The sequence below is a fragment of the Nostoc sp. genome (assembly GCF_036916575.1).
Taxonomy (GTDB): Bacteria; Cyanobacteriota; Cyanobacteriia; order Cyanobacteriales; family Nostocaceae; genus Nostoc.
Genome location: NZ_JBALGC010000108.1, coordinates 1 through 46,455, shown reverse-complemented (window position 1 = coordinate 46,455; position 46,455 = coordinate 1). Strand labels below are relative to the sequence as shown.

Below are 46,455 nucleotides of genomic sequence, written 5' to 3'. Positions count from 1 at the left end.
TAGCAGGGTAGGAATCATGACTACGCCGAACCAACCGATGTAGATGCGGTTGTTGGTGCTGGTAATCCACTCGCAGAATCGATCCCATACGTTGGCGCTTGAGCGCTGTTGTAAGGTTACTGTCATTGTTTTATAAGTGCGGTTAGTTATTTATGAATTAGATAGGTTTGACTACCTGTTACACATCTTAAAGAATTTATTGCGTTTTGTAAAGTACTTTCAGAAAAAATTTTCTCTTGGGATTTACGCACCGGAGTGGAAAATCCCCAACTCACTGAAAAAGGGGACTTTGCGTAACGTAATCAACAGTAGTTAAGACTTACGCATCAAGTACGAAGTGTAGGGGCAATACCCTGCTTTAAGCCAATACGCTTGGGTTAAGGCTAAAACTCTTTCTTCAAGTCAATTTTTTAACGAACCGCCAAGGACGCAAAGGACGCAAAGAGAAGGAAGAAATTCTTAACCCAATACGCTTGGGTTAAGAATAGGGGTACATATGTACATGATTGTTCTTTCAGTTGAAGATTTAGACCCCGACTGAAACTGTCTTTAATTACGAATTAAAAATTGCTTTAATTTACAGCTGGCTGCTGACTGGGTATTGCCTCTACGCCCACTTCTGGTAGAGGTGGACGCACACATAAATAAATCAATGGCCCGAATAGCGGTATCAAAGCTGTTAACCAGAACATCAGTGGATTTTTCCAACCGCGACGCGCCATATCATCCCTTAGTAATGCGGGAAATAATAGGCAAAGTAAGCAGAAATCTAAACTCATCACATTGATGAAGTGGTTAGTTTGCCACTGTTGGACAAAATTACCCCAATCTCCTCCTGTTAAACCATAGGCAACTAGAATAGCCGTGGCTATAGTCAAAACAACTCCAGTCACACGAGAATCTAGCAGCTTAAGCAAGCCATTCTTTTTACCGACAAACTTATTATTTGGTTCCCTAAGGGCTAAGTAGGGTAACAAGGCAAATATCCCGACTGCGAAAGAGGCGATCGCAAATGGCCAAGCAGGTATTTTTTGCTCTCTACCATCAATCAACACTACTGCACTGTAGATGAGAGGCCAGATGCCCATGAGGTTGAATAGTGCTACGACTAAAGGGTTAACGCCTTGCCACTGAACTATAGAAAGGTTTTTAATTAACTCAAATGTACCGGGTTGCTCAGGAGGAGCGAGGAAAAAAGCATAGGTAATGAATCCCAGCCACAGCACGCCAAAGGCAATTTTTCTAACCATAAAACAGTTAAATACTATTAATTATTGATTTTGCCGCTATAAATTGGGCTATAGCAATCCTATCTGAGTACGCAAAGGGGAAGCAGCACGTTGCGTATTTTCCAAGAGTTGTAGCAACTGCCGTTGCCAAGTGTAGAAACAAAACATTGCACAAATAATTTAGGATTGCTATATCTGCCTGCTATGGTATTATCCTCTCGTCTAAACCCGTAGCGGCTTGTCCCTAGACATCACCATAATACGATTAGTCCCTATTAGGGATTGAAATAACTGAAAGCTTCTGAGAGGTAATCAGCAGCAGATGCCACAACTGCGATCGCACCTTCATAATCTAGACGCGTTGGCCCTAAAACTCCCACACTTCCTACTGCTATTGAACCTCGGCGATAGGTGGAAGAAATCAGCGTGCAGGTGCGTATTGGTTCTAGTGGGTTTTCTGCACCAATGCGAACCGTTACTTTTGGTTTACCCACATCCTCCGCTTCTGGCTCCTCAAATATTAATCGCCATAGTTGGTCTTGTTCTTCTTCCAGCAGGTGGATAATCGTTTGTACTTGCTGTAACTGGGAAAATTCCGGCTGGCGCAAAACTTCTGACACACCCCGAACCATAATTTGTGTTGCAGTCGGCGCCAGAGTGCGACGGGTCAATTCGGCTACTGAATTTTTCAAGAATTCCCCGTAGCGCTGGAACTCCTGATCTAATTGACTCCAGTCAAGATAGGCTAATTCCAACAGACTTCGCCCCCGTAAGTGGCTATTCAAAAAGTTAGAAACAATCTGTAACTCGCGATCAATTACCTCTGGATCGCGTTGTGTTTCCTCTGGTAGTGGCGACAAATCCATCAATTTGGAATGTGTCTCATAACCATCAGTGACCACAATCAGCATGATCCTTCCTGCTTCTATTTGCACTAATTGCAGATGTCGCACTAGCGCTGTAGTTGTTTGCGGCATAGTGATCAAGCTAATGCAACCACTCAAGGTTGCTAAAATTTGCGCGGCTCCTTGCAGTAAGGTTTCTAAACTCCAATCTTCCCACTGAAGACGCTTTTGCAGTGCCATCTCTACTTCTCGCCCTAAAGTTTCCGTACCACTTCCCTGTGGGACGCTGCGCGAACGTGAAAGCAAGCTACGCGTAGCGTCTGTCTGCGACACGCTGCGCGAACGCAGAGAAGGTGTAATTAGCTGGTCAACATAAATGCGATAGCCTGAGTCTGAAGGTACACGTCCAGCAGAGGCATGTGGTTGGTAAAGTAACCCAGACTTTTCTAAAACGCCCATCACATTGCGAATTGTGGCTGAACTTACACCCAGATCGTACTCATCAACCAAAGCTTTTGAACCAACAGGCTCTGCTGTAGCTATATAGTGACGTACCGTTGCCCAAAGTATATGCTGTTGTCGATTTGTTAACTGGACTTCCATATGGCATGTTTTACTGAAGGCAAATTTTAATCAAACTCTGAAAAAATTTCTGTATTTGATCGCAAACTGAGATTATTAATAATTAATTAAGATAGCAAATTATACACTTGTATAATGATAAGTATTTTTAAAGTTTACGTCCAACATTTTTTGAGAGTGCGTTTGAAATAGGAGCTAGTACTGCAAGGCGGAAGTCAAAAGTCAAAAGTCTTATGGAATAAGCTCTTTAGGGATTTTAAATGGTTGCTCTATTTACGCCGTGGCGTACTAGGCTTGTACTGCAAAAGCTGCCTTTACTTATACTTTTAACAGTATTTTTGCATAAGGTTCAACTTATAACAGTATGATTGAATACGTATTTTTCTGGGATAGTTGATATGTTTGGGTCGAAAAGCTCCGTGAATATATACTCACTAGCAAAAGGTGTAAACTTTACCCTCAAAACATCTAATTTGATATAGTTCTATTTTTAGAATAGCAGAAGCTAGCTGGAAGAGTAAGTCCCAGCACAGTCATGGATTCAGTCAGAAATTAATACTGGGGAATTGAAGGGTCAACTAATAAGGAGTAAGCATCAATACCACCTGAAATGTTTTGAACATTTGTAAAACCTTGAACAACTAACCACTGACACATCTGGGCAGAGCGGATGCCGTGGTGGCATAGCACTAGGGTTTCAGCTTGAGGATTAAAGAGAGTAGGTACTTGATCTGCCCATTCGGCAAATTGACTTAAAGGTAAGTTGACAAAACCCTCAATGCTAGCGATCGCCAATTCTTGTGGTTCACGCACATCTACTAGCTGAATACTTGCATCACTAGAAGATAGACGTTGTGCCAGTTCTTCTACACTAATTTGGTTCATGGGTTGACTAAAAGAGTTCCCTGTCATGAGGTTTCTGTAAACAGTCCTAATACTATTAATGGTGACAGAAAATCTCTGCCTTGGCATGAGCATCCATTCTCAAAAGGACGCGGGGATATCATGATCACACGGGGACATTTTTATTCTTTGCGTCTTCCCCTCTCTGTGTGTCGTCTTCATCAAGGGACTGGGCTTTCTGTTTAAATGGCTGTAAATTGTCTTTTTTTATAGGTTTAATGTGAATAGGCAACGTTCATTTATCGGTTTTATTGTAGCTGGTGCGATCGCACTGCTAGTGATTGCGATCGCTGGCTTTTACTGGTTTTTCGCCAAAAGTCCGGCTAACTTCATTGCTTCTACCGGACAGCCTAGTGCAGCGATTTTCGTGTCGAAACTTTCGCCTGTAATGGTTTCATTGCTGGCGAATCCTGACCGTTTGCAGGCGCTGGAGCGGGAAGAGGAACTATCTAAACTCAAAACCAGTTTATTCGCCAAGAGTGGCATAGATTACAAACAAGACATTCAACCCTGGTTAGGGGACGAAATTACATTAGCTATCACCACCTTAGATATTGATCGCGACCGAGAAAACGGACAGCAGCCAGGGTATCTCTTGGCACTAGCAACCAAGCAAGCGGAGAAAAGCCGCGAGTTTGTCGAGTTATTGTTTTCCAAACGGGCGTTAGCTGGGGCAAACTTAGCTGTTGAACAATACAAAGGTGTAAAGCTGATTTCTGACAATTCTCAACCAGAGCAGGACTTGCTTGCAGGTGCTGTTGTCGGTGAAGGCTTTGTGTTATTTGCCAATGATCCGAAGGTGCTGCGAGATGCTATCAATAATGTCCAAGCTCCCGATCTAAATTTGACCAGTTCGTCTGAATACCAAAAAGCTACCAAAGAAGTGCCCAAAGGGAGTTTAGCTGTAGCTTTCTTGAATCTTCCCATTGTGGCAAAATGGCAAGGGTTAGAGTTACCAGAACAACTTTATAACAGCCAAATCATATCCTTGGTGTTGAACCCTAAAGGATTGCTAGCAGAAAGCACCTTTGTGACTTCATCAGAAATTGTCCCTCCATCGCCACCGCTATCTAAACCTGTGGGAGCATTGCAGTATATTCCAGCATCAGCAGGTTTGGCAATTTCTGGCTCAAATTTGAGTAATTTGGGTAACAGTGATTTAGCCAAACTCTGGAGACAAGCAACAGCAACCATATATGGTTCTGGGGAAGATGTGGTTTCTCGGTTAGCAAAACCTTTGGCGGATGTTCAAAAACGCTGGGGTATAAACTTCCCAGAGGATATTTTCAGTTGGGTACAGGGAGAATATGCCATAGCATTGTTAGTCCAGAAAGAGCAAACAACCCCTGATTGGATTTTTGTGGTGGAAAAATCCGAGAATGTAGAACAAGGCGTTGCTCGTTTGGATGCGATCGCCTCATCCAACGGACTCAGCATCAGTCCTCTGACTATAGACAAGCAAAAAATCTCCGCTTGGACAGAGTTAACTACGGCTACTAAAAAAAGTGATGTCAAAGAGGGAGCATCTTTCAGCATTGAAACAAAAGTGCAGGGATTGCATACAACCTTAGGAAATTACGAAATTTTCACCTCTGACTTAGAGACTATGAATGAAATCCTCACAGCCAAGGATAATTCCATAATTGACAATTCCAATTTCCAAGATAGTATCGCTGCGATTCCCCGACCAAACCAAGGCTATATATATCTTGATTGGACAAAGAGCCAGAATTTGTTAGAGCGTCAAGTACCGATTCTCAAGCTAGTGGAAGTCTTAGGCAAACCATTTTTTAACAACTTGCGATCGCTTACAGTCAGTAGTTATGGAACTGACACGCGATCGCTTAAAGGTGGCGTCTTCTTCAAACTCCATAATTCGTGAGATTTTCATAGAAGCTCAAAGTGCAGAAGGTAAAAAATTCTTTTACCTTCTGCACTTTCTAGACAATTGGCGATCGCAATACTTTATTGTAGTTTTTCAACATTTATCATTATTAGGACTTACGCATTCGTGACGAAAAACCAAGCCTTTGCGATTACTTCGCTTCTCTACGAGAGGCTGCGCCAACTCTCGTAATGACGTAATATCGTAGTCTGTGCGTAAGTCATAATTATTATCCGATTCTTTTTCATTCTGTGGAGATATTGACAAAAGGTACACAATTTAAGCCAATTACAGATGTCTAGTGAGCAACCTTTCATGCAAAATTAGCTACTCAACACGAATCGGTAGGCGGATGCTCCCCTCAGTACCTTGACCCAACTCAGACTGCACGTCCAGACTGCCACCATGTTTTTCCACTACAATTTGACAGCCATTACTTGTGGCACATTTTAATGTGGCACAACCCACTGAAATTTCACTGGAATTTTTTCAGTAGAATATGTATATATCACTACTAATTTAAAAGCCTGTTGGAGGGCTACTATGAAATACTATCGCCCCCGACTTCAGTTTAGTGTCAGCTGGTTGTTGGCTATACTTACCGCCATCACAGCTACCCCTGTAATAGCAGAGACAGCAAATTTTGGTACTTTCAATTTATCAACAAACTTTGATCCAGCACAAGGAAGAGTGCAGGGGTTTACAGGTGGTTCTTACTCATTGTCTGCCATAAGTAACCGCGATCGCGATCAAAAAGCCTGTATTGGCTTTGCCGATCCTACTCCAGATCATATTATGGTTTTAGAAAAGAACTTTTCCCAACTGACAATACAAGTCGATAGCAACAACAACGACACCACTTTACTCATCCAAGGCCCAGATCAAACAACAATTCGTTGCGGCGATGACACTGGCAAAAGTAAAGATGCTAGCGTTAGCGATCGCAATTGGAAAAGTGGCACCTATCGGATTTGGGTGGGTACATTTAATCCTGGGGTGAAGCGAGATTATACTCTGACGGTAGAGCAGCAGTGATGGGGAGTTAGGAGCAAAGCCGGAGACGCTCCGCCTCTGGTTAGGAGTCTGCAAATACTGCAAAGGGGTCTGGCAACAACTCAGCGTATTCGTCGTAAAAGATACCCGTCTGAGCATTTACGTACCTTACTCCACAGTGAACAACGTCTAGACTAGGATCACAGGCAATGGCTTCGGTCATCCGTTCCAGGTATTGAGATGAGAGCCAATCATCCGCATCAAGAAAGTATAGCCCGGCATATTACGCGAATCCGGCTATCTTTGGCAGCGAATTGGTTGGCGATCGCTACTGCTTGATCCTAGAGCCATCATCGACTACGATTGCTTCCCAATCTGGACAAGTCTATGCCTGTACAGATGCAAGGGTTTGAGCAATTGTTTGTGCTGCGTTGTAAGCAGGTAAAATAATAGATACATCCATATAAAATGGTCAGTTAACAAAATTAGTAAAAGTCTTGTGGAGTGGGCTTTCTATGCCCACCCCAACTCTACTGCAAAAGTGAAATTTTTTGCTGACGGTTTGGGAAGTTGTGAAAACCTTTTTATGTATATCAAAAAATTTTATTATAAAATACGAAAAAATCTATCGGAAAGTTGGAAAATAGTTAAATATAAAATGCTCTTTTGGTGGATTTTAAATATTAAAACACAAACATTAACTGTTAATCAGAAACCAGCGATAGTATTTGCTCCCCATCAAGATGACGAAACTCTTGGCTGTGGTGGTTTGATTGCTCTCAAACATGAACTGGGAACACCAATTAAAATTGTTTTCCTAACTGATGGACAGAAATCTCACTTACATATAAAACCAGAGGAGCTGATTCAAATTCGCAAGCAAGAGGCTATAAATGCGCTAAACATTTTGGGAATTGCATCATCAGATATTTATTTTCTTGATTACATGGATGGGAGTTTGATGCAACTGTCTAAAGAGGAACATTATCGTATCATCAATCAGTTAGCTCAAATACTACAGTCCTTTCAACCATCTGAAGTTTATCTCCCTCATCGAAAAGATAAGCATAACGATCATGAGGCTACTTACGACTTGGTTCAAGCTGCACTCATTGCATCTAAAGTTCAAGTTGAAGTTTTTGAATATCCAATCTGGTTATTTTGGAATGATGATACACAGCTTTTTGAGTTTAACTTACATGAACTAGATGATTTTTACAATCTATCTATTAAATCTGTATCTAAGAAAAAACAAAGAGCAATTAAAGCATATCACTCACAATGTCAAATCTTCCCGTCCAGCTTTTTAATGCATTTTTTTATACCTCGTGAATTCTTTTTTAAAAGACCAATTCAAAACTGATGCATAGATTCATACCAATTCTCTATGAAGTTGCACTTAATAAAGCAGAAATGATGTAATCCCATCCACAGATCGAAGCGATCGTTTCAGGCAAGATGGAATCAAGAGCATTTTTTAGTTTCTTCCTTAAATCATCTAAGCTAGTGCAATGTTCCCAAGACAATGAGTACTTAATGTATTCCCATAGTCGTTCAATCGGGTTAAGCTCTGGACTGTTGGCAGGCTGAAAAATTGGTATGACATTATCAGGCCATCTTAAATCTAAGGATTTATGAAAGCTGCCGTTGTCCATTTGTATTAAATTCAGGCTATTAGGATGCATTTTTGAAAAAAGGTCTAAGAAGTCCTGAAAACATATACCATCGAGGTGAGAAAACTCCCAAAAAAAGCTATCTCCAGTCGCAGGTTCAACCACACCATATAGATAAAAATTTTTCCGTTGCCAACCAACAATACCAAAAGGCTTTACTCCTTTGAGCGTTATCGTACGACCAGTTAAGGTTTTGAGTCCCAAACGGCTTTCGTCCTGACACCAATAACGTACTTGTTTATCCGTTCCCAAATAGCGCACTAGCACGCTGATTATATCTGGAAGTTTTTTTTAAAGGCTTCTTGAACTTCAGGTTTGGCTTTGGCACTACGTGGACGTGGTACTTTTAATTTTGCATTGAGTTTGTAGCGCACAATCTTGTGTATAGTTTTGTACGCAGCTACAATCTGGTACTCCTGTGTAAGCCACTCCTGGATTTGGCTGTAGCTTTTGAATCCTTCAGGTTGGCGAAGACGTTGTGTCAGTTTATCCATTACTTTTGCTGGTATTAAACCTGACTTGCCCGGAGGAGTTTTGACTTCAAGCAATTCATTGATCCCGCCAATTTTATACCGTTGCAACCACCTATATACAGTTGATTCATCTCGTTCTAGCCGCTGCGACAGTTCCTGTCTTGTTGCGATCGCACCTACCTTGAGCCAGTAGAGCATCTGTAGCCTTTCTTTGGTTGTCCCTGTTACTGCGTGGCGCAATCGGTGTTGTAGTTCTTCTCGGCTTTCGGATACTTCAACTTGAAAGCTATTCCCCATACCTCTACACCCTGTTTCTGCTTCTACTAATTTAAATTTAGTGCATCTTCATGGAGAATTGGTATCAGTTGATATCTTACACCATTTGAAAGTAAAGCAGTGTAAATAATACGTTTCAAAACTCTTTTATAACCTGGATTTGAGTTTCATTTTTGTACAAATGTAATCAATTAAAGGCTACAGGTATGACGTTCCCATCACCAAGAACGAGTCTAACTTTGAATAATGACCATTTGTAACTCAGAAAAAATTAAAGAAAGTCTGCATAAAGCCTTAGAAAAATCAGGAGCCTTTGAATAGTGTGCGCTACTGGATTATCCCGAACATTGCAATGTTGGCGGTCAAACTTACGAGCCTTAACTATAGGACTCATATTTGATTTTTGAAAAAAACTCAGTACACTTTTATTCCTTCTTCCCAGTCCCCGGTCTTCAGGAGTAATTCAGGAATCAAATCGGATTGCTATAGATGAAGATAAGTATTAAGCGAAAATCCAAACCCTATCCCCCAGACGCAGGTGTGAAAGCACTTCCCCTACGGTAGAGAATGGTCTTCAATCCGTAAAGCGGGGATGAAAGGTGAAAGTAATAGCGGGACTTAAACTTGTGTCACTGAGCAAGTTCTTATGGATAGCCGTGAGGGAAGATGCGCTTGAAACATCACGCTCACATCTTGCACCAATAAATATTAATGTTTTTTAAAAATTCAGTATGAAACATACAACCCTTGATTTAGCCAAAAAAGCCACTAAAAAGAAGGTAGCCGTCTCGTGTATCTTTTTACTTTATCTGGGTTTGTACAGTTAGGTGCAAGCTCTGAGCAAGTCAACTTGAATTGGCAAGGGGCGGCAGATGGTAAAATCGGATATTGCATCTGTTCACTCTTGTTTGAATTTTCAATAGGAATTAGGCAATGGTTATAGAAAGAATAAGAACGTTTTGTTGGCAAAATACTAGAAATTACAAAACTTTGCAAACATTTTTGTATTTTATCAAGTTTTTACGACCCGCCTTACCACAGCAGTTCGGGACAGAGTACTACCGAAAAAACTCATCATGGGACTTATATCCAAACATATGTTCATGTGATATTGAGTTAGTTGAGTATTTGAATAAAAATAATATTGAGAATAAAAGCATTTTTCATTTTGGTACAGGTTCTCATCATATCGTTGGTCTTGAAAATCAAAAGCTAAGTAAACCGAACGAGGTTATTGGAATTACGGCTTCCGTCCGTGAACACCAAGCATACGTTAATTTATATTTGAAAGAGCGTGGACTCATGAAGTATTATAAAGTAATTTTTGGAGATATTTACACGTTGAGCGATCGCTGTCTGCCTCTACTAGATATAGTTACACTTTTTCACCTGGGCGAATTTTACTTGCCTGAAGAAGCAACATTTGTCAATCACAATGACGAATCCCTTCTGGAACTTTTTTTAGACAAACTAAATTTGGGCGGGAAAATATTTTTTTTTACAAAGTCCTTTGCTTGGGAAAAAGCTTTATGTATTATTCAATCATTTGAAAAGAAAGGAAGAATTGAGAAAGTTGAAGAGTACAAGAGCTTACTTGTTTACACCAAAAAAGCAGACTCCAAATAAACGTTATCTTAGACCCGGATTTCTCACAAAGCCAGAGGAAAGAGGAGTCAAAAACTGTCAAAATGTCTATTGTAAATGAATTCCAGCAGTTTTAAGCATGACCTCTCAGAAAACAGATTCTATACCGTAACAGTTCAAATTTGAACAAGTAAAATCATCTCCAATCATAGTTAATTTCAAGGGTGAGACAGTAACATTCGATGCAGGATTAAGCTTAATTACGAAACTAGACCGAAAACAACAAATCACATCACTGCCCGATTGCCAATTTTTAGGTGTAACACTTGAGAGGATAATATGGGAGAGTAGCTTGTTGTGCTTTCCGAGGGTGCTATCTCGTGCTATCTATTTTGCGTGCTGACTTTCGTATCATATTTGAACGTGACCCAGCTGCCCGTAACTGGTTGGAAGTTTTATTTTGTTACCCTGGTTTGCAAGCCCTGCTATTCCATAGGCTGGCTCACTGGCTGTATACTGTTGGTCTTCCCTTTATTCCTCGCCTGATTTCTCACTTGGCTCGGTTTTTGACTGGAATTGAAATCCACCCTGGTGCAGCAATTGGGCAAAGTGTGTTTATTGACCACGGGATGGGTGTAGTAATTGGTGAAACTGCGATCGTGGGAGACTATACGCTAATTTATCAAGGTGTCACACTTGGGGGTACTGGTAAAGAATGTGGCAAGCGCCATCCAACTGTGGGTGAAAATGTTGTAGTTGGAGCTGGAGCGAAGGTGCTGGGCAATATCCAAGTTGGCGATAATGTCCGTATTGGCGCTGGGTCTGTTGTTCTAAGGGATGTTCCTTCAGACTGCACTGTAGTCGGCGTGCCTGGGCGGATTATATATCGTTCTGGAGTCCGGGTTGCACCTCTGGAACACAATAACTTACCAGATTCAGAAGCTGAAGTAATTCGTGCTTTAGTAGACCGGATTGAGGCGCTGGAAGAACAAATACAAACTCTTCAGCGCACCAACTCTTCTGGAAAAACTCTTGTATTGACAGGTTGTGTAGCTTCTAACCAAGCTGATTTCTCACAAGATGCTCCTGTGTGTAGCCTTAGAGATAAGGCAATACAACAGTTTTTAGATGGTGCAGGTATTTAAAGAAAGTTAGGAGTTAAGAGTAGAGACGCGATTAATCGCGTCTGTACAGGAGTGAGGAATAAAAATTATCTTTGCACCTTCCAACTGATAACTCCTAACGGACAAAATTAAGGATTAATTTCTTCATAAAACCATTCTTGATTTTCATCGCGGCGATAAAATCTTCTATTTTGTGGTTCGCCGCATAATTCTAAGTGGTCTACTTGCACTGGGTCGAATAGCAGTAGGCAAAAATTAGACAATGGTTGCACAGGGTCGGGTGCTGATGGTGCAAAAGCTTCTGGGGTTTCAACTCTAGGTTTACCAGGATGGGGCCAAGCAAACTGTAAACGTGCAGCATCACTCAGTTCTTGCCAAATGGAAATGCGGGCTGGCTGTAAATTCTGGTGAGAATCATCATTTCCTACTAGAGTCAAACAGCCAGTGATGCGGAATTGTTCTCGTGTATTAGGGAAGTACCAGCAAACTTCTGCCCAAGGTTGTTGCTGTATCTGGTCGGCTTTAGCGCTACGGCTATCGGTGATAAATTTTAGCTGGTTTGTATCTTCCAAAAAGCCGCGAAAGACTAAGGTACGATTAGCTGGGCGACCGTTCGGCTGCACCGTTGCTAGTTGCAGGTAACGGGCATAAACGAGGCTGCGATTGCGATCAAGTGCATGAACAATCGCGCTTCGCCAAGGAGCAAGAGTCATTGTTAAATTCCGTACCTAAGTATTGAGTATACTACTATTAACAAAACACAAAATCTCTAATTATATATAAATGGTTACAATTCCAGTAATAGATTTAACTGCCTTTACCAATGGCAACACAATAACTCGGCAAACTGTTATCAAACAAATCTATCAAGCTGGCCATGAAATTGGCTTCATGTACTTGCAGAATTCAGAGATATCAAAAGACCTAATAAAGCAAGTATTCACTCACAGCAAATATTTCTTCAATTTACCCTTAGAAGTTAAGCAAAAGCAAGCTTGGAGTGATGAATTTAGTAACACGGGTTATGTTGGTATTGAGAGAGAACGTCTTGACCCCAATAAACCAGGCGACTTGAAAGAGGCGTTAAATGTAAACAAACAAGCGGCTGTAGGAATTGATGGTTCTATTGTCGCCTTTTATGATAGTTGTACAGAACTTGCTAACACGGTACTGCAAGCATTTGCTTTAGCGTTGGAATTGCCAGAAGATTTTTTTATCACAAGACACAATCAACAAAATCATACGTTGCGATCGCTGCACTATCCCCGATTGCAGACACCACCCAAATCAGGACAAGTGCGTGCTGGTGAGCATTCCGATTATGGCAGTATTACCTTACTTTTCCAAGATGACGTTGGGGGGTTAGAAGTACAGACAGCATCTGGAGAGTGGATTGCCGCGCCTGCAATTCCTGATACTGTAGTAGTCAATACTGGCGATTTAATGCAACGGTGGACAAATCATCTGTTTTGCTCAACCAAGCATCGAGTAATGATTCCCAATGATAACAGGGTGAATCAGTCCCGGTATTCTATCGCTTTTTTCTGTCATCCTAATAATAATACAGAAATTGCTTGTTTGGAAAGTTGCCAGAAAGAACAATCGCCTATTTATCCCCCCATTCTTGCAGGAGAATATCTTTTAAGTCGTTTACAAGCAACATATTAGATGAAAACCTACGACTGGATTGTAGTTGGCGGTGGAATTGCGGGTGCTGCACTCGCTTATGAACTGGCAAAAACTGGCTTTTTTGTACTTTTGTTGGAGCAATACAGCACACCACAGAATGCAACTCGCTATAGTTATGGTGGGCTTGCCTATTGGTCGGGTACTACAACATTAACTCGGCAATTGTGCGAAGATGCGATGTCTACGACTGGCTACGCCTACGCGCGTTACCATATCCTATCTCAAGAGTTAGACGCTGATATCGAATTTCGGGAATTAGATTTATTACTAACTATTTCAGCCGCTAGTGACCCAGAAGCAACTGCTGCATCATATAATCATTGTGCCATTCCACCCCGTTTACTCAGTGTTCAAGAAGCTTGTGAGTTGGAACCACTGCTAAATCGAGAGGCGATATCTGGAGCTTTAACTGTCAAACATGGTCATATTCACCCACAAAAAACAGCACAAGCTTACATCCAAGCTTTTGAGCGGGCTGGGGGTGAAATGCAGATTACTCAAGTATTACAAGTCCTGCAAGATGGTGTAAAAACAACTACTGCAACTTTCCACAGTGCTAATGTTGTCATTTGTGCGGGTGGACTCAGCCGCCAGCTGCTAAAAACTGCTGGTATTCCCATCAAGCTGTATTTTACCCACGCAGAAATAATTGAAACCCCACCTGTAGATGTGCAGTTACGCACCTTAGTTATGCCAGCTAATGTGCAACGGTTTCAACTAGAAGCTAAATCTACTCAAGTTGATGAATTATGGAATCAACCGGGTAATGAACCAGTACCGCCAATTTTAGATGCAGGTGCGATTCAGTTTCAAGATGGTAGCTTCCGCATCGGTCAAATTAGCCGCGTTCTCACAGATCCTCATGGCAAGGTAAACTCAGAGGTGAGTGAAAAATGGTTGCGAAGAAGTATAAAGCAAATTTTGCCAGCTTTAGAGAATTTACCAGGAACTTGGTACCATTGCTTGGTAGCATTTAATAGCGACAGACTCGCCTTAATTGGTGCTATTCCAGGATTTGATGGCGTTCATGTTTTTGCTGGGTTTAGTAATCCTTTGGTGATTGTACCACCCTTAGCGAAGCGCTTTGCTAACTTTGCTGCTGGCAACGAAGATGAAATTATTACCCAGCTATCTCTTCACCGCTAACAAGAATTTTACAATTCTAAACTTAATAAATATTAATATTAAATAGTGATTTTTTTATTACAAAAAACAAACATTTTGTATAAAAGGTAACTTTTTCCTAGTAAAATATCGCACTATTATCACACTTTAAAGTTTGATACTATCAGCTTTCTATTAAGTTAGTTGATTCATTAAGAGGAAAATTCATAAAAAGATGAGAAGACAATTTAACCGACGCAAGTTTTTAATCTACGGCTCTTTAACTTTCGGAAGCAGCTTTTTTTTAAAAGCTTGCGCGAATAATTCCCCAACTGCTACAGAGAGTCCAGCAGCGCCTCCTGCTGCTTCCCCAGCAGCTGCTACTGGTGGTGACACAATCAAAGTAGGTATTTTGCACTCCCTTAGTGGTACGATGGCTATTAGTGAAAAAAGCGTTGTCGATGCTGAAAAATTAGCAATTAAAGAAATTAACGCTGGCGGTGGTATATTAGGTAAACAAATTGAAGCAATTACTGAAGATGGTGCTTCTAACTGGGATACTTTTAGGGAAAAGGCAACCAAGCTAATTGATCAAGATAAAGTCAGTGTAGTTTTTGGTTGTTGGACTTCTGCTAGCCGTAAGAATGTGAAGCCAGTATTTGAGAGCAAAAATCATATGCTCTGGTATCCTGTGCAGTACGAAGGTCAAGAGTGTTCTAAAAATATTTTCTACACTGGCGCTGCCCCAAATCAACAAATTGAACCATCTGTGGAGTGGCTGTTGAAAAATAAGGGCAAAGAATTTTTCTTAGTTGGCTCTGACTACGTTTTCCCCCGCACAGCTAACACAATTATTAAAGCTCAACTCGAAGCTTTAGGTGGTAAAACAGTTGGTGAGGATTATTTACCGCTAGGTAACGCAGAAGTTACACCGATTATCACTAAAATTAAGCAAGCTTTGCCTAATGGAGGTGTAATTTACAATACTCTGAATGGTGATAGCAACGTTGCTTTCTTCAAACAATTGAAAGGTGCTGGATTGACACCAGATAGATATCCTTCCATGTCTGTCAGTATTGCCGAAGAAGAAGTTAAAGCTATTGGTGTAGAGTATCTCAAAGGTCACTACGCTGCTTGGAATTACTTCCAAACAGTAGACACACCTGCTAATAAGAAGTTTGTCGCAGCTTTTAAGAAAGAGTACGGTGAAAATCGGGTAACAAATGACCCAATGGAAGCAGCATACATTGCAGTTTATTTGTGGAAGCAAGCAGTAGAAAAAGCTGGGACTACAGACATCGCTAAGGTGAGTGCTGCGGCGTATGGTCAAACTCTGGATGCACCTGAAGGTAAAGTGACAATGGACGCCAATCATCATATATCCAAAATTGTGCGAATTGGTCAAGTAAGGCTAGATGGTTTGTTTGATATTGTCTATGCTACTCCGACAGCAGTTGAGCCAGTTCCTTGGAATCAATTTGTAAAAGAGACTAAGGGATTTGCTTGTGATTGGACTGACCCTGCTAAGGGTGGTAAGTACAAGAAAGTTTAATTCAATAGTCAATAGTCAATAGTCATTAGTCATTAGTTATTGGTCAAAAATAAATGACAAATGACAAAGGACTGATGACTAAAAAAAGCTCATAGCTGTTGGGGGAAAAGTGTTAGCAGGATTCTTAGAAGCTGTATTTAATGGTATTAGTATTGGTGCTGTATTATTAATTGCCGCATTGGGACTGGCGATTATATTTGGATTGATGGGTGTCATTAATATGGCGCATGGTGAATTGATGATGTTTGGTGCTTATACAACATTTGTTGTGCAGAATGGCTGTAAACAATTGGGCGGAGTGTGGTTTGAAGTTTATATATTTTTGGCTTTGATTATTGCTTTTATATTCACGGCTACTGTGGGATTAATCCTAGAAAGAGGCGTGATTCGTTATCTCTATGGACGCCCTTTAGAAACTCTACTGGCAACTTTGGGAGTAAGTTTAATTTTTCAGCAGTTTGTCCGCAGTGTGAATTGGGTATTGATAATTAGCATAGCTATATTTTCTCTGTTGTTTTTTGGAGGTTTATGGATTTTAAATTCCCGTACGAATTTAAGAAGAGTTCGTAACTGGGTTGTGGGAGTGATATTTTTACTATCGCTAGGGGTGACAATAACAACAGGCAATTTATTAGACCTCTTGCAAAAGTCCCTAACACCCCACCCCCAACCCCTCCCCGCAAGCGGGGAGGGGAGACAAAGCGTAGCTTTGGCGGGGTGGGGTTCTTATTTTTGATTTATGCAAGAGGTCTATTGAGTCAAACTTATCAGCTGGGAGTGACTCAACCTTGGTTTGGTGCTCAAAATGTGGATGTAACTGCGCCTACCTGGTTACAAGTGGGGATATCTTTGGCTGGTGTACAATTACCCTTTGCCAGATTATTTATTATTGCTTTAACGATAATTTGTGTGGCGGGAATTTATTTGTTTTTACAACGTTCTAGCTGGGGTTTAAGGATTCGGGCTGTGACGCAAAATCGGAGTATGAGTGCTTGTTTAGGTATTCCAACTCAAAAAGTTGATGCGATTACTTTTGCACTGGGTTCTGGTTTAGCTGGTGTGGCTGGATGTGCGATTAGTTTACTCGGTTCTGTAGGGCCAAATACGGGACAAAACTATATTATTGATACTTTTATGGTTGTTGTCGTTGGGGGGGTGGGCAATTTAGTTGGTACTATTGTGGCAGCTTTGGCTATTGGTACAGCTAATTTTTTAATTGGTTCTGGAACTCTAGCTTTGTTGTTGACTCCTATTAAACCTTTGGCTGATTTGTTTACTTTTTTTGCGACGACGAGTATGGCGAAGGTAATGGTATTTGCGCTGATTATTGTGTTTTTACAGTGGAAGCCTGGGGGGATTTTTCCGCAGAAGGGACGTACTGTTGATGTTTAAACCGCAGAGGCGCGGAGGACACAAAGAATGAGGAAGAGGGGAGGAAAGTTAATTTTAATTGAGGTGGGGGTGGTGGTTACGATCGCACTCTTGCTTATAATTATTATGCCAGTGGTACTTTCGGAGTTTCGTCTGAATTTGTTGGGGCGATTTTTATCGCTGGCAATTATGGCTTTGGGTATTGATTTGATTTGGGGTTATACTGGTTTACTAAGTTTGGGACATGGTATTTTCTTCGGTTTGGGTGGATATGCGATCGCAATGTACCTAAAACTGCAAGTTCCCACTGGTGAATTGCCTGATTTCATGGGACTTTATGGTGTCACGGAACTTCCCGCGTTTTGGAAACCTTTTTATTCTTTTCCTTGGACAATAGCTTCTGTGGTACTAATTCCAGGGTTTTTGGCAGGATTATTGGGATATTTGGTTTTCCGAAATCGCCTCAAGGGAGTTTATTTTTCTATCTTGACTCAAGCCGGAACTATTGTATTTTTCAATTTCTTTAACGGTCAACAACAACTTTTCAATGGTACGAACGGACTGATAGATTTTACAACTTTGTTTGGGGCAACGGTCAGTGATGCAAAAACGCAATTTGTTTTCTACACGCTAACGGTAGTGTTTCTCGCAATCACCTACGGGATTTGTCGCTGGTTGACAAGTGGACGCTTTGGGAGATTGTTGATAGCTATTCGTGATGATGAAAGTCGGGTCAGATTTTCTGGCTACGACCCTACAGATTATAAGGTGCTGGTGTTTGCAGTTTCAGGTGCGATCGCAGGCATCGCAGGAGCATTTTACACCATCCAGAGTGGTTCTGTTTCACCCAGAGCAATGGATATTGCCTTTTCGATTGAAATGGTGATTTGGGTGGCTGTAGGAGGACGCGCTACTTTAATTGGGGCAATTATTGGAACTTTGTTAGTAAATTATGCCCGCACTTTTTTAAGTGAACAATTTGCAGAAATCTGGCTATTTTTCCAAGGCGCACTATTTTTGATAGTTGTTACAGTGCTTCCTGACGGCATAGTGGGATGGTTGCGTAGTCAGAATATTTCTCTTTTCCACCGCCGTCAACAAATTGCTACATATCCCACATTGGAAGAAGACGCCGAAGTACAACATGAACGCGAAAATATTGGAAACTGAAAATGTAACTGTTAGTTTTGACGGTTTTAAGGCGCTAAACCAGCTGAACTTTAATATGAATGTGGGTGAATTACGGGTAGTAATTGGCCCAAATGGTGCGGGAAAGACAACGTTTCTTGATGTAATTACTGGGAAAGTGCAACCAACCGTTGGGCGAGTTTTATTCAAAGGTAAAAACCTGCGTTCTTTACCTGAACATCAAATTGCGCGGTTGGGAATTGGGCGGAAGTTTCAAACACCCCGAATTTACTTAAATTTAACGCCCCGGGAAAATCTAGAAATTACTAGCAACCGTAATAAAAATGTTTTTTCTACTTTGTTTGGGCGTTCTAATACTGTTGAAAATAATAGTATTAAAGGATTATTAGAAACTATTGGTTTAACTCCTAAAGCAGACATTAAAGCAGGTTTACTTTCCCACGGAGAAAAGCAACGTTTAGAAATTGGCATGTTAGTAGCACAGTCACCAGACTTATTACTTGTTGATGAACCAGTTGCGGGTTTAACAGATGAAGAAACCTACAACATCGGTGAACTACTTTTAGCACTAGCGCAAAGTCATTCAATTTTAGTAATTGAACATGATATGGAATTTGTGCGTCAAATTGCCAAGAAAGTAACAGTATTACATGAAGGTTCGGTGCTGTGTGAAGGAAATTTTGAAGAAGTGCAAAATGACTCTCGTGTAATTGAAGTATATTTAGGAAAACAAGAAGAATGAAACAATTCGCAATACGCATTTTTATACCCGCTCAACAACTTCATCTTTTTCCCAAATAACAGATTCTTCCATTGTCCCAAGCTCCACGAAAGCTTTGGCAGCTTTAAGGGTTGTATTCAAGTCAACGCAGGACGAAGCCGGATAAACACCTTCTTGCCCGCCAACTATCATGAATTCATCTATATCTGATTTAGATGGGTCAACAAGATAGTGAAAACTCTCATCATCAAATGTCAAATACACTACATATTTTCCTAAGCCACCACCTATAGCCATGTGAGTTTCGCTATCTGTTTCTAAGGTTACAAGTGTTTTGTGATGCCCGTCTAGCTCTCTAATAGCTGATTCTATCTCTTTCCAACTATGCGCTTGCTCTACACAACCCTTGTTCTGATTTCCAATCCAATCTTCAACTGAAAATTTTGTTATGAACATAATTAACCTCACTTCAATGTAATTGTCTGACGATCGCTAGGGCTAATAATTTCTATTTCTTCTAAACCAAGCTGTCTAGCCATTCCTTTCACACCTCCGTTCTGACCACATGCTCTGCAAAGATCCCGATCGACTATTAAACGCGCTCGGCCTCCTCTTAATCCTGCATCAAAGGCTTGTTGGAAAGCATCAGCTTCAGCGTGTGTGCGACTAATTGGATTTACTTTAAGTGTAATCTTTCTGCGATTGGGATTGCTGCCAGCACTGATACCAAAAAATACGCTACTACCTATCTCTAACTTTGCGATTGTAGCGCGATCGTCCTCACTACCTGCTGGAGTCAGGCCAAGCTATTGCCTATACTCTGCTAATTCTTCAAAAATAAGCTTATATTTAAGCTGTTGCATCTCCAATGCTGGAGCTAAAGTCATTTATATCTGGATTTTTTACTACCTCTTCTGAGCCAACAGGACAGCTATAAACTACATAAGTCCATATTCCTGGATTACCGGCTTCAGCACTTTCACCCTCATAAAAAGTAACCGTTCCATCTTCTTCGCACTCATAATAACCTGAGTAAACATCTTCCCAATCGCAATCTGAGTTTTCTAGCACCCATCGAATTTTAGCTAATACACCAGCAATATGATGAGGTTCAGTTTCTCTCTGGACTAAACGCTCTCCTTCCCACTCATAGTTGTGTAACTCAAGAGGCATTGCAACAAAGCTTTTAAACAGAATTAAGTTCCAGTTTATGGAACCTAAATAATAGCCTAATGCCTAATGTCCACCAAGTAATCTCAAAATTACTGTAAATTAGTGAATTAGTTCTTATTTAGGAAAACAGGAAGATTAAAAAATGCCATAACTTCTCTTCTCTACGAGAGGCTGCGCCAATGAGACGCTAAGCATAGCTTGCTTCCCGGTAGGGGTACGTTAAGCTGCGCGATCGCATTTTCTTATTTCCCTAGTAATTCTGGTCGGTTTGCGCTGTTAAACACCTGTTCTACTGTTAGCGCCCAATCAGTAATTACCACTGATTCCATACAAGTCGCACCTGTAAATACCTTATCCTCATACTGTCCCTCCACCCACTGGCAAATCGTAATTTGTTGCATCTGTGGGTCAACAATCCAATACTCTAATATTTCCCTAGCGGCATACTCCGTCCGCTTGTAGCGATAATCACGAACATGGTTCGCTGTTCCCGGTGAAACAATTTCAATCACTAGCGCAGGCGGCGGCATGTCACGGGTGAGGGTAGCACGAGTAGCACCGATAAGGGCAGCATAAGATTCTTCTGTGTGAACCATTAAGTCAGGTAAACGACATCTCGCCCGTCGCCCCGCCACCTCAATTTCTGTATCCTTGTGAGCAACTAAATAAAAGGGAAAATGTTTTAGTAGTTCAACAAATAGAAATCTTGCCAGATTGCTATTTTCCTGACTTTCTGGTGGCATCTCGACTAGTTCTCCATCCACCAACTCATAGCGTATGTCTGTACCATCATCATAGGCAAGATACTCCTCAAAGGTCAGCAGTTTTTGGGTTTTCGTCGTTTGGGTCATTTGCTTTGCTTTCTTGCCCTATACAGACTACTACATACTATAAATGAGCCGAACTGCTTCAGAATATTTGTGGAGAAAAGTTATAATTGCCCTAGCTTTAGTTTAAATCGTTTATTCCTATGAGCCAACTGCTAACACTGGAATTAAGTGATGATGTCTATGCAGCTTTGCAGCAGCAAGCTAATGCCGCCGGACTTTCGGTAGCGGAATTGATTGTTATATCTGTTGTTAATGGGCAGCATGGTCTTCTGACTGGTGTTAAGCTACAATTAGAAGTTCAGCCAGAAGAAGCACATCAACGGTTACTTAGTTATGCAGGTGCAATTAGCTTGGGTTATGCCACAAGTATAGAAAACGAAAGCATTGATGCTGACTTGGCAAAAGCTTACGCCAATGACTTTTAAGCATTGGAATGTAGATTATGCTGCTTGATACGTCAAGATTGCTCTGCTTTCTACATAAGGATGAGCCACAACTTACGCATCCCAAACTTGAGGTAATTGACCTAGCAAACTTTGGTTTTAAACTTGTAAATTAAGTTTTTGAACTCGAAAACTTAGTTTTGAACTAAAAAACTTAGTTTTGAACTTGTAAACTTAGTTTTAAACTTGTAAACTTAGTTTTGAACTTGAAAACTTAGTTTTAAACTCGGAAATTAGCTTCAAAACTCCTATATCTGTTTCTTTGAACAAATTTCAGCAAATATACCCGCATTCCTCTTGTTTGCTCATGTAGATGCCATATTTTGATATGATTTGTCACGAAAAATACAATCAAAGCACCTAACCCAACGGCAGTTAAAATCTAAGAGGATGTTTGAAAAGTATTTTTATTAACATCAAAGCCTCAGAAACCTAACCCCCCTACCCACCTTCCCTACAAGGGAATGGGGGTTTCAAAGCCTCTCTCCGTTTCGAGGAGAGGTTTGGAGAGGGGTTTCTAGTATACTTTACGACTTTTCAAACATCCTCTAAGGAAGCTTAAGTTTATCCTGTCTCCTCTCTCCTTCCCTATGCTAAAAATCTCTAACCTTAACGTTTACTACGGTGAAAGCCATATTCTTCGCAATGTAGATTTGAGCGTACCATCTGGGCAAATGATCTGCCTAATTGGACGCAATGGCGTAGGTAAATCTACTTTACTAAAAACAATTATGGGTTTACTCAAACCCCGCAGCGGTACAATTAACTTAGCTGGAGAATTAATCAACTCTAAATCTTCCGACCAAAGGGCAAAGTTGGGAATTGGTTATGTCCCCCAAGGACGAGAGATTATCCCCCGTTTAACAGTCAAAGAAAATTTGCTGCTGGGGTTAGAAGCCAGACGCAAACCAGTCAAAAAAGCAGAAATTTCAGAAGAAGTTTTTAACTTATTCCCGGTGTTAAAAACCATGCTTTCGCGGATGGGTGGTGATTTGAGTGGGGGACAGCAGCAACAATTAGCGATCGCCCGTGCTTTAATGGGGAAACCGCAATTACTCGTCTTAGATGAACCTACTGAAGGTATTCAACCCTCAATCATCCTAGAAATTGAAGCCGCAGTCCGTCGCATCGTCGAAACTACAGGCATTTCAGTTTTATTGGTAGAGCAACATTTGCACTTTGTCCGTCAGGCTGATTACTATTACGCTATGCAAAAAGGTGGCATTGTCGCCTCCGGTTCCACCACCGAACTCAGCCAAGATGTGATTCAACGCTTTTTAGCGGTTTAATTTTTGAGATTTCTATATCAATTGTGTCCTTAGCAATCAAATCTGCTGCTTCTTGTAAAAGTTCATTTTGTTCCTTTTGAATTGCTTCTAAACGATTAGAAATTTCTGCTAATCGTTGTTGTTTATTTAGTTGAAAATTTTCAGGTAGTAAAGCTGGCAGGTTATCAGTTGTTTTAGTAGCTGTCATTTGTTGAACACCAAATCTGCCAACTTTAACTAAGGATAAAAAGCTAACTTTAATCAAAGCCTCAAGTAATTTTATCGGTACTTTGAGTATTGACCAACTAGCTGTCTCAATTAACCGGACAATTGCTTTGATGATGCTCCAAAGTAGAGCAAGTGCAAACAACAGAATTACTACACTAATAATTGGGTGATTAGTCGCCCAACCTAGTATTTGAACTAATCGAAGAACTACAGGGTATTGTGTCAGCCAATCACTTGCAGAAGATGCGATACCTTCGGTGGGCTTTGCCAACGCATCTTTAACTGCTCCCGATGTTGTACTCTTAAATTTATCAGCAGTTTGCCAACTTTGTTCTAAGCTTGTCGTAACTGTATTAATTGCTCTATCAGTTGTTGTAGTAGCTGTTGCCTTCAAAGACTCCCCAAGTTGTTGTGCTGAGTTATTTAGAGAGTTAACATTTTCACCTACAAAATCTCTTACATTTTGTAAGCCTTGTAAAACTCCATTAGGCAAATGTATGTCTATTTGAGATGCCATAAAACATTTTACCGAGGTTGAAATCTAACCCGTAACCCATCTTTAGGGCGATTAGTGGGAATCCTAACTGCCTCTAAATTTTGATTGGCTAATATCTCCCAATGATAACTACGTGGAAGATGAGCAGCAACAATCTTCATTTCCATTTTAGCAAAGGCTATACCAATACAGATGCGTGGCCCACCACCGAAACCAACTAAACTAAAAGGATACTTTTTGTGTTCTTGGCGCTGGGGACTGAAACGATCTGGATCAAAACGCTCTGGTTCAAGGTAAATTTCCTTTAAGCTATGAGTTATTACAATTGAATAAAGCAACTGCCAACCAGCAGGAACGTGATAACCTTTAAACTCAAGGTCTTTAATCACGCCACGAAACCCGCTTGCGACAGGTTGATGGGCCCATACTGGCGATAGCGCTTTTTAGCAAAATCGTGGTCGAAAATAAAGGAGAGTGTTTCACCTAATATAGGTATACCAAAGCTTCCAGGAGGAATTTGATTACTTTTCATCCGCTAACTTTATGTTGCTCCAACAACTCTGGGCAAGGCGCTGCCTTGTCTTTGCTTCTCTCTCTAACTCGAAGCACTAGTATAAAACCGCAACGCAAATCGCCAAAACCAAGTGGAAGCGAAAAACAATGCTACTGCTAATATTACCGCACCTATCAACCAGCTAATTTCACTCCGACCCAACAGCGCTTGGGCTGGTACAGTAGTTAAAAAAGCTACTGGCATCACAAAGGTGAAGAAAAAGCGGTAAACAGTAGGATATGCGACGATGGGATATCGTCCAGCTTCCAATAAACCACGCAACACTTCAGTAACGTTGTATATTTTGACGAACCAGATACTCGTTGCTCCCAACATAAACCACAGGCTGTACAAAATCACCAAGCTGAACAATAACGGCAGCACACCAAGTAGATAGTCATCTATCCCTACACCGAGACGTTTACCTGCATAGCCAATAATAATACTACCAAAAACTAGATCCGGCAGTCCCCAAGGTGAAAGGGTATGGGTGGAAAGCCAAAACTGACTGCGAATAGGTATTAATAATATTAAGTCCAAAGTGCCATCTTGGACATGGCGGACAATACGATTCAAGTTTGACGCCAGAAAAGTATCAGAAAATCCCTGTAGTAAGGTAAAAATTCCGAGAACTACTAAAGCTGCTTCCCATGACCAGCCACTAAAAGTGTAGCCAGTGCGGTAAAACAAGAATAGTCCAAAGAGGCTGCCGACAAGGTTTCCCAAGCTGCTGATGGTAGCTATAAAAAAGTTAATCCGATACTCCAACTCGGCTGCGATCGCAGCAGTCCAAAATAATCTTAGTACTTTCAAATATCTTTGCATCTTGCACCTTTAATCCAAAACCTGCCATCTGTCATGACATTTCACAAAATTACACAAGAAATTTACGTAAATTTAATATTACTTTTTATTCAGGAAAATTGCTAAACGTTAAGATGTTGTGGATCTCTTGTTGAAAGGTAAGAAATTCTATGCATCTGGATTTACCACAACTGATTAAATCACTCGGCTACTTTGGGGTATGGGCGATTGTCTTTGCTGAATCTGGCTTATTAATTGGTTTTTTTCTGCCTGGAGACAGTTTATTGTTCACTGCTGGATTTGTCGCATCTCAGAATTTACTGAACATTTGGGTTCTAATTTTTGGTGCTTTTATTTGTGCAGTCTTAGGTGACAATGTTGGCTATTTTACTGGGCATAAATTTGGCAGAAGACTATTTTCAAAGGAAGATTCATGGTTATTTCATAAAAAACATCTTGTTAAAACCCAAAACTTTTATGAACAGCACGGTAAAAAAACGATTGTTTTAGCACGTTTTTTACCCATTGTACGGACTTTCGCGCCGATTGTGGCTGGGATTGGTGCTATGCATTATCGCACATTTATGTCTTATAACTTAATCGGTGGCTTTATTTGGACATTCGGCATCACCATGTTAGGGTTTTTCTTAGGGAAATCTCTGCCACCTGAACAGGTAGATAAGTATTTGTTACCGATTATTGGATTAGTTATAGTTATTTCTTTAGTGCCATCGATTATTCATCTAATACAAGAAAATAGAGCAAACAAAAGGTGAAATATTTTTCGTAGCTCCTAAGTAGATGTTTTCTTGTAGAGACTAAGTATATTTATTTACTCAAACCACAAACATCAGAGCTTGAAAGGCTAGTTAAATTTTAGAAAATTGTTTAGCTTAGTAATATACCACAAAACTTTTTTGCAAGAGGTCTAATGAATCATTCCTACAAGAAAAATGTTGTCATTATGGGAGGAGGCCCGGCGGGATTAGGCACAGCTTTAATGTTAGCGAAAAGAGGTTGGAAAGATATTACAGTTATTGAAAAAAGACCATCAGCAGATTATTACGAACCTGATAAATCCTTTAGTTATCAAATTGATGGTCGAGGGCAAAAATTAACTGATTTGTTAGAACTAACTGCCAAACTAGCTGATTTAAGTGTCGCTAGTACCGAATTTTATTTGACTATCATTCAAAAAGACGGCACACGTAAAACAACGAAAGTACCCATTGCTGATTCTAAACGCAAGACTGCCTATTGGCTGCCAAGAGCATCTTTTGTGGAGTTACTTTACCAAGAAATTCATCAACATTGGCAAGATTCGATTCAGGTCTTATTTAATACTGAAGGTGTAGAAATTAAACAACATGTAGAGCATTTAGAAATTATTACCCAATCTCAATCTCAAGAAAAATTGAGCTTTATTCCTACTCTGATAGTAGGTTGTGATGGCTTAAACTCTATTGTGCGTGAAACTCTTCATCAAATGGAAGGTCAATCACATTCCTTTGAAATGCAAAAATCTCCTTCTCCTAGTTCTGGTTTAAAATACAAAATTCTCACTTTACCTCCTCAATTTCCCTTATCAGAGTCAGAAGGAGATTTAGCACAAACTACAATGGCTTATGCCATTAGGTCTAATTTTAAAGGACGTCAAAAAGCAATTTCTCTGGGGTTATTACCCTTTAAAAATCCTCATCAACCAAGAACTGCGAATATTATTACCTATCCAGATCATCAAATCTGGCAATTAGAAACCAAAGAAGAAGTTCAACAATTCCTGAAAGAAGCATTTCCTCAGCTTCCCTTAGAAAAGATTATTTTTCCTGAAGAAATAGCTAGATTTACATCTAGTGATGGGGGGAAATTTCCTATTCCTCAATATTGTTCAGGGTTGTATAAAATTTGGGGAAAACCTGAAGATAACCAAGGAACAGCAGTAATTTTATTGGGAGATGCAGTTCATTGTTTTCCTCCTGATATTGGACAAGGCGTTAATTCTGCTTTAGAAGATGTCTATGAAATTCATGAAATTTTGGCAGCAACTCAAGATAATCTTTCTCAAGCACTTCCTCGCTATGAAAGCTTACGTCAACCAGATATTAAAGCCTTAATCCGTTTAGTACAAATTAGTTATCCTTGGCAATATAATCAAGACCTTTTACAAAAGCGATTATGGAGTATTAACTTCTTTGGGCGCTTACTTTTGAATCGTTTATTCCCTTTTCTCTTTAATCCTCATTCCATTTTACTGATTCAGAATCATGAACTATCTTACTCAGAAATTCTTGCTAAAAGTAATAGAACTACTCAAGTTTTAGCTATTTTAGGAGGATTGGCAATATTGACTTTAATCGTGAGTTTGATGACTTAGAAATAAAAACCTTTTGGGTTCTAAAAGCGAGTTGCAGTGGGTACGATATTTATTGGTTTTTGAATTGATACTGTGGATTGTTAACTACGCCATTAATGTTTCTCAATCATCACGGCTGTTTCACTCTTAAGTAAAATCAAACTCTGAGGTTAATTAGGGATTAATCGCCGAATTAGCCATTTTTATCAAAGAAGTGCGATCGCCTGCTTTCAACCCAACAACATACTGTACACCCTTTTGCCGCCAAGTCAAGGTAGCATCTGAGCAATTAGCACCACAAGTAAAATCCACAAAATAGCCAGTAATACCTTTAGCTAGGGATACAGGTTTACCAGTCAGGCGCGGTGTTTTGCTGGTTACAGCTTCAGCGGAAAGGACACCCAAACGACAAGCAGTTCCACCATTACAGTCGGGACTAAAACCCAGTAAAATATCGTACTTGTTTTGTGTAGCAGCTTCTATAATTGCGTAAATTGGATTTTCGCCATCCGACTCAGGAATAAACTTCGGCAATAAAATCTTAATTTGAGTCTTTTGCTTTAATTTGGGCAAAATAGATTTAAAAACTGGGTGTGGCTGGATTTTCCTCTGCTGTGCTATCAGTTGGGACTGGTTGTTTATAGTAGCTATGGCTAACTTGTGAAAGCTGCTAATGCTGACTAATAAAAATATGGCACACACAACACTGGTATTTCTGAAGCTTAAAATCATCTTTTAAAACCTATATCATCTAAAGTACTTATTTGTAATACCCATTTTGAGGATAAAATTACGTATTAAAGAGCGCTTGGAGTCAGCTAAACTGAAGAAGAAATTGCTTAATAAGTTTTTATAATTCTGTTATGAGTACTGATTCATCTGTTAATTCCCCCGATAAATCTGAATCTACATTCGGGAAGCGTTTGAGAAACTTCTTGATTGTAATGGTAGCGATCGCCCTTAGTGTTGCTCTCTTTTTGGGATTGCGAACTGAAACAACCTCGGTAACCCTAGCCAAATTAAGTGATACCTCCACACCGTTAGAAGTAGCCGTCAGCAACGGCAAACCATCTCTAGTAGAGTTTTATGCTGATTGGTGTACTGTCTGCCAAAAAATGGCACCAGATATCACCCAACTGGAAATAGAGTATGCTAACAAGATGAATTTTGTCATGCTGAATGTGGATAATACCAAGTGGCTACCAGAAATGCTGAAATATCGCGTGGATGGGATTCCCCATTTTGTGTTTTTGAGCCAGCAAGGGGAAACCATAGCCCAAGCGATCGGTGATCAACCCCGCACGATTATGGCTAGCAACTTAGAAGCTTTGGTTACTGGTTCCTCTCTCCCCTATGCTCAAGCTAGCGGGAAAGTTTCCAAATTTTCAGCCCCAGTAGCACCAACGGCTAATCAAGATGATCCCCGCAGTCATGGAAGCCAGGTGGTAAATTAGCAAAAATAACCGACGACTGAAGCCCCCTCCAAAGTTCGGAGCAGACTTAATGTGATCGCCGACAAAATTTTACTTTTAAGCCATCACGAGGACGAGAGAACGGTAGTAAAGCCCTCTCAAGATTTTGTCCAGGAAGCAGTTCCCACTCATATTTACGGATTAATACCATTTCTTTGTGAGGCTGCGCTAAACCCTTTTAACTTCTTTCTTTCTTTGTGTCCTTTGCGTCCTTTGCGGTTCGTTTTTCTTTCTTGTACTTAAATATGGTTTAGCGCATCTTCATACAGAATTGGTATAACAAGACTGCAAACAACTTCATTTCCAGTCTGGCAAACTCTTTGCCTAAACATTCTCGGATACTACCACCGAAGGGAATATGGCTAAAGACGAATGGCACTAAGAAAAGCCCTAAGCAATGCGGGATAAGGATTACAGCTTTTAATGTCAGTCTAACAGTAATGGCATGGTTTAGGCGATCGCCTCCTGCGGAGCATCGTCCCTCGTTTTTTCTCCAACTTCAGAAAATCGCGTTGCTCCCTTTTTAGAAATCATTGTTAACTCTGTGCCAAGGTTATAAAAAGGGGCTGTAGCATTACAACCCCAGTGGTTGAGCAAGATTTTTTGACTAAAAAATCAAGTTATTGTGGCTGAAGTCACTAGCATTAAAATTATTGAGTGTGACAAAAGTGCTAAAACTTGCGCTATTACCAACGCCATCAGTGTCAATTTGAACCAGAGTACTTGACCCAGATTGTATACTTCGGATGTAACCGTCAGCAATTGGATTTGTACCTGTGTAATTCAGGATATCGGACATTGGCACTACCAGAAGATCGTCTGTAATGCTGAAGTCGGTAATCGTACAAATCCCTGCATTATTGAGGCTGGAAATAACAAATTTATCATTACCAGCGCCACCAGTTAGGGTATCATTGCCATAGCCTGGGTCGAGTGTATCGTTGCCATTGCTCCCCACAATCAAGTCATCGTAGTTTGTACCTGAGATATCCAATCGTTCAATATTCTTGTAGCTAAGGGATTCTGTACCTGCCGTAATTGAGCCAATGTTAGTAGTGGCATTGAATGTCGAAGTGATTCCTCCGCTACGATATACGTCATTGGCATATATGTAATTGACTTTCAACAAATCATTACCCTGACCACCATCTATCGTATCTTTGCCATGATAGCCTGGGTTGAGTGTATCGTTGCCATTGCTCCCCACAATCAAGTCATCGTAGTCTGTACCTAAAATATCCAATCGTTCAATATTCTTGTAGCTAACGTGATACTTGTCTGTCGTAATTTCTCCGTTGTTAGTAGTGGCATTGAATGTCGAAGCAATTCTTCCAGAGCTAAAGTAATTAACTTTCAACAAATCATTACCCTGACCACCATCTATCGTATCATTGCCACTGTTTATGGAGACCGTATCGTTGCCATCGCTTCCCACAATCAAGTCATCGTAAGATGTACCTGAAATATCCAATCGTTCAATATTCTTGTAGCTAACCCGATAATTGTCTAGTGTGATTTCTCCCTTGTTAGTAGTGACATTGAATGTCGAAGTGATTCCGCCTTTACCATTGGAGTAACCATTGCTGTAATCAAGTCTCAACAAATCGTCGCCCTTGCCCCCATCTATCGTTTGAGTTCCTACAAGAGGAAGGTAAAGGTCTGTAACAAAGGAGAAAATGCTTAAGGTGCTTAAAGACAACAAATCATTGCCATCACCACCAGAGAGTAGGTTATTACCTGTTGAATTATTGGTAACACCCAATGTATCGTCACCAGCGCCACCGTTGAGAGTGTTATTGCCTTTTGAACGATCGGCACCCAATGTATCGTCACCAGCATCACCGTTGAGAGTATTATTGCCTGTTGAACCATCGGCACTCAAGCTATCGTTGCCAGAACCACCATTAAGGATTTTATTGCCGTCTGAATAATCACTCAAGTGATCATTACCTGCACCGCCAATAATCGTATCATTGCCACTGCTATAGCTCGAAAGCGTATCGTTGCCATTGTTCCCTATAATCAAGTCATCGTAGACTGTATCTGAGATATTTAATCTTTCGATATTCTTGTAGCTAACCCGATATGTGCCCGCTGTAATTTCTCCTGTGTTAGTAGTGGCATTGAAAGTCGAAACAATTCCTTTTGTCGGATTGATGTAAGCGACGGACAATATATCGTCACCTTTACCCCCATCTATCGTATCTTTGCCACCACTGCCTGTGGAAAGTATATCGTTGCCATTGTTCCCTATAATCAAGTCATCGTTGACTGTACCTAAGATATTTAAAGTCGTTCGTTCGATATTCTTGTAGCTAAGACTACTTGTGCCCCCTCTAATCGCTCCAATGTTAGTAGTGGCATTGAAAGTCGAAGTAATTCCTCCGGTAGTATCCGTAAAATAGAGAGATAAATAATCGTCACCGTTACCCCCATCTATCATATCTTGACCACTAGTGCTTTCAGATAACGTTACAGAGAAGTAATCGTCACCGTTACCCCCATCTATGGTGTCATTGCCACTGAATGTAGAGAGCGTATCGTTGCCATTACTCCCCACAATCAAGTCATCATAGGCTGTACCAGAGGTATTTAATTGTTCGATATTCTTGTAGCTAACCCGATACTTGCCCGCTGTAATTTCTCCAGTGTTAGTAGTAGGATTGAATGTCGAAGTGATTCCGCCTGTAGCATATATGTAATCGAGAGACAATACATCGTCACCTTTGCCTCCATCTACTGTTTGAGTTATTAAATAAGGATGGGCAGTATCTGAAGATGAAGGGCTTAAATACAAAGAATCATTGCCATCGCCGCCAGAGAGTAGGTTATTACCTGTTGAATACTCAGCACGCAATGTATCGTTACCAGCGCCACCATTAAGGGTGTTATTGCCTGAGCTGGCATCATAAATATCGGACATAACATAATCAGAGAGGGAGAGATAATCATTGCCATCGCCAGCAGAGAGTAGGTTATTGCCTGTTGAATATTGACCGAGCAATGTATCATTCCCAGCGCCACCGTTGAGGGTGTTATTGCCTGAAGACCTATAACTATAGAACGCTGTGTTTTCATCATAGCCATAGACAACGAGGCGATCGTTGCCATCGTCCCCAGAGAGTAAGTTATTGCCTTTGGCACCACCATTCAAAAAATCATCACCAGCACCACCGTTAAGGGTGTTATTGCCTAAGGATGGAATATTACCGGAATTCACAAAAATAGACGCATCAAGACGATCGTTGCCATCACCACCAGAAAGGAAGTTATTACCTTGTGAACCCATGGCCGATAATTCATCGCCACCAGCACCACCATTGAGGGTGTTATTGCCTGTTGAAGAGATAACAAATAATTCATCGTTACCAATACCACCAACAAGAGAGTTATTGCCAGTAAGCTCAATCAGCGCGTCATCTCCCACACCACCAATGAGAGTATCATTGCCCGTACCACCCCGCAGCAAGTCGTTGCCACTTAAGCCATCAATTTTGTCATTACCCCCCTGACCATTAATGACATCATCTGAGTTGTCTAAACCCTTAATGTTATTGTCTAGGTCGTTGAGGAAGGTCACCGTATTCTTGATGCCGATGCTCGTTTGAGTAGAGTTGGCATCTAGAAAATTAAAGCTATCGGTAATGCTTGTTTCTCCATCAAACAGGATATTACCAATGGCTGGTTTTGTACCAGAAGCTTTCAGGTTATTTAAGTCTTCTAGTTTGAAGTTTTGCAGGATAATTTTCGTATCATTTACCACTCCAAAGGTGATTTCTAGATTGCTGCCGTTCTGAGTCAGCACCAGACCTCGGGCAGTAAAATCAGAGGCGGCATTGTTATTAGCATTGAATTTGATGGTATCGACTTCGGCAATAACTGCTGCTGTTGGGTTTATAGCCTTACCTACGCCACCGAAATCAGTAATAGTAACAGTGCCGTCGCCGGAGTTGTAAACAAAGATATCGTTGCCGCCGCCACCAGTCAGGGTGTCATTGCCATGAGTAGTTGTAATGGTATCGTTCCCGGCTTTACCATTAATTGTATCTGTGCTATCAGTGCCCACTAGGGTATCGTTACCTTGAGTTCCAATGATATTTGCCATTACTTTATTCCTACCTGAATCGATTTTTAGAGTAATTTAAGTTCTCAAGTTGCCGTTAATGTTTCAGAGCGCACAAAAATTCGCCAAAAGTTGATGCTCTCGACAGAGTTCATACCACCTTTGAAGATTATGAATTTTTGATGACAATTCTCCTTTTGATTTGCTTGCAAGTATTACTTATTCAACTATCTGAGGCTATGTACGTCTTAAGCACTGTACAATTTCTAAGTATGTGGATTCACAAAAGCAACTGGTTTTAGGCTGATTTCAATCATGCTTCATCACTAGCATTGGCAAGCATTTAGCCTAGACATCGTTGAACAAGAACTGAAAAATCAACCTGGAATGCCGCAAACCAAAATTTAATAATTTGCGTAAGTCGTACTAGTTTGAAAATAAGGAACACTTGACAGGGATATAACAAAGAATCTTTATGCCTTAGTTATGGGCGATTACCTTCGGGTCTTTGGCTTCAAAATAGGAAATATCTAACTAGCCGTATAATCACTAAATATCGGATATTTACTTAGATGTCTATATTTTAATTAAAATCTTTGCATAATCTTCATATTATTTGTCGAACAACGTGGATTAAGTACTAAGATTTATGTATTCTTTATATTTTAATAGCCTCAGATCTGATTCGTAAAGAGAATCTAAAGAAAACTGAACCCGGCTTTGTTCAGGCAGGGAAAACGTATCTTATTTACTAATAAAAACTAAAGACGGGTTCAAAATTACATAAATAACTGTAAAAATTGCTTATAACTATAAGCAATTTAAATCAAATATCTTGCAAACAAATAAATTAAATTATCTCACTCTAAAATTACTATTCATTCCCACCTCTAAGCCGTGGGAAGTATATATTCACCGTGCCCTAAAGCTTTTTCTCAAAAGTAACTTAAATACCTAATCCCTAATCCCCTTTATGCAATAGATTGCCGCTTGAGACGTTTATCAGCGTACATTAATTCGTCAGACCTGGCGATTAGTTGTTTTAGTGACATATTGCTTTCTGGTGAGTAACGCTCTATTCCCATACTCATCGAAAGTTCATAGCTACGGTTTTGCTGTTGATTAAAGTTGGCGATATTTGCTTGCAGATACGCTTGGATGCTATCAGCGTCTTTAAAGTAGCTAGAGATGAAAACAATGAACTCATCTCCACCCAAACGGGCAACAATATCCGAGTTCGGAAAACTTTGCTTGAGTAATTGAGCAGCATCAACAATCAAAGCATCTCCCATGTCGTGACCAAGGGTGTCGTTAATCTGTTTTAGCCCATCTAAATCAATGAAGATCACCCAGCACAAAACTTTCATGCGATGAGCAATTTTTAACTGTTGTTCAGCCATCAGGAAGAAGCCACGTCGGTTATGCAAACCTGTTAATTCATCGGTCATCTCTGCTTGTTTGCGGTTGCGAACTTCCTGAATGAGTTCCATCTGAGCGATCACCTGTCTAGTTAGGCGGCGCAGTGCATCCAACTGCTGGTAACTTAGGCGACGAGGAATAGTATCAATCACACACAATGTTCCGATGGGAAAACCATTAGGTGTAACTAGTGGGGCGCCAGCATAAAAACGAATTTTGGGATTACCTTTGACTAGGGGATTGTTATTAAAGCGCTCGTCCTTGATGGCATTTGGAACCACTAATATATCCTCTGGTTTAAGAATAGCATGGGAGCAAAAAGCCCACTCTCTCGGTGTTTCCCTAGCTTTTAGTCCAACCTCAGATTTAAACCATTGGCGATCGGCATCAACTAAGTTAATTAAAGCAATTGGAGTCTTACAAATGTAGGCAGCAAGAGCAGTTAGGTCATCAAATGCTTGTTCAGGTAGGGTATCCAAAATATTGTAGTCCGCCAATGCTTTGAGCCTTTGTGCTTCATTTTCAGGTAGAGGAACAGCTGGCGTTTTCACAGATGAGTGTCTGAGCCTTAGCCAGGAAAGTCTAGTATGCTGGAAATTTTGCAACAATCGCAGGGTTACCTTTCCAGCATCAAACCTGCGTAACGTAAATAACTCCGCAACAAAAATTAACATTCGGTTGAATATACAGAAATATTTTATTACATGATGTTCTTCATGCCTTTGGTTTATTCTGTTGTTCATGTCACCCTAGCCTTCACTGTGCAAATTCCCTGAGTATGTAGATGCTTACAAGGTCTTGTGCCCAAAGGCAGATCAAAAACTATCAATATAAACTAAAAATTATCAAAACTTATTAAGTTGTCAGAGTTATTCGTTAAAACTTGACATTTTTGATACCGCTAATTTATGTAAATGCACATAAGTCTTAAGGGCTGGCTTCCAACCTTCGGAACTTCTCCTTCCTCTCTGTTCTCTACCAAAGGCTGCGCGTAGCTTGTTTCGATCTAAAAGTACGGTAGCGGCAAGTTAAGAAACATCAATAAATAGACAACCAACCAAACAAAAAAAGGAGAAAACAAAAAACTAAACTAGTAACTTAGGGCAAAAATAAAATGTGCGATCGCCAACACCAGTTCTCTTCGTTAACCTGAAGTTGGAAAACCCATCTTTTCCTGACAAAGACCTTACACGTAGCAAGCTTTAGCAGCAGATGGCAGTAAAAGTCAGTTTTGCAGCATTTTCTTCGTTTTCAAAGATACCAAATTCAATCAGCAAATCTTCTAGATCATCCATCTCAATCGGTGTAAGAACGGCTCAAATTAATCTTTATACGACTCCAAAATACCACTGTCAATAATTAGTTGTGGCCAAAACAACACAAAAAATCCCATCCACGTCACTACAGGGATAGAAACCAGAACTGTTAGCCAGATAGTTTTAAATAGTAACCAGCTACCACCAATCAGTGTTAAACCTGTGAGAACTATAGACCAGGGCTGACACCACCAAGGTTTGTAGTTCCAGGGATTTACGGGCTTTTGTTCAGACATTGCTTTTATTTAGTAAAACTTTGTTTACAGCCTGTTATGGAGCCTAATGATACATCTAAAATTGTTTGAATTTCTTCATACAAGTAGCCATGCTTTCCTCACCTGACGCGCATCTGGCCGAAAATCAATAAATTCTTGCAGTTCTACTACGATACCTTCTATCGCAGCTTGTAAATGCTAGTTTATCATTGTTTTCCATTATACTTATAATTCATCTCCAGATGATCTATTAGTTTTTTTCAACAATCAAATATGATTCTTATAGAACTCCTATATAAGTTATATTTTACCTCTTTTTAATCTTCAACTATCTCCAAAAATTGCGCCTCGCTTAACTGCGTAATTCCCAAAGAGAGCGCTTTTTCTAATTTAGAACCTGCATCTTCTCCTACCAATAAATAATCTGTTTTTTTACTCACTGAATCAGTCACTTTTCCACCAGCTTTTTGAATCAAAGCCTTTGCATCATCTCGCTTTAAGGTTGGCAATGTTCCCGTAATTACAAAAGTTTTACCTGCAAACTTTTGATTCCCATCACCAACTGTTTTTGTTTCCTCTGTAGCAGTTAATTGCAATCCTTCTGCTTGCAAGCGTTCTATCAACGTTTGGTTAGCGTCAATCCGAAACCACTGGTACACAGATTGGGCAATTTCAGCACCGATCCCATAAATTCCTTCAATATCTGATTGCTTTGCTGTAGTTAACTGGTCTACAGTGAAATACTTCTGAGTCAACAATTGGGCATTCACACTGCCAACGTGACGGATGCCTAAACCATACAATACCCTTGACCAAGGTTGATTTTTTGATTGAGCGATCGCATCTATTAATTTCTCTACTGACTTTTTCCCCATCCTTTCTAATGCAGATAATTTCTCTGGTGTCAACTCATATAAATCGGCAACGGAATGCACCAAACCTTTATCAACGAGTTGATACACCAACTTTTCCCCCATGCCTTTAATATCCAAGGCATCACGACTGACCCAATGTTCAATGGAACCTTTGAGAATCGCCGCACAGGAAGCATTGACGCACCGAGTTACCGCCTCACCTAATTCTCGCACCACCGATTGACCGCAGACTGGGCAATGAGTAGGCATAACAAAGGGTTCAGTGTCAGCGGGACGGAGTTCTTTTAACACCCTCAGCACTTCTGGGATGATTTCCCCAGCTTTGCAGACAATCACAGTATCGCCAATGCGGATATCTAATTGAACAATCCGATCGCTGTTATGTAAAGTTGCGCGAGAAACTGTTGTCCCCGCCAGTTGCACAGGGCGCATTTCTGCTAACGGCGTTAATGCCCCCGTTCGTCCCACATTTACAGCAATATTTTCCACACGGGTAGGCGCTTCTTCGGCTGCGTACTTTAAAGCGATCGCCCACCTGGGGAATTTCTGCGTAAACCCTAGCTTTTCTTGAAGTTTAAAAGAATTCAGCTTCACTACTACCCCATCAGTCATGTAGGGTAAATTCAGCCGTTCCGTATCCCAGTATTCATAATATTTTGCCACTTCTGCGATCGAAGCACACAGTTTGTGGTTGGGGTTGACTCGAAAACCCATCTTTTCTAACAACTCCAACGCTTCCCATTGGGTATTGCCAATACTGGTGTCATCTCTACCAGGAATGTGCAAGGTGTAGCCAAAGAAATCTAACCGCCGTTTAGCGACAATGCGGGAGTCTAGTTGCCTGAGTGTACCTGCTGCGGCATTACGGGGATTGGCAAATAATTGCTCGCCTGCTTTTTGCCTTTCTTCATTGATTTGTTTAAATACTTCCAAAGGCAAAAACGCCTCGCCTCGCACTTCCACTCTTTCCAGAATTTCTAAGCCTTCAAAATTCAAACGCAAGGGAATTGAGCGAATTGTCCGCACATTTTGAGTGATATCTTCACCCGTCACCCCATCACCCCTAGTTGCACCCCTAACTAGAATGCCATTCTGGTAGGTAAGAGCTAAAGCAGAACCATCAATTTTGAGTTCAGTGACATATTCTACTGAATTTATTTTCGGTACTTGTCGCTGCCAGCGCTGATCCCACCCTTTCAACTCATCGATATTGAATGCATTCTCCAGACTGTACAAGGGGATATTATGCCGCACCGAGGTAAATTGCGTTGCTGGCCTCTCACCCACGCGCTGAGTCGGACTATCAGGTGTCGTCAATTCTGGATATTGAATTTCCAGTTGTTGCAATTCTCGATATAGCTGGTCATAGACTGCATCCTCCATGATTGGAGTATCTAGGACGTAATAAGCTAAGCTTGCTTGTTGCAATAACTGGCGCAATTCTTCTGTACGCTTTACTTCAGGCTTAATCTGTGTCATTAGATGATTACAAAATATCTACCGAATACAATTTAAAGATAATCAAGCCTGTTGTTTGGATAGCCACGACTAACCCCTGAAATCAAGGCTTTCATGAATTAATCTTTCTTATTATATTCTACCCAAATTGGATGTCTTGGTAGGCGATCGCCACAACAAGGGCAAGGAAGTACAGTATATCTTTCAGCAGCTTTCATTACTAGTGAAGTGATCTTGATTTATCCCATCTCTAAAATATAGACCCGTATCCATAGGATTAGCTGTTTTTCCTTGCCTGCAAAAATTACAGCTTAAAGTTTCTAAGTGGACTCTTTACAAGTTTGATTCTATTTCCAGAAAAATATATGGCATCCATTTCTTAAAATTTGATATTTTTCCAAGTCATAAGTGAATTTTTAGGTGCTTCTGACTAAACTCAAGTGCTGGCCAAAGCAAATCTAAAATAGCCAACTGGTTGGTCAAGGATATCGATTAGTTGATGTCAGTGGCTACTAAGCTAAAATCTTTTAATTTGCATCCTCCAAAAAATAAATCTCTTGTAAGGTGGCCGAAAAGCCCGCCCTAGTTGTGTAAATTAAAGCAAAGGCAGCTTAGTACAACAAGTCAAAATAAAAAACATCTATGCAGTAAGCTTTTTGCCTATTTAAGATGGTAGCTTTATATTTGCCGTTATGTGCTAATATCTTTCTCTTTTATGCCAGTTTTTTAAGGCGGGGAAAATAATGACTAGAATTTTGCAAGATGCATCTCCAATTATCATTGCACACCGAGGCGCTAGCGGCTACCGTCCAGAACATACTTTAGCTGCCTATGAATTAGCGATCGCACTGGGCGCTGATTATATTGAACCTGATTTAGTTTCCAGCAAAGACGGTATTTTAATTGCTCGTCATGAAAATGAGATTTCTAAAACCACCGACGTTGCTAGCCATGCAGAATTTGCTCACCGTCAAACCACCAAAATAATTAATGGCGAATCAAAAACTGGCTGGTTTACTGAAGATTTTACCCTGGCAGAACTGAAAACACTACGAGCTAAAGAGCGAATTCCCCAACTGCGATCGCAAAATACCGCCTATGATGGACTCTTAGAAATTCCCACGCTGCAAGAAATCATCGATTTAGCCAAGGGTAAAAGTGCCGAAATTAATCGGGCGATCGGCATTTACCCAGAAACTAAGCACCCAACTTATTTTAAATCTATTGGGTTAGCCTTAGAAGCACCCCTACTTGCAACTTTGACAGCCAACGGTTATCAGGGAGCTAATGCACCTGTTTTTATTCAGTCTTTTGAAGTAAGTAATTTACAAGACTTGTCTACAAAGACTGATTTGCCTCTGGTGCAATTACTCAATAATACAGGGAAACCTGATGATTTTATAGTGAGTCGCAATGAACGCACCTATGCAGATTTAGCTACTGCATCAGGTTTAAGGGAGATTGCTAAATATGCACAGGCGGTTGGCGTTCATAAAAATTTATTGGTTCCTAGAGACAGCAATGGTAAATTGCGTAGACGCGGAGCGGCTTGTCGCCAGATATCGCCCACATCTTTAGTTACAGATGCTCATGCGGCTGGTTTGCTGGTTCATGTCTGGACTTTCCGCAATGAAGACTGCTTTTTGCCACTAGACTTTCAAGGAAATCCCCAAGGGGAATATGAACTATTTTTCAGCTTAGGTGTTGATGGCATATTTAGCGACTACCCAGATACGGCAGGTTACCACTCTACCGTTGAGTGGTAATTTGGTAGGGTAATAGAAAATTACGGAAAAGTAACATGGTTTTACTTAAGTGGAAATCCTGTATAACAGCAATAACCTTAACCGCAATCAGTCTTACTGCATCCAAGTCGGCATTGGCGGTATCTCTATACTCAGTTACTGACTTAGGCAGTCTTACGGGAGAACCCTACAGTTACGCTACAGACATCAATAACTCAGGTGAGGTAGCGATTAATACTTTGAAGGGTTCTTTTTTTTACAGCAATGGTTCGCTCAAAAAAATTAATCCGTTACCTGGCGATAATCAACTTGGAGTGACTGGTATCAATAACTTGGGGCAAGTAGTTGGTAATTCAATCGGTAACACCGACAGTGATAATAACGCTTTTATTTACAGTGATGGAAAAACCCAAAGTATCGGTGTTAAAGGCATTCCATATGCTATCAATGACTCAGGTGAGGTGGTTGGCGGTACGACTGGTGGCGGCATATTCCCAAAACTTGCCTTTCCCTATGGGGCCGCTTTCAAATACAGTAATGGTAAGACGACTATCATAAACAACAATGATTTACAAGAAAATTATGTTGCCTATAGCATAAATAATCTAAGTCAGGTAGCTGGCATTTTCGGTCCTACCGCTAGCCGAGCCTTTTTATATAACAACGGCATAATCACTAATCTCGGCATCCTTCCTCCTAATGACAACTACAGTTCAGCACAGGACATTAATGACTTAGGACAAGTAGTTGGTAGTTCGGGACTCACTGGAGTAGATGATACTCGTGCTTTTCTTTACAGTTCCAGCACCGGACTCCAAAACCTCGGTAGGTTACATCCTACAGATTTGTTCAGTGCTGCTTTAGGGATCAATAATTTGGGTCAAGTAGTCGGGTATTCTGGCTCTAACAGTAACACTTTTACAGGAGATGCCAATGGTTTGCGGGCTTTTCTTTATAGTGATAACACTCTGTACGACTTAAATGACCTGATTGCTCCTGGTTCAGACGCTGGCTTTACCTTGACAGCAGCATCTGCCATTAATATTAATGGACAAATTGTCGGTCGTGGTGCAGTTAATGGTGAATTACACGCCTTCCTCTTGACGCCAATTTCATCTGTCTCTGTAGCGGAACCAACTTCAGGCGTTCCTATTTTGTCGTTCGGTGCTGTTGTAATTTTATTTGCAGCACTCAAGCGCAAACTTGACTCTAGCAGTGCAGCCATACAACAAAGAAGTTAATCCAATAATTTCAGGTAAATAAAATGATTAGTTAAGAATATAGGCGTTGCTGAATCAAGGGATGATTCTTGTTGGGTGGGCATCTTGCCCGCCCGAAAATACAGCAAATTGCAAGTAAATGAGGTACACTAATCTCAGTGCATCAACTCTTAAAATGAAAGCTTACTCAATCGATTTGCGAGAAAAAATAGTAAGGGCTTACTCTCAAGGTGATACCTCAATCAGAAAAGTAGCCCAGAGATTTGGTGTAGCCAAAAGCTTTGTACAAAAACTACTCTCCATGAAAAAGACTCAAGGTCATGTAGAACCGAGACAACAAGGTGGAGCAATCAAGGGTGAGTTGCATGGATATTCAGCTCAACTAGCTGCAATGGTTGAACAATACCCAGATGCAACATTATTAGAATACTGTGAGTATTGGGCTACAACTCACAATAATTGGCTAAGTAAAAGTACGATGTGTCGTGCATTGCAAAAACAAAAACTAACAGTAAAAAAAAGACGTTACGCAGCAGCCAAGGTAAAACAGAAAGAGTCCAAAATTTGAGAACTGAGTATTAGCAAAAAGTTCAACAAATAGACCCAGAAAACTTAGTTTTCATTGATGAAATGGGTGTTTTATTGGGTTTAACAAGAAACCATGCCCGAAGTGCTCAGGGAAATAGGGTGTATGGTTTTAAAGCCTGTTACGGGGAGCGAAGGTAACAGTAATTGGGGCAGTAAGTATGAAACAAGTTTAGTCTTTGATACTCGCCGACGAGTCTTTGATACTCGTGAATGAGTCTTTAAACTCCACTGCTCTGCCCCCTGCTCCCCGTGCTTCCCACTCTCTACGGCGCTTTTGGCTGTTGCTCGATGGTTTTACTTGGCGGAATCTCTTCAAGAGGAATCAGTGCTTCAATCACCGACTTCACAATTGGCGCGGCGACAGTAGAACCATAGGCACTTTCTCCTTTTGGCTCATCCACCAGTGCGAACACTACATAGCGAGGTGATTCTACTGGCAAAATAGCCACGAAGCTAGTCATTCTAGCACCCTTGATGTAGCCACCATTAGGACTAGCTTTTTGGGCTGTACCAGTTTTACCAGCAATACGATATCCCGGAATTTGTGCCGCCTTCCCACTGCCTTCAGTAACAACAGTTTCCATCATTTCTACAACCTTTTGGGCTGTTGCGGCTGAGAAAATTTGGCGTGGGATGGTGCGAGTGGGTGAATCATGCATCTGCCCTTTGCTATCAATCAGCCCCCGAACTACATGGGGTGTGATCAACTTACCGCCATTGGCTAAAGCACCGTGCATTTGCACTAGCTGTAACGGTGTCATGGAAAAGCCTTGCCCAAAGGAAGTAGTAGCTGGTTCAATTGGCGAAGCCATAAATTCTTCTTGACTTTTGAGTTGACCGCCAACTTCAAAAGGTAAATCTGTATCAACTTTTTGTCCTAGCCCCAAGCGTTCCAACCAGTTGTAGTAAATTGAAGGCTTTAAGCGTTGGATAATTTGCACCATGCCAATGTTGCTGGAATATTGCAAAATCTGAGCGATGCTGATTCGCCCATTAGCATTATTCATGGCATTTTTGATGGTGTAATTAGCTACTCGAATAGAACCGGAGTCATTAAACATATCATCTGGTTTGATGACACCATTTTCTAGAGCGATCGCCACATTCAAAGGCTTAAAAGTCGATCCCGGTTCATAAAGATCCGCCACTGTCCAGTTTTTAAATAGCGAGATATTAGCTTTAGCGTATTCATTAGGGTCATAAGTAGGTTGAGAAACGAGGGCGAGTAAGGAACCATCCAACGCATCCATGACAATTACTGCCCCACGTTTGGCGTCAAACTTTTCCATTTGTTGTTTGAGTGCAACGCGAGCAATTCGTTGCAGACGGCTATCGATAGTGAGTTGCAGTCGCAAATCATCAAAATGCAGAAAACCTTCAGGCGCATGATCAGGCATCAGGGCCCCATTACCCGACCGACTGAGCCGCACCGTTTGCACAGGACGTTCTAGCAACTTCTCTTGAGAGTATTCCACACCTGCTTGACCACGACGGTCAACATTCACATAGCCCACCACATCCGCAACCAAATCATCTGGCGGGTAATATCGGGAGTATTTTTGAATCCACTCCAAGCCATTTAAGCGCAAAGAGATGATGCGATCAATCATTTCTTCCGGTAGGGCTGGGGCAAGTATAATTCCGCTTCTTTTGCTTTGAAAAGTTTTTACCAATTCAGCAGGATCTTTTGCCAATATTGGGGCAAGTCGCTCTGCCATATCTTCATTAGACTTATCAAACAGCTTGGGATGAGCGTATAAAGTATATACAGGACGGTCAATCGCCAAGAGATTACTATTGCGATCTACCACCGGGCGACGGGGCATAAAAGGTCGCAAATTCACCATTTGCTGGTTTCGCGCCTGCTCTGTTAACTTTGTCCCCTTGACAATTTGTAGATTATACAAGTTGACACCCAACCCCAACCCTGATGCCATTAACACGCCCCATACTATAAACAGTCGGGACTTAGTATTGGATGTTTGGTCTTGGATATTAGAGGCTAATTTTCCCAAAAGCCCTCGTTTATAACCCTTTTGTCGCCTTGTGAATGCTGCATTCCGAAACTTTCTGAATTTTGTTGTGCTTGGTGACTTCTGCATTGGGTTCGTCCTTTGTCATTTATCTTTTGTCATTTGCCACAAGTCTGAGTCCTAATGACTAATGACAAATGACTAATGACTTTTAAAGATTAGTATCCCAGTGGCGAGAGTGTTTGCTGTTGCGTTTCAGAATTTGGCGTTGTGTTAGATGATGCTAGCTTAGGACTATCAGATACTGGAGGCAAGAAAATCATCCCTTGAGGAGTCGGCGATACCAGCCCTGCTGTTGGTTGTTCTGCTTCCTCAGCCATTTTATTTGTCAACGTCGCGTTGGTTGTTGTTAGCAGTCGCTCATGACGTTGGAGGTTTTGCAGTCTGCGATATGACTGACTCCAAAGCTCTTGGGAATATACTGTCCAACCATACACAGCAAGTGTCGATGCTACTAACAAAAACGCCAAAACTGTCGAATAACGATGAAAGGTATACAAGCGCAGCAACCACAAAGGTGCCGCTCCAGAATTAGGCATTATGGGAAGGCGAAGAAAATCTACCTCCGGAGTCTTCTGGTTCGCACTCGACTGCTGATTAAGATTTGGCAGTTGTTGTCTACTCAACTCTTTCACCGATTTCGCTATAACTGCCTGATTTGGAGGAGAAACCGCTAAATTTTTCGAGGAACGCTGTTGTCTTTGAGAGGATACTGGTGCGGCTTGGGTAGCTGGTGTAGAAGCGCTCCGTGTTGCTGACTCCATACGCGCAGAGCGTCGCTTCCCTAAAGAAAGGATAGAATCTCGCCGGAACCAATTACCCCTTGTAGAAACAGCAGATTTACGAGCAACTACCATAATTTTTTTTAGATGGAAAATACTGTACTTTAGATTGATTGTCTTGATTGTCTGTTTTTGCTTAGGTTAAAATCGCCTTCTGTGCAACAAGCACACATAACAGACTACACCCTTTTAACAGTTCTAATAGGTAGCTGTACCAATGTTTGCATCCTCTAGATATTGCAATGTTTGCAATCAGCGATTAGCAACTGGATAGCTTACCCTTTAGGTATCGCATCTAAAGTATGGCAACACGGGGCAGCAAGATGCAATACTCCGTGAAAAAAATAAAATTTTTTGCTATGATACTTCGGTTTGCTGGAAAATTTGATAATTTCAGTTTTGGTACTGAGTTAAGAGAAACTAATCAAATAGCTGTATGATACGTAATCCCAAAAAGAATACCCCAAAGGATTGTTTTTTTTGAGTTTGTAATCTTGCAGCATTTAAAAAAAAGCAATAAATACGGTATCGTATTCAACAGGTGAAAAATTGTTCTAGCCACAATTGGTGAAAGAGGAGTTATGAAAACAAAAATCTTTGGTTTTGCTCTAATGTTAAGTCTGGCTGCAATTCTCGGAGCCTGTGAAGGTGGTGGTGGTGGTAGTACGACTACTACTCCTGCTGCAACAGGTGAACCAACTGATGCACCTGCTACTGGGTCTAGCCCTGCTGCTACTACACCACCTACTTCCGCAGCTACTCCCGCAGCTACTCCCACTCCCACTACTACTCCTAAATAAGGCATTCTAAGCTTTAGTTTAAATCATGCCCAAAACAGCTTAGTAACAACGCTGGTCACCAGATAGTTTGAATTAATTAGGTTTACGTAAAAATCTGTATCTTTCTGTTGGTGTATCAGAGCCTAGAGTTTACTCAAATATCAGCTAAGTAGGGCAGTAAGTAGAGGACACTGGTGATGAGGGTTATGTCCTCAACCAAGTGTCCGCCTGGAATTCTCGCCTGACCGAACCTTGTTCCAAGTCTAAAGGAGTTGAGTTGTGTAAATCTAAGTCATCTTATGGGTAAGGTACTTCCCTCGTTTGGTGTTTGAAATGGCTTAGACTCCTGAGTTTTGAGAGAAGAAAACAATTCATCGCGATCGCTGGCAATTGCTCTTGAGCATTCCCTGTGTCTATCCTGTATCAGGAGAGACCTGGTGATGTTCCTTGATATTGCCAGATTTTTATTGGGAAAATTTGTAACTTTGGTAATTGGGCATTAGGCATTGGGCATGGGAAAAACAGATTTTCATCCTGCGTTGTGAACGCAGTTCCAGAGATGGGGAGAGTTAAAGCGAGAAAGGCAATACAATTAATAGGCTTAATTGTGATTAGTACAACCTTGGTTGCCTTAAGTAGCTATTGGGGATCAGTAGTGATAGCATTACCGCCACCAGAGGATACACCAGAAGAAATATTACGCACAAAGATTATCATAGAAGCGCGATCGCCTATTGATGGAAAATTCCTAACAGCTGCCGAATACGCCCAATTGCAAGCGCAGCTGCAAGAAGCCCCGCTCCCAAAACTAGACCCCAAAATTCGGGAACAGATTTTCTTGCTTCGCTTACGTAAAACGTTACTTCAATTTTTCCCATTTTTAAATTTTTGATAAATTAGTCATTAGTGATTCATCCTCTGCTCCATGACGCCACTTGCTTCTCCCTACAGCCCTTCTCTACGAGACGCTCCGCGAACGGGCATCCTACGGCAGGCGCTAGCCTCTCACGAATGGGAGAAGGGGAGCCACTGCGTTGCGTATTTTCCTCCCGTTGTAGCAAGTGGCGTGAGACGCGCAAGGGACGAGCCGCCAAACATTGGTGTCAACTTAAGAAAAAATCTGCTTTGAGAGGACGTTTTGCCCTCATCCCCTAACCCCTTCTCCCAACTTGGGAGAAGGAGAACTAGA

Annotated in this window: 43 protein-coding genes and 5 pseudogenes; 23 read left to right on the top strand and 25 right to left on the bottom strand. The window is 41.0% G+C overall.

The features are described from left to right. The 4 genes and pseudogenes from V7L29_RS24540 to V7L29_RS24525 all read right to left on the bottom strand — a co-directional run. A pseudogene (locus V7L29_RS24540) lies at positions 1-126 on the bottom strand (photosystem II q(b) protein); the annotation flags it as partial. A gap of 446 nt (positions 127-572) precedes the next feature. Then, a complete protein-coding gene (locus V7L29_RS24535; protein WP_334693183.1) occupies positions 573-1,250 on the bottom strand; it encodes a DUF2834 domain-containing protein in 678 nt (225 codons plus the stop codon). 254 nt (positions 1,251-1,504) lie between these two features. Further along, a complete protein-coding gene (gene hrcA / locus V7L29_RS24530; RefSeq protein ID WP_334737086.1) occupies positions 1,505-2,677 on the bottom strand; it encodes a heat-inducible transcriptional repressor HrcA in 1,173 nt (390 codons plus the stop codon). A 531-nt stretch (positions 2,678-3,208) separates the two neighbouring features. After that, positions 3,209-3,568 carry a rhodanese-like domain-containing protein gene (locus V7L29_RS24525; protein WP_334693185.1) on the bottom strand — a complete coding sequence of 120 codons (360 nt, stop codon included), beginning with the start codon at positions 3,566-3,568 and terminating at the stop codon, positions 3,209-3,211. Positions 3,569-3,779: 211 nt separating this feature from the next. On the opposite strand from V7L29_RS24525, the gene V7L29_RS24520 reads away from it, so the two are divergent. Further along, complete coding sequence (locus V7L29_RS24520) at positions 3,780-5,441, top strand: DUF3352 domain-containing protein (protein ID WP_334737085.1); 1,662 nt, start codon at positions 3,780-3,782, stop codon at positions 5,439-5,441. A gap of 330 nt (positions 5,442-5,771) precedes the next feature. Here V7L29_RS24520 and V7L29_RS24515 read toward each other — a convergent pair whose 3' ends face one another. Next, complete coding sequence (locus V7L29_RS24515; RefSeq protein ID WP_334693187.1) at positions 5,772-5,912, bottom strand: hypothetical protein; 141 nt, start codon at positions 5,910-5,912, stop codon at positions 5,772-5,774. A gap of 75 nt (positions 5,913-5,987) precedes the next feature. Between V7L29_RS24515 and V7L29_RS24510 the strand changes: the two genes are divergently transcribed. Together V7L29_RS24510 and V7L29_RS24505 are read left to right on the top strand one after the other, a co-directional pair. Further along, positions 5,988-6,479: a hypothetical protein gene (locus V7L29_RS24510; RefSeq protein WP_334693188.1), complete on the top strand. Its 492-nt coding sequence runs from the start codon at positions 5,988-5,990 to the stop codon at positions 6,477-6,479. A 457-nt stretch (positions 6,480-6,936) separates the two neighbouring features. Further along, entirely contained in the window at positions 6,937-7,800 is an 864-nt protein-coding gene (locus V7L29_RS24505) for a PIG-L deacetylase family protein (protein ID WP_334693189.1), read from the top strand. Between the two features lie 22 nt (positions 7,801-7,822). Here the strand turns inward: V7L29_RS24505 and V7L29_RS24500 are convergent, their stop codons facing one another. Both V7L29_RS24500 and V7L29_RS24495 read right to left on the bottom strand, forming a co-directional pair. Beyond that, positions 7,823-8,371, bottom strand: a complete 549-nt coding sequence (locus V7L29_RS24500; protein WP_442944250.1) for an IS630 family transposase — start codon at positions 8,369-8,371, stop codon at positions 7,823-7,825. Positions 8,372-8,382: 11 nt separating this feature from the next. Next, positions 8,383-8,880, bottom strand: a complete 498-nt coding sequence (locus V7L29_RS24495; protein WP_334737083.1) for a helix-turn-helix domain-containing protein — start codon at positions 8,878-8,880, stop codon at positions 8,383-8,385. A gap of 912 nt (positions 8,881-9,792) precedes the next feature. On the opposite strand from V7L29_RS24495, the gene V7L29_RS24490 reads away from it, so the two are divergent. Next, the gene (locus V7L29_RS24490) at positions 9,793-10,485 is read left to right on the top strand and encodes a hypothetical protein (RefSeq protein ID WP_334737082.1); all 693 of its coding nucleotides are present in this window, start codon (positions 9,793-9,795) and stop codon (positions 10,483-10,485) included. A 338-nt stretch (positions 10,486-10,823) separates the two neighbouring features. Further along, positions 10,824-11,588: a serine O-acetyltransferase gene (gene cysE, locus V7L29_RS24485; RefSeq protein ID WP_334693191.1), complete on the top strand. Its 765-nt coding sequence runs from the start codon at positions 10,824-10,826 to the stop codon at positions 11,586-11,588. 107 nt (positions 11,589-11,695) lie between these two features. Here cysE and V7L29_RS24480 read toward each other — a convergent pair whose 3' ends face one another. Beyond that, positions 11,696-12,280: an Npun_F5749 family FMN-dependent PPOX-type flavoprotein gene (locus V7L29_RS24480; protein WP_334737081.1), complete on the bottom strand. Its 585-nt coding sequence runs from the start codon at positions 12,278-12,280 to the stop codon at positions 11,696-11,698. A 70-nt stretch (positions 12,281-12,350) separates the two neighbouring features. Between V7L29_RS24480 and V7L29_RS24475 the strand changes: the two genes are divergently transcribed. The 7 genes and pseudogenes from V7L29_RS24475 (at position 12,351) to urtD (ending at position 19,174) form a co-directional block, all read left to right on the top strand. Then, the gene (locus V7L29_RS24475; protein ID WP_334737080.1) at positions 12,351-13,235 is read left to right on the top strand and encodes an isopenicillin N synthase family dioxygenase; all 885 of its coding nucleotides are present in this window, start codon (positions 12,351-12,353) and stop codon (positions 13,233-13,235) included. Beyond that, on the top strand, positions 13,236-14,402 hold the full coding sequence (locus V7L29_RS24470; RefSeq protein WP_334737079.1) for an NAD(P)/FAD-dependent oxidoreductase: 1,167 nt from the start codon (positions 13,236-13,238) through the stop codon (positions 14,400-14,402). It abuts the gene before it with no gap. A 193-nt stretch (positions 14,403-14,595) separates the two neighbouring features. Continuing rightward, positions 14,596-15,912 carry an urea ABC transporter substrate-binding protein gene (gene urtA, locus V7L29_RS24465; RefSeq protein ID WP_334737078.1) on the top strand — a complete coding sequence of 439 codons (1,317 nt, stop codon included), beginning with the start codon at positions 14,596-14,598 and terminating at the stop codon, positions 15,910-15,912. A 109-nt stretch (positions 15,913-16,021) separates the two neighbouring features. Continuing rightward, positions 16,022-16,540, top strand: a pseudogene (locus V7L29_RS24460) (ABC transporter permease subunit); the annotation flags it as partial. 122 nt (positions 16,541-16,662) lie between these two features. After that, positions 16,663-17,304 (top strand): annotated as a pseudogene (locus V7L29_RS24455) (ABC transporter permease subunit); the annotation flags it as partial. A gap of 27 nt (positions 17,305-17,331) precedes the next feature. Next, positions 17,332-18,453, top strand: a complete 1,122-nt coding sequence (gene urtC, locus V7L29_RS24450; protein ID WP_334737077.1) for an urea ABC transporter permease subunit UrtC — start codon at positions 17,332-17,334, stop codon at positions 18,451-18,453. Then, complete coding sequence (urtD, locus tag V7L29_RS24445; protein WP_334737076.1) at positions 18,428-19,174, top strand: urea ABC transporter ATP-binding protein UrtD; 747 nt, start codon at positions 18,428-18,430, stop codon at positions 19,172-19,174. The genes urtC and urtD overlap by 26 nt, the downstream gene beginning before the upstream one ends. Before the next feature lie 21 nt (positions 19,175-19,195). Here urtD and V7L29_RS24440 read toward each other — a convergent pair whose 3' ends face one another. From V7L29_RS24440 to V7L29_RS24425, 4 genes are all read right to left on the bottom strand, one after another. After that, on the bottom strand, positions 19,196-19,609 hold the full coding sequence (locus V7L29_RS24440) for an Imm1 family immunity protein (protein WP_334737075.1): 414 nt from the start codon (positions 19,607-19,609) through the stop codon (positions 19,196-19,198). Positions 19,610-19,617: 8 nt separating this feature from the next. Further along, on the bottom strand, positions 19,618-19,953 hold the full coding sequence (locus V7L29_RS24435) for a deaminase (protein ID WP_334737087.1): 336 nt from the start codon (positions 19,951-19,953) through the stop codon (positions 19,618-19,620). Between the two features lie 49 nt (positions 19,954-20,002). After that, positions 20,003-20,326 carry a hypothetical protein gene (locus V7L29_RS24430; RefSeq protein WP_334737074.1) on the bottom strand — a complete coding sequence of 108 codons (324 nt, stop codon included), beginning with the start codon at positions 20,324-20,326 and terminating at the stop codon, positions 20,003-20,005. A 242-nt stretch (positions 20,327-20,568) separates the two neighbouring features. Further along, on the bottom strand, positions 20,569-21,177 hold the full coding sequence (locus tag V7L29_RS24425) for a Uma2 family endonuclease (protein WP_334737073.1): 609 nt from the start codon (positions 21,175-21,177) through the stop codon (positions 20,569-20,571). A 119-nt stretch (positions 21,178-21,296) separates the two neighbouring features. Here V7L29_RS24425 and V7L29_RS24420 point away from each other — a divergent pair, with 119 nt between their 5' ends. Both V7L29_RS24420 and urtE read left to right on the top strand, forming a co-directional pair. Continuing rightward, the gene (locus V7L29_RS24420; protein WP_334737072.1) at positions 21,297-21,581 is read left to right on the top strand and encodes a hypothetical protein; all 285 of its coding nucleotides are present in this window, start codon (positions 21,297-21,299) and stop codon (positions 21,579-21,581) included. A 608-nt stretch (positions 21,582-22,189) separates the two neighbouring features. Then, a complete protein-coding gene (gene urtE / locus V7L29_RS24415) occupies positions 22,190-22,888 on the top strand; it encodes an urea ABC transporter ATP-binding subunit UrtE (RefSeq protein ID WP_334737071.1) in 699 nt (232 codons plus the stop codon). Here urtE and V7L29_RS24410 read toward each other — a convergent pair. The 4 genes from V7L29_RS24410 to V7L29_RS24395 form a co-directional block, all read right to left on the bottom strand. Then, positions 22,851-23,612, bottom strand: a complete 762-nt coding sequence (locus V7L29_RS24410; RefSeq protein WP_334737070.1) for a hypothetical protein — start codon at positions 23,610-23,612, stop codon at positions 22,851-22,853. The genes urtE and V7L29_RS24410 overlap by 38 nt on opposite strands. A gap of 8 nt (positions 23,613-23,620) precedes the next feature. Beyond that, entirely contained in the window at positions 23,621-23,980 is a 360-nt protein-coding gene (locus tag V7L29_RS24405; protein ID WP_334737069.1) for a cytochrome P450, read from the bottom strand. Next, positions 23,977-24,123: a hypothetical protein gene (locus V7L29_RS24400; protein WP_334737068.1), complete on the bottom strand. Its 147-nt coding sequence runs from the start codon at positions 24,121-24,123 to the stop codon at positions 23,977-23,979. Before V7L29_RS24400 ends, V7L29_RS24405 begins: the two co-directional genes overlap by 4 nt. A 63-nt stretch (positions 24,124-24,186) precedes the next feature. After that, on the bottom strand, positions 24,187-24,969 hold the full coding sequence (locus V7L29_RS24395; RefSeq protein WP_334737067.1) for an ABC transporter permease: 783 nt from the start codon (positions 24,967-24,969) through the stop codon (positions 24,187-24,189). 149 nt (positions 24,970-25,118) lie between these two features. Here V7L29_RS24395 and V7L29_RS24390 point away from each other — a divergent pair, with 149 nt between their 5' ends. Both V7L29_RS24390 and V7L29_RS24385 read left to right on the top strand, forming a co-directional pair. Continuing rightward, positions 25,119-25,724, top strand: a complete 606-nt coding sequence (locus V7L29_RS24390) for a DedA family protein (RefSeq protein WP_334693206.1) — start codon at positions 25,119-25,121, stop codon at positions 25,722-25,724. A 155-nt stretch (positions 25,725-25,879) separates the two neighbouring features. Further along, the gene (locus V7L29_RS24385; protein WP_334737066.1) at positions 25,880-27,322 is read left to right on the top strand and encodes an FAD-dependent oxidoreductase; all 1,443 of its coding nucleotides are present in this window, start codon (positions 25,880-25,882) and stop codon (positions 27,320-27,322) included. 153 nt (positions 27,323-27,475) lie between these two features. Here the strand turns inward: V7L29_RS24385 and V7L29_RS24380 are convergent, their stop codons facing one another. Then, entirely contained in the window at positions 27,476-28,033 is a 558-nt protein-coding gene (locus tag V7L29_RS24380) for a hypothetical protein (RefSeq protein WP_334737065.1), read from the bottom strand. 131 nt (positions 28,034-28,164) lie between these two features. On the opposite strand from V7L29_RS24380, the gene V7L29_RS24375 reads away from it, so the two are divergent. Beyond that, the gene (locus V7L29_RS24375) at positions 28,165-28,755 is read left to right on the top strand and encodes a thioredoxin family protein (protein WP_334737064.1); all 591 of its coding nucleotides are present in this window, start codon (positions 28,165-28,167) and stop codon (positions 28,753-28,755) included. 298 nt (positions 28,756-29,053) lie between these two features. On the opposite strand, the pseudogene V7L29_RS24370 reads toward V7L29_RS24375, so the two are convergent. The 6 genes and pseudogenes from V7L29_RS24370 to ligA form a co-directional block, all read right to left on the bottom strand. Further along, positions 29,054-29,143: pseudogene (locus tag V7L29_RS24370) on the bottom strand (cytochrome P450); the annotation flags it as partial. 80 nt (positions 29,144-29,223) lie between these two features. Then, positions 29,224-29,370 carry a hypothetical protein gene (locus V7L29_RS24365; protein ID WP_334693211.1) on the bottom strand — a complete coding sequence of 49 codons (147 nt, stop codon included), beginning with the start codon at positions 29,368-29,370 and terminating at the stop codon, positions 29,224-29,226. A gap of 10 nt (positions 29,371-29,380) precedes the next feature. After that, positions 29,381-32,878, bottom strand: coding sequence for a beta strand repeat-containing protein (locus V7L29_RS24360; protein WP_334737063.1), 3,498 nt, complete (start codon positions 32,876-32,878; stop codon positions 29,381-29,383). 929 nt (positions 32,879-33,807) lie between these two features. Beyond that, positions 33,808-34,806, bottom strand: a complete 999-nt coding sequence (locus V7L29_RS24355; protein ID WP_334737062.1) for a sensor domain-containing diguanylate cyclase — start codon at positions 34,804-34,806, stop codon at positions 33,808-33,810. A gap of 770 nt (positions 34,807-35,576) precedes the next feature. Next, a complete protein-coding gene (locus V7L29_RS24350; RefSeq protein ID WP_334691268.1) occupies positions 35,577-35,807 on the bottom strand; it encodes a DUF6737 family protein in 231 nt (76 codons plus the stop codon). 296 nt (positions 35,808-36,103) lie between these two features. Beyond that, entirely contained in the window at positions 36,104-38,140 is a 2,037-nt protein-coding gene (ligA, locus tag V7L29_RS24345) for an NAD-dependent DNA ligase LigA (protein WP_334737061.1), read from the bottom strand. A gap of 447 nt (positions 38,141-38,587) precedes the next feature. Between ligA and V7L29_RS35610 the strand changes: the two are divergent. The 4 genes and pseudogenes from V7L29_RS35610 to V7L29_RS24330 all read left to right on the top strand — a co-directional run. Continuing rightward, positions 38,588-38,635: pseudogene (locus V7L29_RS35610) on the top strand (hypothetical protein); the annotation flags it as partial. Positions 38,636-38,862: 227 nt separating this feature from the next. Next, positions 38,863-39,885, top strand: coding sequence for a glycerophosphodiester phosphodiesterase (locus V7L29_RS24340; protein WP_334737060.1), 1,023 nt, complete (start codon positions 38,863-38,865; stop codon positions 39,883-39,885). A gap of 35 nt (positions 39,886-39,920) precedes the next feature. Then, the gene (locus tag V7L29_RS24335; RefSeq protein ID WP_334737059.1) at positions 39,921-41,105 is read left to right on the top strand and encodes a DUF3466 family protein; all 1,185 of its coding nucleotides are present in this window, start codon (positions 39,921-39,923) and stop codon (positions 41,103-41,105) included. 154 nt (positions 41,106-41,259) lie between these two features. Continuing rightward, positions 41,260-41,652: a helix-turn-helix domain-containing protein gene (locus tag V7L29_RS24330; RefSeq protein WP_334737058.1), complete on the top strand. Its 393-nt coding sequence runs from the start codon at positions 41,260-41,262 to the stop codon at positions 41,650-41,652. A gap of 283 nt (positions 41,653-41,935) precedes the next feature. Here V7L29_RS24330 and V7L29_RS24325 read toward each other — a convergent pair whose 3' ends face one another. Both V7L29_RS24325 and V7L29_RS24320 read right to left on the bottom strand, forming a co-directional pair. Further along, positions 41,936-43,774 (bottom strand): peptidoglycan D,D-transpeptidase FtsI family protein, encoded by a 1,839-nt coding sequence (locus tag V7L29_RS24325; protein ID WP_334691265.1) that lies wholly within the window; start codon positions 43,772-43,774, stop codon positions 41,936-41,938. Positions 43,775-43,863: 89 nt separating this feature from the next. Next, positions 43,864-44,562: a hypothetical protein gene (locus tag V7L29_RS24320; protein WP_334691264.1), complete on the bottom strand. Its 699-nt coding sequence runs from the start codon at positions 44,560-44,562 to the stop codon at positions 43,864-43,866. 506 nt (positions 44,563-45,068) lie between these two features. Between V7L29_RS24320 and V7L29_RS24315 the strand changes: the two genes are divergently transcribed. After that, positions 45,069-45,287, top strand: a complete 219-nt coding sequence (locus tag V7L29_RS24315; RefSeq protein WP_334691263.1) for a hypothetical protein — start codon at positions 45,069-45,071, stop codon at positions 45,285-45,287. A gap of 538 nt (positions 45,288-45,825) precedes the next feature. After that, positions 45,826-46,158: a hypothetical protein gene (locus tag V7L29_RS24310; RefSeq protein WP_334691271.1), complete on the top strand. Its 333-nt coding sequence runs from the start codon at positions 45,826-45,828 to the stop codon at positions 46,156-46,158. The last annotated feature ends 297 nt before the right edge of the window (positions 46,159-46,455 follow it).

What these genes read in the sequence shown, in the direction of transcription:
- V7L29_RS24535 (WP_334693183.1), bottom strand. Translation starts at nt 1,250, where the DNA reads ATGGTTAGAAAAATTGCCTTTGGCGTGCTGTGGCTGGGATTCATTACC.
- hrcA (WP_334737086.1), bottom strand. Translation starts at nt 2,677, where the DNA reads ATGGAAGTCCAGTTAACAAATCGACAACAGCATATACTTTGGGCAACG.
- V7L29_RS24525 (WP_334693185.1), bottom strand. Translation starts at nt 3,568, where the DNA reads ATGACAGGGAACTCTTTTAGTCAACCCATGAACCAAATTAGTGTAGAA.
- V7L29_RS24510 (WP_334693188.1), top strand. Translation starts at nt 5,988, where the DNA reads ATGAAATACTATCGCCCCCGACTTCAGTTTAGTGTCAGCTGGTTGTTG.
- V7L29_RS24495 (WP_334737083.1), bottom strand. Translation starts at nt 8,880, where the DNA reads ATGGGGAATAGCTTTCAAGTTGAAGTATCCGAAAGCCGAGAAGAACTA.
- V7L29_RS24490 (WP_334737082.1), top strand. Translation starts at nt 9,793, where the DNA reads ATGGTTATAGAAAGAATAAGAACGTTTTGTTGGCAAAATACTAGAAAT.
- V7L29_RS24480 (WP_334737081.1), bottom strand. Translation starts at nt 12,280, where the DNA reads ATGACTCTTGCTCCTTGGCGAAGCGCGATTGTTCATGCACTTGATCGC.
- V7L29_RS24475 (WP_334737080.1), top strand. Translation starts at nt 12,351, where the DNA reads ATGGTTACAATTCCAGTAATAGATTTAACTGCCTTTACCAATGGCAAC.
- V7L29_RS24470 (WP_334737079.1), top strand. Translation starts at nt 13,236, where the DNA reads ATGAAAACCTACGACTGGATTGTAGTTGGCGGTGGAATTGCGGGTGCT.
- urtA (WP_334737078.1), top strand. Translation starts at nt 14,596, where the DNA reads ATGAGAAGACAATTTAACCGACGCAAGTTTTTAATCTACGGCTCTTTA.
- urtC (WP_334737077.1), top strand. Translation starts at nt 17,332, where the DNA reads ATGAGGAAGAGGGGAGGAAAGTTAATTTTAATTGAGGTGGGGGTGGTG.
- urtD (WP_334737076.1), top strand. Translation starts at nt 18,428, where the DNA reads ATGAACGCGAAAATATTGGAAACTGAAAATGTAACTGTTAGTTTTGAC.
- V7L29_RS24440 (WP_334737075.1), bottom strand. Translation starts at nt 19,609, where the DNA reads ATGTTCATAACAAAATTTTCAGTTGAAGATTGGATTGGAAATCAGAAC.
- V7L29_RS24430 (WP_334737074.1), bottom strand. Translation starts at nt 20,326, where the DNA reads ATGCCTCTTGAGTTACACAACTATGAGTGGGAAGGAGAGCGTTTAGTC.
- V7L29_RS24425 (WP_334737073.1), bottom strand. Translation starts at nt 21,177, where the DNA reads ATGACCCAAACGACGAAAACCCAAAAACTGCTGACCTTTGAGGAGTAT.
- V7L29_RS24420 (WP_334737072.1), top strand. Translation starts at nt 21,297, where the DNA reads ATGAGCCAACTGCTAACACTGGAATTAAGTGATGATGTCTATGCAGCT.
- urtE (WP_334737071.1), top strand. Translation starts at nt 22,190, where the DNA reads ATGCTAAAAATCTCTAACCTTAACGTTTACTACGGTGAAAGCCATATT.
- V7L29_RS24410 (WP_334737070.1), bottom strand. Translation starts at nt 23,612, where the DNA reads ATGGCATCTCAAATAGACATACATTTGCCTAATGGAGTTTTACAAGGC.
- V7L29_RS24400 (WP_334737068.1), bottom strand. Translation starts at nt 24,123, where the DNA reads ATGAAAAGTAATCAAATTCCTCCTGGAAGCTTTGGTATACCTATATTA.
- V7L29_RS24395 (WP_334737067.1), bottom strand. Translation starts at nt 24,969, where the DNA reads ATGCAAAGATATTTGAAAGTACTAAGATTATTTTGGACTGCTGCGATC.
- V7L29_RS24390 (WP_334693206.1), top strand. Translation starts at nt 25,119, where the DNA reads ATGCATCTGGATTTACCACAACTGATTAAATCACTCGGCTACTTTGGG.
- V7L29_RS24385 (WP_334737066.1), top strand. Translation starts at nt 25,880, where the DNA reads ATGAATCATTCCTACAAGAAAAATGTTGTCATTATGGGAGGAGGCCCG.
- V7L29_RS24380 (WP_334737065.1), bottom strand. Translation starts at nt 28,033, where the DNA reads ATGATTTTAAGCTTCAGAAATACCAGTGTTGTGTGTGCCATATTTTTA.
- V7L29_RS24375 (WP_334737064.1), top strand. Translation starts at nt 28,165, where the DNA reads ATGAGTACTGATTCATCTGTTAATTCCCCCGATAAATCTGAATCTACA.
- V7L29_RS24360 (WP_334737063.1), bottom strand. Translation starts at nt 32,878, where the DNA reads ATGGCAAATATCATTGGAACTCAAGGTAACGATACCCTAGTGGGCACT.
- V7L29_RS24350 (WP_334691268.1), bottom strand. Translation starts at nt 35,807, where the DNA reads ATGTCTGAACAAAAGCCCGTAAATCCCTGGAACTACAAACCTTGGTGG.
- ligA (WP_334737061.1), bottom strand. Translation starts at nt 38,140, where the DNA reads ATGACACAGATTAAGCCTGAAGTAAAGCGTACAGAAGAATTGCGCCAG.
- V7L29_RS24340 (WP_334737060.1), top strand. Translation starts at nt 38,863, where the DNA reads ATGACTAGAATTTTGCAAGATGCATCTCCAATTATCATTGCACACCGA.
- V7L29_RS24335 (WP_334737059.1), top strand. Translation starts at nt 39,921, where the DNA reads ATGGTTTTACTTAAGTGGAAATCCTGTATAACAGCAATAACCTTAACC.
- V7L29_RS24330 (WP_334737058.1), top strand. Translation starts at nt 41,260, where the DNA reads ATGAAAGCTTACTCAATCGATTTGCGAGAAAAAATAGTAAGGGCTTAC.
- V7L29_RS24325 (WP_334691265.1), bottom strand. Translation starts at nt 43,774, where the DNA reads ATGCAGAAGTCACCAAGCACAACAAAATTCAGAAAGTTTCGGAATGCA.
- V7L29_RS24320 (WP_334691264.1), bottom strand. Translation starts at nt 44,562, where the DNA reads ATGGTAGTTGCTCGTAAATCTGCTGTTTCTACAAGGGGTAATTGGTTC.
- V7L29_RS24315 (WP_334691263.1), top strand. Translation starts at nt 45,069, where the DNA reads ATGAAAACAAAAATCTTTGGTTTTGCTCTAATGTTAAGTCTGGCTGCA.
- V7L29_RS24310 (WP_334691271.1), top strand. Translation starts at nt 45,826, where the DNA reads ATGGGGAGAGTTAAAGCGAGAAAGGCAATACAATTAATAGGCTTAATT.